General features: G+C 34.5%; 50 protein-coding genes, 1 riboswitch and 2 other annotated features (1 of these 53 cut by a window edge). Of the genes, 41 read left to right on the plus strand and 9 right to left on the minus strand.

The genetic code is table 11. From position 1 onward, the window contains the following. The 3 genes in view from ACLTBU_RS11265 to ACLTBU_RS11275 are tightly spaced (at most 28 nt apart) and all read left to right on the plus strand, a layout consistent with a single transcriptional unit that may run on beyond the window. Positions 1 to 1,821, plus strand: the 3' portion of a protein-coding gene (locus tag ACLTBU_RS11265) for a PD-(D/E)XK nuclease family protein (RefSeq protein WP_412218951.1). It extends 1,596 nt beyond the left edge of the window; the window shows 1,821 of its 3,417 coding nt (coding positions 1,597-3,417); the start codon falls outside the window, past its left edge; it ends in the stop codon at positions 1,819 to 1,821. Further along, the gene (gene addA, locus ACLTBU_RS11270) at positions 1,787 to 5,587 is read left to right on the plus strand and encodes a helicase-exonuclease AddAB subunit AddA (protein WP_412218953.1); all 3,801 of its coding nucleotides are present in this window, start codon (positions 1,787 to 1,789) and stop codon (positions 5,585 to 5,587) included. The genes ACLTBU_RS11265 and addA overlap by 35 nt, the downstream gene beginning before the upstream one ends. 28 nt (positions 5,588 to 5,615) lie before the next feature. Further along, positions 5,616 to 6,230, plus strand: coding sequence for a hypothetical protein (locus tag ACLTBU_RS11275; RefSeq protein WP_177670183.1), 615 nt, complete (start codon positions 5,616 to 5,618; stop codon positions 6,228 to 6,230). 58 nt (positions 6,231 to 6,288) lie between these two features. Here the strand turns inward: ACLTBU_RS11275 and ACLTBU_RS11280 are convergent, their stop codons facing one another. The 3 genes from ACLTBU_RS11280 to htpG form a co-directional block, all read right to left on the minus strand. Continuing rightward, a complete protein-coding gene (locus ACLTBU_RS11280; protein WP_177670182.1) occupies positions 6,289 to 7,812 on the minus strand; it encodes an FAD-dependent oxidoreductase in 1,524 nt (507 codons plus the stop codon). A 101-nt stretch (positions 7,813 to 7,913) separates the two neighbouring features. Next, positions 7,914 to 8,339, minus strand: a complete 426-nt coding sequence (locus tag ACLTBU_RS11285; protein ID WP_177670179.1) for a DUF3783 domain-containing protein — start codon at positions 8,337 to 8,339, stop codon at positions 7,914 to 7,916. A 24-nt stretch (positions 8,340 to 8,363) separates the two neighbouring features. Then, positions 8,364 to 10,226: a molecular chaperone HtpG gene (gene htpG, locus ACLTBU_RS11290; protein ID WP_249331629.1), complete on the minus strand. Its 1,863-nt coding sequence runs from the start codon at positions 10,224 to 10,226 to the stop codon at positions 8,364 to 8,366. A 269-nt stretch (positions 10,227 to 10,495) separates the two neighbouring features. On the opposite strand from htpG, the gene ACLTBU_RS11295 reads away from it, so the two are divergent. Further along, positions 10,496 to 10,690, plus strand: a complete 195-nt coding sequence (locus tag ACLTBU_RS11295) for an alpha/beta-type small acid-soluble spore protein (protein ID WP_177670176.1) — start codon at positions 10,496 to 10,498, stop codon at positions 10,688 to 10,690. A gap of 86 nt (positions 10,691 to 10,776) precedes the next feature. On the opposite strand, the gene ACLTBU_RS11300 is transcribed toward ACLTBU_RS11295, so the two are convergent. Both ACLTBU_RS11300 and truA read right to left on the minus strand, forming a co-directional pair. After that, a complete protein-coding gene (locus ACLTBU_RS11300) occupies positions 10,777 to 11,193 on the minus strand; it encodes a DUF5721 family protein (RefSeq protein WP_177670174.1) in 417 nt (138 codons plus the stop codon). Positions 11,194 to 11,250: 57 nt separating this feature from the next. After that, complete coding sequence (gene truA / locus ACLTBU_RS11305; protein WP_177670172.1) at positions 11,251 to 11,991, minus strand: tRNA pseudouridine(38-40) synthase TruA; 741 nt, start codon at positions 11,989 to 11,991, stop codon at positions 11,251 to 11,253. A gap of 175 nt (positions 11,992 to 12,166) precedes the next feature. Between truA and ACLTBU_RS11310 the strand changes: the two genes are divergently transcribed. The 16 genes from ACLTBU_RS11310 to ACLTBU_RS11385 all read left to right on the plus strand — a co-directional run bounded on the left by ACLTBU_RS11310 (position 12,167) and on the right by ACLTBU_RS11385 (position 32,015). After that, positions 12,167 to 14,050, plus strand: a complete 1,884-nt coding sequence (locus ACLTBU_RS11310) for a sensor histidine kinase (protein ID WP_412218956.1) — start codon at positions 12,167 to 12,169, stop codon at positions 14,048 to 14,050. 18 nt (positions 14,051 to 14,068) lie between these two features. Next, positions 14,069 to 14,824, plus strand: a complete 756-nt coding sequence (locus tag ACLTBU_RS11315) for a response regulator transcription factor (RefSeq protein ID WP_337530876.1) — start codon at positions 14,069 to 14,071, stop codon at positions 14,822 to 14,824. Between the two features lie 546 nt (positions 14,825 to 15,370). Then, positions 15,371 to 16,240 (plus strand): sugar ABC transporter permease, encoded by an 870-nt coding sequence (locus tag ACLTBU_RS11320; RefSeq protein WP_337530877.1) that lies wholly within the window; start codon positions 15,371 to 15,373, stop codon positions 16,238 to 16,240. A 27-nt stretch (positions 16,241 to 16,267) separates the two neighbouring features. Continuing rightward, complete coding sequence (locus ACLTBU_RS11325; RefSeq protein WP_412218958.1) at positions 16,268 to 17,158, plus strand: carbohydrate ABC transporter permease; 891 nt, start codon at positions 16,268 to 16,270, stop codon at positions 17,156 to 17,158. A gap of 58 nt (positions 17,159 to 17,216) precedes the next feature. Then, positions 17,217 to 18,629, plus strand: a complete 1,413-nt coding sequence (locus tag ACLTBU_RS11330; RefSeq protein ID WP_412218960.1) for a phosphoglucomutase/phosphomannomutase family protein — start codon at positions 17,217 to 17,219, stop codon at positions 18,627 to 18,629. A 133-nt stretch (positions 18,630 to 18,762) separates the two neighbouring features. After that, entirely contained in the window at positions 18,763 to 20,373 is a 1,611-nt protein-coding gene (locus ACLTBU_RS11335) for a glycoside hydrolase family 3 protein (RefSeq protein WP_412218962.1), read from the plus strand. 75 nt (positions 20,374 to 20,448) lie between these two features. Then, positions 20,449 to 23,061, plus strand: coding sequence for a GH36-type glycosyl hydrolase domain-containing protein (locus ACLTBU_RS11340; RefSeq protein ID WP_412218964.1), 2,613 nt, complete (start codon positions 20,449 to 20,451; stop codon positions 23,059 to 23,061). A gap of 55 nt (positions 23,062 to 23,116) precedes the next feature. Continuing rightward, positions 23,117 to 24,268 (plus strand): N-acetylglucosamine-6-phosphate deacetylase, encoded by a 1,152-nt coding sequence (gene nagA / locus ACLTBU_RS11345; RefSeq protein ID WP_412218966.1) that lies wholly within the window; start codon positions 23,117 to 23,119, stop codon positions 24,266 to 24,268. Positions 24,269 to 24,278: 10 nt separating this feature from the next. After that, positions 24,279 to 25,019 (plus strand): glucosamine-6-phosphate deaminase, encoded by a 741-nt coding sequence (gene nagB, locus ACLTBU_RS11350; protein ID WP_177670375.1) that lies wholly within the window; start codon positions 24,279 to 24,281, stop codon positions 25,017 to 25,019. Positions 25,020 to 25,264: 245 nt separating this feature from the next. After that, positions 25,265 to 25,522, plus strand: a complete 258-nt coding sequence (locus ACLTBU_RS11355; RefSeq protein WP_412218967.1) for an HPr family phosphocarrier protein — start codon at positions 25,265 to 25,267, stop codon at positions 25,520 to 25,522. 17 nt (positions 25,523 to 25,539) lie between these two features. Then, the gene (gene ptsP / locus ACLTBU_RS11360; protein ID WP_412218968.1) at positions 25,540 to 27,183 is read left to right on the plus strand and encodes a phosphoenolpyruvate--protein phosphotransferase; all 1,644 of its coding nucleotides are present in this window, start codon (positions 25,540 to 25,542) and stop codon (positions 27,181 to 27,183) included. A 12-nt stretch (positions 27,184 to 27,195) separates the two neighbouring features. Continuing rightward, entirely contained in the window at positions 27,196 to 28,017 is an 822-nt protein-coding gene (locus ACLTBU_RS11365; RefSeq protein ID WP_337530883.1) for a PRD domain-containing protein, read from the plus strand. A gap of 50 nt (positions 28,018 to 28,067) precedes the next feature. Next, complete coding sequence (gene nagE, locus ACLTBU_RS11370) at positions 28,068 to 29,522, plus strand: N-acetylglucosamine-specific PTS transporter subunit IIBC (RefSeq protein WP_249331645.1); 1,455 nt, start codon at positions 28,068 to 28,070, stop codon at positions 29,520 to 29,522. 66 nt (positions 29,523 to 29,588) lie between these two features. Then, complete coding sequence (locus ACLTBU_RS11375; protein ID WP_412218969.1) at positions 29,589 to 30,074, plus strand: PTS glucose transporter subunit IIA; 486 nt, start codon at positions 29,589 to 29,591, stop codon at positions 30,072 to 30,074. A 298-nt stretch (positions 30,075 to 30,372) separates the two neighbouring features. Beyond that, positions 30,373 to 31,170 carry an NlpC/P60 family protein gene (locus tag ACLTBU_RS11380; protein WP_412218970.1) on the plus strand — a complete coding sequence of 266 codons (798 nt, stop codon included), beginning with the start codon at positions 30,373 to 30,375 and terminating at the stop codon, positions 31,168 to 31,170. Between the two features lie 122 nt (positions 31,171 to 31,292). Then, the gene (locus tag ACLTBU_RS11385; protein ID WP_412218971.1) at positions 31,293 to 32,015 is read left to right on the plus strand and encodes a polysaccharide deacetylase family protein; all 723 of its coding nucleotides are present in this window, start codon (positions 31,293 to 31,295) and stop codon (positions 32,013 to 32,015) included. 58 nt (positions 32,016 to 32,073) lie between these two features. Here ACLTBU_RS11385 and ACLTBU_RS11390 read toward each other — a convergent pair whose 3' ends face one another. Then, a complete protein-coding gene (locus ACLTBU_RS11390; protein ID WP_412218973.1) occupies positions 32,074 to 32,295 on the minus strand; it encodes a Spo0E family sporulation regulatory protein-aspartic acid phosphatase in 222 nt (73 codons plus the stop codon). A 186-nt stretch (positions 32,296 to 32,481) separates the two neighbouring features. Between ACLTBU_RS11390 and ACLTBU_RS11395 the strand changes: the two genes are divergently transcribed. The 5 genes from ACLTBU_RS11395 to ACLTBU_RS11415 all read left to right on the plus strand — a co-directional run bounded on the left by ACLTBU_RS11395 (position 32,482) and on the right by ACLTBU_RS11415 (position 36,190). Next, positions 32,482 to 33,111, plus strand: a complete 630-nt coding sequence (locus ACLTBU_RS11395) for a hypothetical protein (RefSeq protein WP_412218974.1) — start codon at positions 32,482 to 32,484, stop codon at positions 33,109 to 33,111. 94 nt (positions 33,112 to 33,205) lie between these two features. Beyond that, positions 33,206 to 33,868 (plus strand): single-stranded DNA-binding protein, encoded by a 663-nt coding sequence (locus tag ACLTBU_RS11400; protein WP_177670139.1) that lies wholly within the window; start codon positions 33,206 to 33,208, stop codon positions 33,866 to 33,868. A gap of 102 nt (positions 33,869 to 33,970) precedes the next feature. Continuing rightward, positions 33,971 to 34,639 (plus strand): M48 family metallopeptidase, encoded by a 669-nt coding sequence (locus ACLTBU_RS11405; RefSeq protein WP_177670137.1) that lies wholly within the window; start codon positions 33,971 to 33,973, stop codon positions 34,637 to 34,639. A gap of 14 nt (positions 34,640 to 34,653) precedes the next feature. Further along, on the plus strand, positions 34,654 to 35,187 hold the full coding sequence (locus ACLTBU_RS11410; protein ID WP_283246144.1) for a cob(I)yrinic acid a,c-diamide adenosyltransferase: 534 nt from the start codon (positions 34,654 to 34,656) through the stop codon (positions 35,185 to 35,187). A 37-nt stretch (positions 35,188 to 35,224) separates the two neighbouring features. Then, positions 35,225 to 36,190 carry a hypothetical protein gene (locus ACLTBU_RS11415; protein ID WP_177670135.1) on the plus strand — a complete coding sequence of 322 codons (966 nt, stop codon included), beginning with the start codon at positions 35,225 to 35,227 and terminating at the stop codon, positions 36,188 to 36,190. Between the two features lie 49 nt (positions 36,191 to 36,239). Here ACLTBU_RS11415 and dapB read toward each other — a convergent pair whose 3' ends face one another. From dapB to ACLTBU_RS11430, 3 genes are read right to left on the minus strand one after another with little or no spacing between them, the layout of a single operon-like run. After that, complete coding sequence (gene dapB / locus ACLTBU_RS11420; RefSeq protein WP_177670133.1) at positions 36,240 to 36,998, minus strand: 4-hydroxy-tetrahydrodipicolinate reductase; 759 nt, start codon at positions 36,996 to 36,998, stop codon at positions 36,240 to 36,242. Positions 36,999 to 37,024: 26 nt separating this feature from the next. Beyond that, on the minus strand, positions 37,025 to 37,903 hold the full coding sequence (dapA, locus tag ACLTBU_RS11425; protein WP_249331651.1) for a 4-hydroxy-tetrahydrodipicolinate synthase: 879 nt from the start codon (positions 37,901 to 37,903) through the stop codon (positions 37,025 to 37,027). 21 nt (positions 37,904 to 37,924) lie between these two features. After that, positions 37,925 to 38,923: an aspartate-semialdehyde dehydrogenase gene (locus ACLTBU_RS11430; protein WP_177670129.1), complete on the minus strand. Its 999-nt coding sequence runs from the start codon at positions 38,921 to 38,923 to the stop codon at positions 37,925 to 37,927. Between the two features lie 104 nt (positions 38,924 to 39,027). Beyond that, positions 39,028 to 39,210, minus strand: a riboswitch (Lysine riboswitch). Between the two features lie 236 nt (positions 39,211 to 39,446). Between ACLTBU_RS11430 and ACLTBU_RS11435 the strand changes: the two genes are divergently transcribed. The 16 genes from ACLTBU_RS11435 (at position 39,447) to ACLTBU_RS11510 (ending at position 57,656) form a co-directional block, all read left to right on the plus strand. Beyond that, entirely contained in the window at positions 39,447 to 39,647 is a 201-nt protein-coding gene (locus ACLTBU_RS11435) for a small, acid-soluble spore protein, alpha/beta type (protein ID WP_408646565.1), read from the plus strand. Positions 39,648 to 39,923: 276 nt separating this feature from the next. Beyond that, entirely contained in the window at positions 39,924 to 43,406 is a 3,483-nt protein-coding gene (locus tag ACLTBU_RS11440; RefSeq protein ID WP_412218977.1) for a beta-L-arabinofuranosidase domain-containing protein, read from the plus strand. A 180-nt stretch (positions 43,407 to 43,586) separates the two neighbouring features. Further along, the gene (locus tag ACLTBU_RS11445; protein ID WP_412218978.1) at positions 43,587 to 44,858 is read left to right on the plus strand and encodes an ATP-binding protein; all 1,272 of its coding nucleotides are present in this window, start codon (positions 43,587 to 43,589) and stop codon (positions 44,856 to 44,858) included. A 28-nt stretch (positions 44,859 to 44,886) separates the two neighbouring features. After that, the gene (gene dinB / locus ACLTBU_RS11450; RefSeq protein ID WP_412218979.1) at positions 44,887 to 45,975 is read left to right on the plus strand and encodes a DNA polymerase IV; all 1,089 of its coding nucleotides are present in this window, start codon (positions 44,887 to 44,889) and stop codon (positions 45,973 to 45,975) included. Positions 45,976 to 46,289: 314 nt separating this feature from the next. Next, a complete protein-coding gene (gene abc-f / locus ACLTBU_RS11455; RefSeq protein ID WP_412218980.1) occupies positions 46,290 to 47,876 on the plus strand; it encodes a ribosomal protection-like ABC-F family protein in 1,587 nt (528 codons plus the stop codon). Between the two features lie 31 nt (positions 47,877 to 47,907). Next, entirely contained in the window at positions 47,908 to 48,681 is a 774-nt protein-coding gene (locus tag ACLTBU_RS11460) for a class I SAM-dependent DNA methyltransferase (RefSeq protein WP_249331662.1), read from the plus strand. An 11-nt stretch (positions 48,682 to 48,692) separates the two neighbouring features. Further along, positions 48,693 to 49,676, plus strand: a complete 984-nt coding sequence (hslO, locus tag ACLTBU_RS11465; RefSeq protein WP_412218982.1) for an Hsp33 family molecular chaperone HslO — start codon at positions 48,693 to 48,695, stop codon at positions 49,674 to 49,676. Positions 49,677 to 49,767: 91 nt separating this feature from the next. Then, positions 49,768 to 50,205, plus strand: coding sequence for a GNAT family N-acetyltransferase (locus ACLTBU_RS11470; protein ID WP_412218983.1), 438 nt, complete (start codon positions 49,768 to 49,770; stop codon positions 50,203 to 50,205). 96 nt (positions 50,206 to 50,301) lie between these two features. Further along, complete coding sequence (locus ACLTBU_RS11475) at positions 50,302 to 51,147, plus strand: putative sporulation protein YtxC (RefSeq protein WP_412218984.1); 846 nt, start codon at positions 50,302 to 50,304, stop codon at positions 51,145 to 51,147. A gap of 71 nt (positions 51,148 to 51,218) precedes the next feature. Then, positions 51,219 to 51,426: a binding site (T-box leader), on the plus strand. A 93-nt stretch (positions 51,427 to 51,519) separates the two neighbouring features. Beyond that, positions 51,520 to 53,445 (plus strand): threonine--tRNA ligase, encoded by a 1,926-nt coding sequence (gene thrS / locus ACLTBU_RS11480; protein ID WP_412218997.1) that lies wholly within the window; start codon positions 51,520 to 51,522, stop codon positions 53,443 to 53,445. Between the two features lie 21 nt (positions 53,446 to 53,466). Then, positions 53,467 to 55,440 carry a threonine--tRNA ligase gene (gene thrS / locus ACLTBU_RS11485; protein ID WP_412218985.1) on the plus strand — a complete coding sequence of 658 codons (1,974 nt, stop codon included), beginning with the start codon at positions 53,467 to 53,469 and terminating at the stop codon, positions 55,438 to 55,440. A gap of 45 nt (positions 55,441 to 55,485) precedes the next feature. Continuing rightward, positions 55,486 to 55,629: a sequence feature (ribosomal protein L20 leader region), on the plus strand. A gap of 77 nt (positions 55,630 to 55,706) precedes the next feature. Then, positions 55,707 to 56,198 carry a translation initiation factor IF-3 gene (infC, locus tag ACLTBU_RS11490; protein WP_412218986.1) on the plus strand — a complete coding sequence of 164 codons (492 nt, stop codon included), beginning with the start codon at positions 55,707 to 55,709 and terminating at the stop codon, positions 56,196 to 56,198. Between the two features lie 47 nt (positions 56,199 to 56,245). Beyond that, positions 56,246 to 56,443 carry a 50S ribosomal protein L35 gene (gene rpmI / locus ACLTBU_RS11495; RefSeq protein ID WP_177670110.1) on the plus strand — a complete coding sequence of 66 codons (198 nt, stop codon included), beginning with the start codon at positions 56,246 to 56,248 and terminating at the stop codon, positions 56,441 to 56,443. Positions 56,444 to 56,468: 25 nt separating this feature from the next. After that, the gene (gene rplT / locus ACLTBU_RS11500; RefSeq protein WP_177670108.1) at positions 56,469 to 56,825 is read left to right on the plus strand and encodes a 50S ribosomal protein L20; all 357 of its coding nucleotides are present in this window, start codon (positions 56,469 to 56,471) and stop codon (positions 56,823 to 56,825) included. Between the two features lie 541 nt (positions 56,826 to 57,366). Beyond that, positions 57,367 to 57,495, plus strand: a complete 129-nt coding sequence (locus ACLTBU_RS11505; RefSeq protein WP_412218988.1) for a hypothetical protein — start codon at positions 57,367 to 57,369, stop codon at positions 57,493 to 57,495. Next, on the plus strand, positions 57,492 to 57,656 hold the full coding sequence (locus ACLTBU_RS11510; protein ID WP_412218989.1) for a hypothetical protein: 165 nt from the start codon (positions 57,492 to 57,494) through the stop codon (positions 57,654 to 57,656). The genes ACLTBU_RS11505 and ACLTBU_RS11510 overlap by 4 nt, the downstream gene beginning before the upstream one ends. Positions 57,657 to 57,671: the final 15 nt, after the last annotated feature.

Below are 57,671 nucleotides of genomic sequence, written 5' to 3' on the forward strand. Positions count from 1 at the left end.
GAAGAATCCGTCTCTATTAAAGTCTTTAAAAATATTTTGAAGACAAGTTTTGGTTATATTGAGATAGGTATTATCCCACCTTCAAAAGACCAAGTGATTGTAGGAAATATTAATAGAAGCCGTATTCCTCAAGTCAAAGCACTCTTTATTCTAGGTGTGAATGAAGGGGTTATTCCAAAGATAGATGAGAGTATGCCACTCTTTTCAGATATGGACAAGCTGACTCTTATGCAGCTTTGTGAAAAGGCAGATGAGAAAAGGTCAAGGTTATATGATGTTGTAGTGCATAATCCTTTATATATGGGGCAGTTCCTCGTTTATTATGCCTTTACAAGAGCAAGAGAAAAACTTTATGTGAGCACTATTCAAGCTGATGAAAATGGTAAGGCCCTTAGACCTTCTATTGTATTTTATAAATTACGTAAGCTCTTTAGAGAAATACCTTTTGAATATGACCAGTTAGATGCGCTTCAGGCAGCTAAGCCGGCATTAGGCTATGTAGGGTGGCAACTTCGTAAATACTTAGATGGGCAAGGAGAAGAAGGTCCATGGCAGGATGCTATGAGTTGGTTTATGACCTCTAATGAGTGGAAGGAACGTATAAGACACCTTGCTTCTTATATGGCTTATACGAATCAACAGGAATATCTAAGCAAAGAAAATGCTAAGAGTCTATATCCAGAGGGGCTTGTAACAAATATTTCACAGTTGGAGCTTTACCGTAATTGTCCATGCTGCTACTTTATACGTTATGGACTGAAGGCATCTGAACGTAAAGTACTTCAGTGGAATGCAGCTGATATAGGAACACTTTTCCATAGCACACTTGAGCGTTATCCAAAAGAACTGGCTAAGTGTAAGGTAACATGGGTTACTGCTACATCAGAGCAGCAGGATCAATGTATAGAAGAAGCGCTGCGTTATAGTGCGGCTAAGCTTAGTCAGAATGCTAAACAGGATGGGCGTTTTGCTTATACTTTAAAGAAGGCACGCAAAATGACTAAACGTGCTATAGGGGCTTTAACCCATCAGCTTAAAGCAGGAGAATTTGAGCCAGAAGCATATGAAGTAAGTTTTGGCAGTGAGCAGATGCCACCTATTGAGATTATTCTAGATAATGAGCATACTATTTTCTTAAAAGGACAGATCGATAGGGTAGATGTCTATACAAAGGATGGAGAAGGAAAATATATTAAAGTATTAGATTATAAGTCAGGTAATAAAAACTTTAGCTTGCTAGAGCTTTATCATGGCCTTCAGTTACAGCTTTTACTTTACTTAGATGCATATCTTCGCCTTAATGAAAAGAATAAAGCGGCTGGGATGTTTTACTTCCATATTGATACACGTACTGTTAAGTATGAAACTGGTATGGAGCTTAGTGAGGCACTTACAAAGCAGCTTAAACAGTATAAGTTATCAGGACTTGCTGTAGATGATGTAGATATACTAGATAAGATGGAAAGTGGTGTGAAAGGTGAAATCCTACCAGCAAAAGCTAAGAAAGATGGTACATTAGGCAGTGGGGCTAGCGTAGCAAGTGAGGCGCAGTTTAGACAACTTATTGAGTATATGCATGATTTAATACGTGGTTTAGGTAAGGATATGCTAGCTGGCAAAATCAGTGCCAAACCGTGCAAACTAAAAGAAAAAGATGCTTGTGCATTTTGTAAGTATCACACCATATGCCAGTTTGATACAACCAATAAAGATAATACCTATGAGCAGCTTAGTCCATTAGGTAATAAAGAGATTTGGGAGGAACTTGCGAAAGGAGGAGAGGAACATGCCATGGACACCCATGCAACAGGCGGCAATTGATAAACGACATGCTAATATTTTAGTTTCGGCAGCAGCAGGTTCTGGGAAAACTGCTGTTTTAACAGAGCGTGTCTTTAATCGTATCGTAGGCAATGAAATGGAAGAGGGTATAGATATTGACCGCTTCTTAATTGTTACCTTTACAAGTGCTGCAGCACATGAAATGAAAGAACGTATTGCAGATAAAATTAGTAAAGCTATTGAAGCTTTGCAGGTTGAAGAAGCTACTGAAAAGACTATAGAGAAGACAGCTTATTTAGAAAGGCAACTTACACTTCTTGCTAAGGCCTCTATTTCTACCATTCACTCTTTTTGTTTGAAATGTATTAAGAACTATTTTACCTATTTAGAGATAGATCCTAACATTAAAGTAGGTAATGAATCTGAATTACAGGTTATGAAACTGGATATTTTAGAAGAGATGTTAGAAGAAGCTTTTGATGCAGAAGATAACAGTGACTTTATGGAACTTGCAGAAACTTATGGGAGTATTCGTGGGCTAGAGCCTCTTATGGAACTTATTCTAGACCTTCATACCTTTTCGAAGAGTACGATTTTCCCTAATGAATGGCTAGAGGAAAAGAGTAAGTTAGAAGGTGATGTGTGGAAGCAGGAACTTCTAGAGGATATTTTTGAAAATCTAAAGGATCTTACAAAAGTCTATGAAGAGGCGCTCAAAGTCACATGTCAGACAGCGGGGCCGGCTTTATATGAGCCTACACTTAGAGGGGATCTGGAGCAAATTCAGACTGTATTAGAACTGCCAAGAGAAAATATGAAAGATATTGTAGAGCATATTTATGGCATTAATTTTGGAAGATTACCAAGTAAGAAGCAAGAGTGTGAGGAAACGCTTAAAGAAAGGGTTAAAGCCTATAGAGAGCTTGCTAAGGATGTAGTAAAGGGTGCTCAGGGCGTGGCTAAACTTTTAAGTGATCCTTACTTAGAAGATAAAACTAAGCAGGCAAGTGGGCTTATGCAGACACTGGTAAAATGGGTCAAAGAGTTTGATATACGCTTTAGTGAAGCTAAGAAGGATAAAGGTCTTGTAGATTACAACGATTTAGAACATATGTGTCTTAAGCTTTTTGTTAGACAAGAAGTAGATGAAACAGGTCATAAAGTAATGGCTTATACAGAAGTAGCAAAGGAACTTGCAGATTTCTACGAGGAAATTTACATTGATGAGTATCAAGATAGTAATGCTGTTCAGGAAACCATATTAGGTTCTATAGCTCTTGCTAAGGAAGATGGACCTACACGCTTTATGGTAGGGGATATGAAACAAAGTATTTACAGATTCCGCCTTGCTAACCCACTTATTTTTGCGGAGAAGTATCATTCTTTTAATAAGTATGAGGTAGAGGGTGCCCATAAAGATGTATGTATTGACTTATCTCAAAATTTTAGAAGTCGTAATAATATTTTAGAAGCTACGAATGACTTGTTTAGTCAAATTATGAGTGAGCGTGTTGGAGAGCTGGAGTATGATGAGGATGCTAAGCTTAAGGTGGGTAATCTTTACGATAGTGGAGATGCACAGGATTATACCAGTGAGGTAGCAGGTGCGGTAGAACTATATTTAGTAGAAACAGGAAATGCTACAAAAGAAGTGGGTACAGAAAGTGAAGAGCTAGCAGGGGAAGCAAACATTCAAGAACTTAAAAATATTGAACTTGAAGCTCTAATGGTAGCTAAGAAAATAGGAACTCTTCTAAGGGGAGAAGGCAATCCTCAGGTAGTCTATGATAAGGAGTTGGATAAATACCGTAAAGTAGAGCCTAAAGATATTGTTATCCTACTACGCTCAGTGCAGGATAAAGCTAACTTATTTGAAGAGGCTCTTTTAAGAGAGGGAATAGATGCTTATGCAGATGTAAGTAGCAACTTTTTTGATGCGATGGAAGTTCAGATTATGCTAAGTCTTCTTCAGATTATTGATAATCCTAAGCAGGATATTCCCCTTTTGACAGTACTACGTTCGCCTATAGTAGGGTTAGATTTTGATGAGATTCTTGCCATTAGAAAGTTTGAAGAAGAGGTAGATTTTTATACAGCAATGTGTCATTATAGTGAGACGGGAGCAGGTTCTAAAACTCTTAATGACTTTATTCTGCTTCTGAAACACTATAGAGAAGTAGCTGTACTTATGCCACTTGAAGAACTTATGGCAAGGTTATTAATTGAAACAGGATACTACCAATATGTAGGAATGCTTCCAGCAGGTGCTAAGAAAAAAGCTAACTTAAAACTTCTTAAAAAGTATGCAGAAGACTTTGAAGCAAATAGTGGTGTTGGTCTGTTTGCTTTCTTACAGTATATAGATAGGTTGCGTACATCAGGTGCTAAAGTAGGAGAGGCTAAACTAGTAGGTGGAAGTGAGAACCTAGTAAGTATTATGACCATTCATAAGAGTAAAGGGCTGGAGTTCCCTATTGTATTTGTATGTAATGCCAACAAGCAGTTCAACAATCAAGATCTTATAAAGAATGTCCTTATGCATCATGAGCTAGGGCTAGGACCTAAGTATACAGATTTAGAAACAAACATTTTATATGAAACTTTACCATTTGAAGCTATTAAACGTAGAATTACCTCGGAAAATATTTCTGAAGAGATGCGTGTTTTATATGTAGCCTTGACAAGGGCAAAAGAAAAACTTTTTATTACAGGAACTGTGAAGGACTTAGATAAAGAAGTGCAAAAGTGGAGTCAGTTTGCCATTAGAGAAACAACAGGAATTTTACCTTTAGGTCTTAAAAAGTCTCCAAGCTATTTGAACTGGATTGGCATGAGCCTTTTTGCTCATAGTAAGTTTGATGATTTAAGAGATAGAATGGGCATGGGGCAGTTTTATCTTTTTAAAGGTGAAGGAGATTGGGCTTTAAATGTTATACCTGCTATACAGCTTATAGAAGAGCAGCAGACCTTGGAAGAAAAGGTGGAAGCGCGTGAATTCATTTTAGATCACTGGAATGTGGATGAGGCCTATAGTGAGCATAAAGCATTGATTTATAACCGATTAGGGTATACGTATCCTTACATGAAAGCTACTACAATGCCTGTTAAAGTAACTGTTTCTGATCTGAAAAAGCAAGCTATGTTAGAGGTTTACGAAGAAAGTAAACATACTTTAGGTGGGGAAGATGAGCAAACAGAAGAGATTATCACAGAAAGTGAATTAAGTTATAGCTTTGATGATAAAGTTATTCCACGCTTTATGAGACAAGAGGAAAACATGCAGGCCACAGTACGTGGTACACTTATTCATAGTGTATTGGAGCAGATAAACTTTATACAGTGCAAGAGCGCAGACCTTATTATGGCAGAACTTGACCGATTAGTAGAAACAGGTAAACTGCATGAAGAAGCAGCCCGCATAGTAGATGTATGTAAGCTGGAGCGTATGGCGACTTCTACTATGATAGAACGTATGGAAAAGAGTAAGCATGTCTGGAAAGAAAAAGCCTTTGTGTATCTACTTCCAGCCAATGAGGTGGATGAAACATATGACTTAGAGGAAGAAATTCTATTACAAGGAGTAGTAGATACATGCTTTATAGAAGAAGAAGGACTTGTCATTATTGATTATAAGACAGACTATGTAGATGGTAGAAAGCTTAAGGCAAGTATTGAGAAAATTAAAAGACGTTATCAAGTTCAGCTTGATTTATATGCAAGAGCATTAAGTGAGATTACAGGACTTCCAGTTAAGGAAAAATGCCTGTATCTATATCATATAGATGAATGGATCACACTTGATTAAAACTAGAACATAGAGGATGGGATAAAGCATGATTAAATTAGAACACGTAGATGTAATGAATCTTGAAAATGCTATTCGTGGGGCAAGAAATCCTATGAATAGTTGGCATAGGATGGACAGTGAGTATAATGAAGCTGGGGAATATATCTTAGGTAAGAATGACCTGGATTTAGGCCAAAGATTATGCAAAGCTGGAAGTGACCATAGAAAATTCTTACGTCAAATCTTTTTATCTGTAGATATTAGTGCACCAATGTACTGGTGGAAAGAGTATGATACTTATAAAGTAGGGACAACAGCTAATTCTACAAGTACAATGCACAAAATTCATAGTAAAGTCTTTGAAAGAGAAGACTTTAGCTGTGATCATATGGATGAGTCGACACTTAAAGTGTTAGATGTCATCATTGAACAATTAGAGGCTTTAAGAGGTAATTTTAATGAAACAAAAGATAAAGTTTATTGGTATAGTATGATTCAACTTTTACCATCTAGCTATAATCAAATGCGTACATGTACTATGACTTATGAGAACTTAAGAAATATGTACCATGCACGTAAAAATCATAAATTAGAAGAATGGCGTACATTCTGTAAGTGGGTAGAAACATTACCTTATGCAGCAGAATTTCTTATAGATTAATTGAAAAGAGAGGTGATTAAAACAAGTAAGTTTTAATCACCTCTTTTTTTAGGCTTATCTAGTTAATAATATGAGGGTCAATTTTATTAGGTTCTTCTAAATATTTATTAAGCCTATGAGTAGAAGGACCTTCTATAATATCACCATCGTAGCTAAAACGAGAGCCGTGAGCAGGACAGTCCCAAGTACGTTCTATGCTATTCCAATTAAGCTGAGTGCCTACATGAGGACACACAATATCTACAATGTGAAGTTCACCGTTATCATCTTTATAGGCTCCATATTTTTTACCATCTAATTCTACAACTGAGGCACTATCATTTTCTTTTGGAAGAGAGGTAGAGGTGGAAGTCATGTGACTTTTAATCAATTCATAGATGCTGTTGACATTATCACTGATATAAGCAGCAGTAAAGTAACCACGCTTTCTAGATGGATCATAAACACCAGCGTCATTTGATTTACGATTTAGAACGAGGTCGCAAAGCTGGTGTGCAGCTATTGTACTGTTTAGGTTGCCCCATTTATTAAATCCTGTAGCCACATAAAGTTCTTCATCATGTTCATTGAGATAACCAATATAAGGGATGGAATCAGGTGTTACATAGCCTTGGGCACTCCAAGCATATTGATAATTACTTAGACCAAATACTTCTAGTCCATAGCCTTTAAGGCGGTCAAAATGATTCGTATTGCTTTGACCTACTTTATGATTCTCACCAGCTATTAAAAGCCAAGTTTGGTCATTGGTACGGTAAGGACAAAGAGAACGTACAGGATCATCTTCATCAATAAAAGTAGCTTGTGGAAAAGATTTATCATATAAGCCGGCCACAATATAAGATTTTTCAGGTTTTAATCGAGTGAAGTAGAAACTATAGTGGTCGTAAAATGGATAGTGAGAACAGAAAAGAACTTGTCTTGCGGTAATCACTAAGTGTCCATCAATAATGGCACGCCATCCTGAATTAGATTTTTGAATATCTGTAACAGGTGTTGACTCATAAATTTTTATATTTCTTTTTAGAAGAATAGGGATTAGGCCATCTAGGTATTTTTTAGGATTAAAGATACCAGCATGAGTTTGAGAGAGAGCTACTTCAACATCAATAGGAAGATCAATATGATGTGTGAGTTCTCCTTCGATACCAATTTCTTCATAGACTTTATATTCTTCTTCAAATGCTGTTATACGGTCTGGACGCTTAGAAAAGATAAAAGAGGGAGCAGGTGCGAAATCGCACTCAATATGATACTTAGAAATATTTTCTTTTATCTTATTAAGAGCTTTTAAGTTTTCTTGATAAAAGTATTTGGCTTTTTCGAGCCCATAATAATTCTTGATTTTAGAGTAGACTAATCCTGCTTGAGGCGTCACTTTGCCTGTATTTCTTCCAGATGTACCATAGCCTATTTGATTGGAATCAATAAGCGTGATATTTAAATCAGTGTTAGAAAGTTCAAGAGCGGTACTGATACCTGTGAGGCCCCCTCCAATAATGAGAATATCTGTTTCTATAGATTCAGATAAAGGTTTAAATCGTTTGCCAGGTGAAAGATCCACCCATATAGATGTATGCATGATAGACTCCTTTGTATAAATAAGTTTAGTTAAATACAGATTTCCCCAATTTAGAGGAGAACATGCAAAAATAAAAAATCCCCAGTTCGCTGGGGATTTTCTTAATGTAAAGTTGTTTGGTTATTTTTGAGTGCTATACGCTCAGCTGCTAGATTGCTAATGAGCTCCTCAATAGTCCAATGGATAGAAGTCTCTGTAACAACAGCTATAAGTGGTCTTGGAATGCGGCATTTTTTCATACTTTCAATAAAAGCATTCATACGATTTGCAGGAACATTATTGAAGAGAATTGCCTTTTGAGTAGATATGTTCTCAGTTTTTACAGGAGTAAGAGAAGGATTTTCTAAAAGGTCTAATACTTTAGTAGCATTATAAGAACCATCTATGATAATCTGCTCGCCAATTCCTGTAAGACGTGCCACGTTTTTTAGTTGTTTAAGTTCTGCCGGACTGAAGGCACTTAGAACGACGCATATTCTAGGATGCGTACTATGTGCGTCTGTATTTTTTATAGATTCAAAAGACATATACCCACCGCCTGTAAATTTAAATTACTTGTTTAAAAGAGCCATTAATAGTTCGTTGTTTCTTTGTAAGAAAGCTTGCATTGCGTCTGCTGATAAGGATTGATTTGCAATAAGTGCTAAATCATATAAGTGTTTGCAAGCAAGTTCTTTTGTATGCTCATCTAGGTCTTTAGTGCTAAGTGCTGTAATAAGTGGATGGTTTTCATTAAGGACAAGAGTAGCCTCACTTGGTGGCATACCATTAGTATCCATACCATAAAGTTTCATCATCTCTTGCATACGGCGACTTTCTTCACTAATAAGAAGCATAGATGGTACTGTTTGACTCTTAAGTGTTTCAAGTTTCACTTTAAGTTTGTCATTATTTAAGATACTTGTAAAGAGTGTATTAAGTTTTTCCTCTTTAGCAGTGTCAATAGCAGTATTTTCTTCTTTAAGTGCTGAAGAAATATCAGCGTCGATGCGCATAAATTTAACATCTTTATTTTGCATTTCCATATGAGAAATGAAGGAACTATCAATTGGATGTGTAAGGTAAATAGCTGATAGATTATTTTCTTTAAACATAGTCACATATTGAGACTGTTTTTCTTTGTCAGATACATAGAATACTTTATTTTCATTTGTATCTTTAACTTTTTCTAAGTAGTCATTAAGTGTAATGTATTCATCATCAATTGTTTTATAAAGAATGTAATCTTTCATTTTAGTAGAGAATTTTTCTTCTCTTAAACATCCATATTTAATAAATGGAGAGATAGAATCCCAGCATGATTTGTAGTGGTCTAATTCTTTTTTATAAAGAGAAATAAGCTTGTCAGCTACTTTCTTAGTAATGTAATCAGAGATTTTCTTTACAAATCCATCGTTTTGTAAGAAACTACGTGATACATTAAGTGGAATATCAGGGCAATCTACGATACCTTTAAGAAGAAGTAAGAATTCAGGAATAACTTCTTTGATATTGTCAGCTACGAATACTTGATTATTATAAAGTTTAATTTTACCTTCTACCATTTCATACTCATTATGAAGTTTAGGGAAGTATAGAATACCTTTTAAGTTAAATGGATAGTCCATATCTAAATGAATCCAGAAAAGAGGTTCATTGTAGTCCATAAATGTTTTTGAATAGAATGTTTTGTATTCTTCATCTGTACATTCTGAAGGTTTCTTTGTATATAAAGGAATTGGATCATTAATTGGTTTAGGAGCTTCTACAGTATTTTCTTCACCTTCAGCTGAGGTTGTAGTCTCTTTGTTAGCATCTACTACATAGATTGGTACAGGCATAAAGTTACAGTATTTTTCAATAGTACTTGATAAAGTATAGAAATTAAGGAACTCTTTGCTTTCTTCTGTTACATGTAAAATAATATCAGTACCGCGAGTAGTACGTTTACCTTCACTTAACTCGTAAGTTGTACCACCATCACAAGACCAATGCACAGAAGGAGCACCAGTATAAGATAAAGTATCAATTTCTACAGTGTCAGCTACCATAAAGCTTGAGTAGAAGCCAAGTCCGAAATGTCCAATGATTTGTTCTTTGTCCATCTTATCTTGATATTTATTAAGGAAGTCTTCTGCGCCTGAAAAAGCAATTTGAGTAATATATTTCTCAACTTCCTCTTCAGTCATACCAATTCCGTTATCTGAAACAGTAATGGTACTTTCTTTTTCATTTACAGTTACAGTTACTTCAAATGGTGTTTGGGTTTCATCAGTAGTTTCGCCCATATCACAAAGCTTTCTAAACTTTAAAATAGCATCACATGCATTGGAGATTATCTCACGTACAAAAATATCATGGTCAGAATAAAGCCATTTCTTAATAATAGGGAAGATATTCTCGCTATGAATAGATAAGTTACCTTGTTTAGACATTATAAAACCTCCTAAAGAATAAAATTGATTGAGTAATTATATAATTTATTAAACATAACTATAATACTATTAACAAAAATTGATTGTCAACCACCTATAAGCTATTAATTGAAACTAAAGTAAAGGTTATTTTTAATGCTGGAAATAAACATAAGGAACTACCAAATTTTACTGTAATAATCGTTTCCCTATTGGGGTACATTATGACTATAACCAGAGACAACAAGGCTGGTTAATATCTAATCAATATTTTCAAGGAGGAAACTCAGATGAAAAACCAAGCATTAGACGCAATGAAACAAGAAGTAGCTTCAGAATTAGGTGTACCATTAAAACAAGGATATAATGGAGACCTTACAGCTAAACAAGCTGGTTCAGTAGGTGGCGAAATGGTTAAACGTATGATCGCTGCTCAAGAACAACAAATGGGTATGAAACCATTTAGCAACAACAGCAATAACTAATTTAGTGTGCTTATTATAGAATATAATAAGATACAAGGTATGAAAAGGAGTAAGGACCTAAAAGCCCTTACTCCTTTTGCCTTTAGTTATAGAAATTCATATTTGAAAAGGAAATTTTTAATTTTCTCATCCCAAATCTTTTCAGGTGATTTATCTAGTGTAAAGGTTTTATAAGCTACACCTGTACTAACTTGGATATCCCCATTTTTGAAAGTAATATTTACGAAGAAAGTATCTACTTCATTAGAAATGACTGTTGTCTTTGTTGTATTGGTAGATAGAATAATTTTAAAGTAAGAAGGAGATTTGGTACCTATAACAATATGGTAAATATAAGGACGTACTTCACCCCAATTTAAGTACTCGCTCAAATCTTCTTGTTCGTCTGTATTATAAAAATCTTTATTTCTATGGCCATCTAATACAGATTTAAAGGCTGTATGCATAACAGCTTCGCGGAATATAAAATTGTCGAAGAGCTCGGATTTTAAGAGCTTATTCATAAATTCCTTTTTATGAGTAATAGTATAGGATTCTATAGTAATCCCTCCTTAGTAATTTTAATAAATAGCTTCTTCTAAAAAAAGAGCGTGGCTAGGAGCAGTAGGGCCTGCTATAGCACGTGTTCTAGCTTCAAGAATTTTGGGGATAGCATTAGGTTCTAAATGACCTAAACCTACTTCAAGGAGTGTGCCTGTTAAAATTCGTACCATATGCTGAAGGAAGCCATTACCGTGATAATAGATAACAAATCCTGAAGATGTAGGTTCAAATTCAATGCTATGAATACATTTTATAGTACTTTTCTTTTTGTTTTTCATAGAAGTGAAACTTTTAAAGTCATGGGTTCCAATTAAGTAGGTGGAAGCTTCTTTCATCTTATCCATATTAAGAGGATCTGCTACATGATAAGCATAGCGTACTTTAAAGGGATCAGGCATAAATTGTGTATCAATATAGTATCCATAACGTTTTGTAAGGCAGTTGTATCTTGCATGAAAACGTTCAGAGGCTTCTTTGATTTCTGTTACAGCAATGTCGCAAGGCAAGTATTGTCTTAAGTAGCTTAAAATTTCATCACAAGATTTGTAAGAAGTAGTATGAAAGTTAGCTACTTGCTTTTTGGCATGTACACCAGCATCTGTACGCCCAGAGGCAATAACCTGAATATCCTCGTTAAATAATATAGAAAGAATATGCTGTAATTTGCCTTGAATTGTTTTAAGAGGCTGATTAGATTGAATTTGCCAGCCTAAATATTTAGTGCCATCATAGGCAATAGACATTTTATAATTATACATAATAAACTCCTTTTCGGGTTCTTATTTTAAGTGTTAACGGTAGTTTTATTTCTTATACAGTATAGCATATTGTTCTTCGAAAGGTTAGAAGGAATCAGGCCAATTATGTTATATTTATTAAATTGTATACAAGTGTTATAATTATCGAAAAAAGTAAAAAATGAGGAGAGAAGAAATGAGATCATCTCTGTCGAGTTTGTATAAGAGGACTTCTATTAAAACAAAATGGACATGGTTTGTACTTATTTTGGTGTTATATCCCATGATTTTAATAGGATATGTAGGGTATAAAAACTATGAAGAGGTTATTACTGAGCATTTTAATAAAAGTGTTCAAAAGGATGTATTAGTTGTTTCAGAGTGGTTTGAGGAACGACTTGGGGACTTAGAGAAATTTATAGCAGAGACACAATATCATAAAGATTTATATGAGTATGCTACATATTACTACGGTAGAATGAAAATGGCAGGAATAGATATTAAAGAGCAGACTCCTAAGATAGCTAAACAAATTGATCAGCTTCTTATGAATGATTACAATTTGAATAAGAAATTAGGAAACTATTTAATGTCACTTCTTTTAACAAGACAGGATGTTAGGCTTGCAGCGTTCCAATTTAAAGAACAAGAGGAATTTCACTACATAGAATTTAGGGATAAAGGCTCAGCATTTTACGAACATCTCGAATTTAAGAGTCAGGCTATATTTGAGAACATAGAAAAAGAGTTTGAGAAAATTCCTAAAGAGACAATGGCTTATTACATAGATGATTTAAATAATATATACCTAGCACAAAAGATATTTTATAGAGATACATTAGAAGAAGTTGGAACCATAGTGCTTAAGTTGGATATGCAATACTTACTGCAAAAGTATGAACAGATGCTAACAGGCGCTATAAAAGCCATATATGTGGAAGCGAATAAGAGTGATGAACTTCTAGCATTAGGAGAGTTAAGTCAAGAAGAAAAAAGTAAGCTAGTCGATTTTATGAATAGGAATCCAGAACAAGACATTGTATATAAAGAAGAAAGTAAAAAACAAGCTATTATGTATAATACTTTTTCAACACGTAATCTCGTGATAGGTAATGCTATTTATATTTCAACAGATATATTACTTCAAGATATTAGAAGCTTATCAAGGTTTATTTTTATGCTATGTATAAGCATTCTACCTATTTTCTTATTGTTAGCGAATAAGCTATATAAAGAGATTATTTACCCAGTCTATGTACTAAGTGACAAGATGCAGCAAATTGAAAAAGGAGAGATAGGAGTTCAAATTAAAGGGGATTATCATGCTGAAATAGGATATGTTTATGGTGTATTTAATCGAATGAGTAAGCAAATTCAATATCTAGTTAATTGTGTATATAGAGAGCAACTTATGCTAAAAAGTTCCGAGTTAAAAGTTTTACAAGACCAGATTAATCCTCACTTTTTATATAACACACTAGAGATGATTAACTGGAAGGCTAGGATGAGTGGTAATGAAGAGATTGCTCAGATGATAGAGGCACTAGCAGGTATTATGGAAGTAAATATTGATAGGAGAGATAGTCATTTCTTAACCATTAAAGAAGAGGTAGCGTATCTAAAAAATTATATCTTTCTCATTCAGAAGAGATTTGGTGAACGTATTCAGTTTGAAACCCAAGCAAGTGAATCCGTTTTAGACTATAAGATACCAAGATTAATCTTACAGCCTTTAGTTGAAAATGCAATTACACATGGTATAGAGCCTAGGGGTGAAGGAAAAATTATTGTGAGAGCAGAAGAGTGTAAAGGGCTACTTTATCTAACAGTGGAAGACACGGGAGAGGGCATAAATGAGGAAAGGTTACACTATTTGCAAAAGGAACTAAATCATCCACAAAAAAACTATATTAACAGTGAATCCCAAGATGAAGGTATAAGTAGACAACATATTGGTATCATCAATGTACAAAAACGTATCAAGCTACTATATGGGGAAGAATATGGCATGCATATACAAAGTATAGAAGGAGAAGGTACTCAGATTACTATTAAATTATCTAAAGAAATAAGAGAGTAAATGAAGGGGGATGTTGTAATGTATAAAGTGTTAATTATTGATGATGAGGTATTTATCAGAGAGGGAATGAAACAAATTATTCCTTGGAAGGAGTTAGGATGCGAATTTATAGGAGAAGCTCAAAATGGAGAAGAAGGTGTCGAAAAAATTGTAAAGCTTATGCCTGATATTATTATTTCTGATATTAGAATGCCTAAAAAAAGTGGACTAGAGATGATAGACGAAATTAAATCTATTAATAAAAATATGCAGATCATTATACTAACAGGGTTTAGAGAATTTGAATATGCACAGCAGGCTATAAGACTAGGGGTTTTACGATTTTTATTAAAACCTTCAAAGATAGAAGAAATTAAAGAGGCTATTACCTCAGCGGTAGGCAATTTAGATAAACTTCCTAAGCGAGAAGTTAAAAATCTTCTAAATGAGCACACTTATGAAGAAATAGACAAACCTCAGTATTTAGTGAAACAAGCTATAGAATATATCAATCAATATTATAATCAAAAGTTAGATTTGCAAACAGTTGCAGATCAACTTTATGTAAGTACTTGGCATTTGTGTAAGGTTATTAAAAAGCAAACAGGAACCAATTTTGTTGATTTGCTCAATAATGCACGTATAGAAAATGCAAAAAGGATGCTGCTTGAAAGTAATATGAAAATCTATGAGATTGCAGAAGCTGTAGGATATGCAGATACAGCCTATTTCTCAAAAATTTTTAAGAAAATAACTCAAGTAACACCTAATGAATACCGTAATAAGATGTACTAAAAATTATAGAAGTAATACCTTTACTGTTTCAGATTTAAAGAATTACAAAGTATCAAGCAGTTAAAGTGTTGTAATAATGATGAGCGGAAAAGTAAAAAATACAAAATTTAATTGTATGAGCAAATTTGAACAACAAACACCAAGATAGGCATATTCAATCTGTATATATGCGATGCTATAATGAAATTAAGCTAAGAATCTATTAGCATATCTTACATATTTAAAAATTTTAGGGGGTACATATAATGAAAAAATTTCAAAAGTGTTTGCTCTAGGCCTAGCAACAACAATGCTTGAGTGTGTATTTGTAGGTATTTTTCAGAGCAAAGCAGGTAGCCAATGCCTCAAAAAGACGCAAAGGTAGAGAGTATCAAAATAAGGAAGAAGAATCAACTTAAAAAACAGCAGAGCTATAACATTTGAAAACAACATCAAGAAATTCCAAGAGGCTAATTCACATGTAACAATTGAGAAGGAGTCTGATATCAGCCGTTGTTTTTTGTAAAGTACTCTATAAGGTAGTGAAAAAAGAAGGGGGCTTTTAGAGTGATTTATAAAGATAAGAAAATTGTATGGATATTCTTATTACCAGCATTAATATTTTTAATAGGATTTTTATATATACCATTTTTTATGAGTATATACAACAGCCTTTTCAATATTACGGATTTAGCTGGAGTTGATAAGACTTGGGTGGGCTTACAGAATTATATAGAATTATTTCGTGATACTAATATACACACATCACTTATTAATACAGCGATTATGATGGTATTAATGGTTGTATTTGAATTAGGTTTAGGGGCACTTTTTGCATTGTTTGTAGATGGTGTTAGAAGAGGCGCTAAATTCTACAGAACAGTATTTTTCTTCCCAGTAGTTATTTCAGCTACTGCTATCGGTCTTATGTTTTTTCTTTTCTATGACTATAATATGGGACTTTTCAATCAAATTCTTATGAAATTTGGAGTGGAAAAACATCTATGGATGAATGAAAGCTCTGCCCTATACATGATTGCTATTCCAACGATTTGGCAATATGTAGGTTTCTATTTTGTTATCGTGTTGACAGGTATTTCAACTATTCCGGAAGATATTTATGAATCTGCTTATCTTGATGGTATTACAGGATTTAAGAAGACTATTTACATCACATTACCACTTATTAAAGGTGTACTTAAGTCAAGCTTAATTCTTGTTATTACAGGAACACTTAAGATTTTCGACTTAGCATGGACAATTGCACCAAAAGGTATACCGAATGGCAAAACGTATCTTCTTGGTACGTACCAATATCATATCGTTTACGATGCCTATCGAGTAGGGTATGGATGTGCTATAGCGGTTCTTATTGTAGTCATAGGGCTTGGTATATCATTACTTGTTAATAAGTTCTTAAAAGAAGAAGAACTATAGAAAATCAAAAAGAAAGAGGGCGAAATCATGGCCAAAGATTTAGCAAATAGTACGCCAAAGAACTTAAAGCTGAAAAAAAGTTCTGGGCCAATAGAGCAGTTCTCAATAGGTAGAATATTTATTCATATTACACTTTTACTTTGGGCAAGTACAACCATTTTCCCATTAATTTGGGTACTTAATAACTCTTTTAAAGAGAGAAATACAATTTTACTGGATTCATTTAGTTTAGTAAAAGAACCTGTATGGACTAACTATATAACAGCTTTTACGCGTATGAATATTGGGAGAGCGTATATTAATAGTCTTATTATTTCTGGAACAGTAGTAGTCGGAGTTATGTTATTTGGTGGTCTTGCATCATATATTTTATCGAGGTACAATTTTAAAGGTAAACTAGCTGTACATTCCCTTGTTATGGCAGCATTACTTTTCCCAGCATTTGCAACTATTGTTCCAGTATTTACGATGTTAAATAAGGTAGGGCTTACAAACACTCATATAGGTGTTATTTTACCTCAGATTGCAGGCAACTTAGCATTTGCCATAACTATTATGGTTGGCTTTATGAGTACGATACCACTAGAGCTTGAAGAAGCGGCTGTTGTAGAAGGATGTGGACCATGGAAGATTTTCTCGAGAATCGTTGTGCCTATTTCAAAACCTTCCTTTGCAACTGTAGCAATTTTTACATTTTTATGGTCATATAATGACCTCTTCTTACAAAAGATTATTATCCGTAAAAAAGAAATACGTCCAATCTGTGCATTGCTGGATACAATCAGATCACAATATGGTACAGACTATGGTTTAATGTGTGCATCTGTAATTCTTGTAGTTGTGCCAGTTCTTATCGTATACTTATTCTTACAGAAATATATTATTAAAGGTCTTACAGCTGGTGCTGTTAAGGGTTGATGTTATGGGGGAAAGTTACAGCGAGTAAAATAGCTTAAACTTAAAAGGAGTAATGATCATGATTAAATTTGGAACAGGTGGCTGGAGAGCCATAATTGGAGAAGATTATATTAAAGATAATGTTGTATTAGTGGCACAAGCTGTAGCTAATATAATGATTGAAGAAAACGTAACTGAAGAGGGATTAGTAGTAGGATATGATAGACGTTTCTTATCAGATAGGTCTGCTATGTGGGTATGTGAAGTTATGGCAGGTAATGGTATACCAGTTCAAATTATTAATAAAATTTCTCCTACTCCCCTTATTATGTATTATGCTAAAACTCATGGTAATCATTATGGTATGGCTATTACAGCGAGCCATAACCCAGCAGAGTATAATGGTATTAAAATTTTTACATTAGGTGGTAGAGATGCTACAGAAGAAGTAACAGGAAAAGTAGAAGCTATTATTGAAAAACTTTCTAAAGAAGATGTAAAAGCAATGGAGTATGATGAAGCTCTAGCTTCAGGGCTTGTTAAAGAGATTAATCCATTTAATGATTATATTGATACAATATTAGGTATGCTCAATGTAAGTGCTATTAGAGAAAGAGGTTTAAAAGTTTTAGTTGACCCAATGTTTGGGGTATCTAAAAATTCTCTTCAGGCACTGCTTATAAGTTGTAGATGTGAAGTGGATGTTATCCATGATCGTCATGATACAACTTTTGGAGGAAGACTTCCTTCACCAAGTGCTGTAACACTGGCTAGACTGACCAATATGGTTGTAGAGAAGAAGTACGATATTGGTATTGGAACAGATGGAGATGCAGATAGACTTGGTATCATTGATGAAAAAGGTAATTTCATTCATCCAAACGATATTATGGCATTACTTTACTACTATTTACTCAAATACAAAGGCTGGAGTGGACCCGTTGTTAGAAATATAGCAACAACACATCTTCTTGATGCTATTGCTGAGAAGTTTGGACAAAAGTGTTATGAGGTTCCAGTAGGCTTTAAACATATTTCAGCAAAGATGGAAGAAACAGATGCTGTAATTGGTGGTGAAAGTAGTGGTGGTCTTACTATTCGCGGTCATATCAAAGGTAAAGATGGTATTTTTGCTGCGGGCTTACTTGTAGAAATGATGTGTGTAACAGGTAAGAGACTTGCTGAAATGTTAGATGAAATTCATGAACAATTTGGAGATTATGTAATGATTGAAGGGGATTATCGTTTTTCACATGCCAAAAAAGATGAATTAGTAGAACTTTTATTTACAGAGAGAAAACTTCCTACATTTAACATTCCAGTAGCTAAGGTAAGCTATGAAGATGGTTGTAAAGTGTACTTTGAAAACGGAGGTTGGATTATTGCACGTTTCTCAGGGACAGAACCACTTATTAGAGTATTTACTGAAATGAGTACTAAGGAAGAGGCAGAGGCTATAAGCCAAGTTATGCTAGAGTTTTTAGGATTGTAGAATATATGTTTTGGAGATTGGAACAATCACCCTAAGGGGAGGTTGTTCCAATATTATTAATGAAATTAGAGTATTAAAAAGGATAGAACATATGGTAAAATAGAACATATTTTTATCTATTTAGGAGGAAGACATGTTTAACGTACAAGAAGTTTTTAGTCAAATGACACTCCGTGAAAAAATCGGACAAACTTTTCTTCAATATTATCAAGGATATGAGGATCTTCCAGAATCTCTTATCGAAATGAATAAACGTACTGAATTAGGTGGTATCATCTTTTTCTCAGGGAATAATGTAAGAAATCTTGAGCAGTTTCGTGAAATGAACAAACGTATTCAAGCTCATGCTAAAGAAAATCGCTTTGGTCTTCCAATCCTGCTTACTATTGACCAAGAAGGTGGTCAACTTACAGCTATTCACCAAGGAACAACAATGTTCCCAGGGAATATGGCTATGGGCTTTGCTAATGATGAAGAGATGGCTTACAAACAAGGTGAGCATGTTGCTAAAGAATTAAACTATGCTGGTATTGATATCTGTTATGCACCAGTTTTAGATGTAAGCTATGACCGCAAAAATGGTGTACCTGTAGTAGATAACCGTATGTACTCAAGTAAGCCAAATGTTGTTGCAGATATGGGAGCAGGTTTTATTAGAGGTTTAGAAGATAATGGTATTGCAGCTTGTGGGAAACACTTCCCTGGTATGCGTTTAACTCAAGAAGATACACACTTCAAAATGGATGTGCATCCTGGGGATATGAATCGCCTTGAAGAAGTTGAGCTTGTACCTTATAAAAAAGCTATTGCAAATGGTCTTGGCTGCATCATGATGCACCACGGTGTATTCCCTCCACTTGATGGGGATAAACCAGCATCAATGTCTAGGAAAGTAGTAGACTATTTAAGAAATGAATTAGGCTTTAAAGGACTTATTGTAACAGATGACCTTATTATGAAGGCAGTACTTGATGCATATGGTGAGAGACAACCTCTTGTAGAAGCTATGAATGCAGGTTGTGATCTTCTTATGTCTACATGTGCGGGAGAATGGTATGTAGATTTTATGGAAGAATGTGTTCAAAACGGTACAGTGTCTGAAGAACGTATTAATGAAGCATGTCTTAAAGTATTAGAGTACAAAGCTAAGTACCATTGTGGCGAGTTTCCAGAAGGAAAAGCTTTTGATAAAGAGCAAGGTGATAAAATTGCTTATGAAATTGCTAAAAAATCACTTATTCTTTATAAAGGTGAAAAAGCTGACTTCCCAGTGAAATTAGAAGAAAAAGAAAAACTTGGTATTATCTTTGGGAATCCAGCTCGTCTTGTAATGAGTGATGCCATTAACTTATATGATAAATTATCTATTGAAGATACAGTAAAAAAACATGGCTATCACAATAACACTAAAGAAGTGATTATGCCATGGCGTCCAACACATATGGAAATGGTATCTGTAGGAGATATTGCTATTATTTCTGACTTTGTTATCTTTACAACAGTTAATGCATATTGCTTCGAAGAGCAGATCGAAACAATTAAATATATTAGAGATTTCTGCCCAACTAAGAAAATTATTGGTGTAGCTACAAGAAGTCCAGAGGATGCAAAAATTCTTGCAGACTACTGTGATTATGTAGTTGTAACAGGTGGTTTAACACAAGTTACACTGGATGCTTTAGTGGAAACTATCTTCGGGGATGGAGAATTTGAGTTCAACCCAGCAAAACAATTATTTGAATAAAAATAGACAGGTGCCACTTCGTAAACAAAGGTTTGCAAGTGGCTACTTGTACGAATAGACAAAGAGGTGAATAAAATGAGTTTTTTTAACCGTGTAAATGAGTATGCAAATGAATACCATACCTTAAAAAGCAATGAAACATTAGCAAAAGAAAAGGAAATGCCAGGTAAAGCATTCTTTATTAAGAACAATAATATTTTAGCTATTCCTAGAGAAGATGGAGATTGTAGATATCCATTTGGACAAAATGGATTTAACTACTGGGTATATGCATCTGGTTATATTCATAGCAATGAAGGCTTATTCTCGCCATATCTTAGAGCTTCAGAAGGACAAGAACCTAAAATAGCTTTCTTTGCAGGCTTTAAAGGGAAAGAGGGCTATAAAGTTATTCCGATTTTATCAGTACCAGTTATGGATGAACAGGTACAAACAGAAAGATATACAGTGTTTACAAAAGCAAGTGCTTATTATGTAACAGAAGCAGAAGGGATTACATTTGCTATTCGAACTTTTGTAGATGCAGATAAGAAGGTGTATTACACAGTTTCAGCAACAAATAATACCGAAGAGAAAAAAGAGTTATTCGTATCTTCTTACTTCAATCCTTTCCTTAAAAATGCAGTAATGGAAGGTGCTGAAAACCGTTGGTTCAGACAAGCTACTGTTATGCCTAAAAATGAAGGACAAAACCTTGATAACTTCCTTATTGAAGTTTATGAAGAAAGAGATAGAGGTGCGATGGCACCAAACTATGGGGTATTTACAAGACATCTTACACTTAGTGAGGGCGCTGAATTAGTAGCATCAGAAGAAACAACTTCACGTAATGATTATGTAGGGGGAGTAAGAAGTTCACTTCACACCCCAGCATCGCTCTATAAGGGTACGTTTGGTGATACGAAGAAGGTAGCTACTTTTACAGAAGTATCTGTAGCAGCAGATATGCTTCATTTAACTCTTGAAGAAGGCGCAAGTATGAGAGAAGACATTGTCATGACATATTGCTTTGAAGATGAAGATATGGAAGTGGCTATTAGAGGGGGTTCTACTCCAGAAGTCATTGATGAAGCAGAAGAAGCTATTATTAAGGCAGAAGCAATGCATGGAGAAAATATGAAGGCTGTCTTTGGTAAACGCCTTAGTGGGGAAATCAAAGAAGAAGTATTTAATGCATTCTTTGAACACCTTAAAAAGCAAGTTGAATTTTGCTCAGTTATTAAAGGATATATTCAGCTTTCAAGTTTCTCACTTATTGGGATTCGTGATGTATTCCAAGCGCTTGAAGGTTTAGTGTTCTATGAGCCAGAAGTAGCTCGTGAAAAAATGCTAGAGGCTCTTAACTTTGTTCAGCCAGATGGCCGTTGCCCAAGACAATATTCTCTTCCAAGATTTGAAGGGGATACACCTAATATGGACCTTAGACCTTTCATCGACCAAGGTGTATGGGTAATCTCTACTATTGCAACTTATCTTCGTTTTACACAAGACTTTAACTTCTTGAATGAAACATGTGGCTATTATGACTTTGTAAATGATAAAGCACACTTAGCTAAAAAATCAGATAAGACAAGTTCAGTACTAGACCATTTATTTGATATTATGAATTACCTTCTTACAAATCGTGACCATGACTATACAAAATGTGTATGTGCACTCTATGGTGACTGGAATGATGCTTTAGATGGACTTGGTGTAAGTAAGCGTAAAGATCGTGAATACGGTACTGGTGTATCTGTGATGGCTACGCTTCAAGTTTATCAAAACTGCCATGAGATGATTGAACTTCTTGAAATCTTAGATGCAGAGAAATATGCAGATAAAATAGCTGAGTATAAACAAGCAATGGTAGAAATTGAAGAAGGTCTTGTTAAGTACGCTATTATTGAAAATGAAGAAGGGGAAAAACGTCTGGTACATGGATGGGGAGATGAAAGAAGCTATTTTGTAGGAAGCTTTGATGATCCAGACCATGAATCACGTGATGGTATTACCTCTAATGCATTCTGGGTACTTGCTGGTATGTATGATAAAGATATGAGTATTAAAGATACAATCCTTGGAGCATATGATAGATTAGGATCTAAATATGGTCTTAAAACATTTGAACCTCATTTTGAAAAAGGGACACCGGGGGTAGGCCGTATTCCTAACTTACCAAAAGGTACAGCAGAAAATGGTGCAGCTTATATCCATGCAAGTACATTTGGTGTTATGTCTCTCTTCAGAATGGGTGAAACAGAGCGTGCTTGGGAAGAACTTTCAAAATGCTTGCCATTTACACATGAGAAAGTATCTGTATCTCCATATGTAATGCCTAACTCATATGGTTATAATGAAGAAAAGCAAATTGATGGGGAGTCTATGCAAGATTGGCAAACAGGAAGTTCTAACGTTGTACTTAAAACATTTATTCGTTTCGTATTTGGTGTAGAACCACAATATAAAGGCTTATGGATTCAACCATCTATGCATATTCCATTTGCTACAACTGAATTTGCTCTTAAAGTAAGAGGGACTAACCTTGTACTGAAATATAGCAACAATGAAACAGGTAAACGTACATTTAAAATAAATGGAGAAATTCAAGAAGGCATTTATGATGATGTTATGAAGCTTAAAAAATTATGGATTTCAAATGAGTTCATTGTAAATAATAAAGAAATTGTAGTAGAAATTCTTGACTAATTTAGCAGTTAGGGTAACAATAAAATAAGAAAGAATGGTTAAAAGGAGGGACACAATGCGAGCTATAGTAAATGGTAAAATTTTATTTGCTGAACAAGTAATAGAAAATAAGGCTTTATTATTTGAAGAACAAATAAAAGGAATTGTGGATGTAAATGAAGTTCTAGAAGGTTGTGAGGTTATTGATGCAAAAGGGAACTATGTAGCACCTGGATTTATTGACATACACATTCATGGATATGATACAAAAGATACAATGGATGGCACAACAGAAGCTATTCGCACAATTGCACAAGGTATTGCTAAAAATGGTGTAACAAGTTTCTTACCAACAACTATGACTATGTCAAAAGAAGAAATTGCTACTGCATTAGAAGCAGCAAGAACTGTAAAGGCAGAAGGTAGTGAAGGTGCACAGGTACTTGGTGTACATATGGAAGGACCTTATATCAATGAAGCTTTTAAAGGTGCACAAAATGGTAAATACATTCAAGCACCAAATAATGAAGCCATTGAATTCGTTAAAAATTATCAAGATATTGTTAAGCTCATTACTATTGCACCAGAGGTAGAAGGAGCGAAAGCTTTCATCGAAGAAATTTCTCATTCAACAGATATTGCTTTATCTATGGGACATACAAAAGCCACATATGAACAAGCAATGGAAGGAATTGAGGCTGGTATTACACATACAACACACTTATTTAATGCAATGACTCCACTTCATCACCGTAATCCGGGGGTAGTAGGGGCTGCTTTAGCTTCAGAAAAAGTAAGTTGCGAAATGATTTGTGATACTATTCATATTAATAAGGGGCTTTTCCCTCTTGTTATAAAAGCGAAAGCACCAGATAAGTTTGTACTTGTTACAGACTGTATGTGTGCAGGTGGATGTAAAGATGGACAATATGCATTAGGCGGACAGGCTGTATTCGTAAAAGATGGTAGTGCGCGTCTTGAAGATGGCACACTTGCAGGAAGTATCCTACGTCTTAATGAAGCACTTAGAAATATAGTGCAAAATACAGAATGCCCAATTGAAAAGGCAATTGAATTTGCTACAATCAATCCAGCAAAAACAATACGTGTAGATGGATTTAAGGGAACATTAGATACAGGCAAAGATGCAGATATCATTTTATTTGATGAAAGCATTAATGTGAAATATACAATCAATAAGGGGATTACGATTTATGAAAACAATTAAGCTTAATGACATGACAATCTATGTAGCAAAAAACTATGATGAAATGAGTCAAAAAGGCGCAGAGATTATTGCAGAGCTTTTAAAAGCAAAACCAGATGCAGCTTTAGGGCTTGCAACAGGTGGTACACCAGTAGGTATGTATAAAGAACTTATTGAAATGAACAAAAAAGGGGAAATCAGCTTCAAAGAAGTATCTTCTTATAACTTAGATGAATACTATCCAATCGAAAAAACAAACGATCAAAGTTATGATTACTTCATGAGAGATAACTTATTCAATCATGTAGATATCGACATTAAAAACACTCATATTCCAAATGGTATGGCTGCAGATTGTGCAGCTGAAGGTAAAGCTTATGATGAACTTGTGCGTGCTACAGGTGGTGTAGATATACAAGTATTAGGTATTGGTGGAAATGGGCATATCGGTTTTAATGAACCATGTGATGTATTTGATCCTATTACACACCAAGTAACTTTAGACGAAAGAACAATTAAAGATAATGCAAGATTCTTTAACTCAATTGAAGAAGTACCAACACAAGCTATTACAATGGGAATTGGTACAATCATGACAGCTAAAAGTATCTTACTTTTAGCAAGTGGTAAAGGTAAAGCGCCAATCGTTAAAGAAATGCTTTTAGGTAAAGTTACACCACAAGTTCCAGCATCTATTCTTCAATTCCACAAAGATGTTAAAATTGTATTAGATGAAGAAGCAGCAGCAGAACTTTTAAGTGAAATTGAATAAAAAAACTTTTTTAAAATAAGTTTTTATAGCAAGATTGACAGCTAAAAAAAACTTAGCTATAATAAAGATATATTATTAATATAGTCACAAGAAGTGTGTTACTGATTCGATCAGGCATAAACTTTATTTCTTTCTAAAAATAGAAAGAGGTAAATGTTTATGCCTTTTTTTATTTATCGTAATAATTCTTAAAACGTGCGTAGACAATATTAAGGTCAATTAATTTATTTTAAGGAGGAATGGATATGAAACAATTAGTTGTAAAAGTTCAAGGTGAGGCAGGTTTACACGCTAGACCAGCAGGAGTACTTGTAAAAAAAGCAGGAGAATTTAGCTCAAAAATTACACTTGAAAAAGATGAGAAGGCTATTGATGCTAAAAGATTATTAGCTGTTTTATCTCTAGGTGCTAAACAAGGTGATGAACTGACAATCACAGTAGAAGGTAGTGATGAAGACGCTGCGTTAGAAGCAGTTAAAGCTGTAATCGAAGAGAGTCATTAATTATAGGAGTGGAAAAGATGATATTAGATGGAATTGGGGCTTCTAGCGGTGTAGCAATTGGAAAAGTATTTATCAAGAAACAAAATGATTTTGTACTTCCAACGCATAAGGTAACAGATACAGAAGCAGAAATAAAACGTTTTAATGATGCAAAAGAAGAGGCAACTCGTGAGCTTAAAGCTCTATATGAAAAAGCTCTTGAAGAAGTTGGAGAAGAACATGCTCAAATTTTTGATGTACATCAGATGCTTGTAGCGGATTTAGATTTACACGATCAAGTAGTAAGTATTATTACTGATGAGAAGTATAATGCTGCCTATGCTGTATCCGAGGCAAGCGCTATTATTGCAGCTATGTTTGAAAGCATGGATGATCCATATTTACAGGAACGTGCAGCCGATATTCGTGATATTTCAAAAAGACTTATTGGCATTTTAACAGGAGAGAAAGAAGTCTCTTTAGCAGATATTAATGAGCCTGTTATTCTTGTTGCAAAAGATTTATTTCCATCAGATACCATTCAAATAAATAAACAATACGTTTTAGGTTTTATTACAGAAGATGGTGGGAAAATGTCTCATTCAGCTATCCTAGCTCGAACTATGCAGATTCCAGCAGTAGTAGGTGTAAAAAATATATTAACAAAATTGGATAAAAATGATACAATCATTATAGATGGAAAAAGTGGGAAAATTTACACAAATCCAACTAGTGAAGAATTAGTTTATTGGCAAGCTAAACAAGAAGCAGATAGAAATTATAAGCAGCAGCTTCAAAGCTTAAAAGGAACTGCTAATAAAACAGTAGATGGTGTAGAAATTGAAATTAATGCTAATATTGGTAGTCCAGAAGATATAGAAGGTGTACTAGCGAATGATGCAAAAGGCATTGGCTTATTTAGAAGTGAGTTCCTTTATATGGATGGGCATGCGTTACCTACAGAAGAGGCGCAGTATGAAGCCTATAAAAAAGTATTAGAAGCAATGGAAGACCGTGTCATTATTAGAACATTAGATGTAGGTGGAGATAAAGAATTACCTTATCTTAATATTCCTAAAGAAGAAAATCCATTCTTAGGATATCGTGCTATTAGAGTTTGTTTAGACCAGGTAGACATGTTCAAAGTTCAGCTTAGAGCTTTATTAAGAGCAAGTGTATATGGAAAGCTAGGCATTATGTTTCCAATGATTGCTACAGTAGAGGAGATTAAAGAGGCTAAAGCTCTTTTAGAAGAGACTAAGAGGGAGTTATTAGCCGAGGGGATTGCTGTAAGTGAAGATATTGAAGTAGGGATGATGATTGAAACACCAGCAGCAGCACTTATTTCGGATGTACTTGCGCAGGAAGTAGATTTCTTTAGTATTGGAACAAATGACTTAACGCAATATACGCTTGCAGTAGATCGTATGAATGCTAAAATTGCACATTTATATAATACGCATAACTTAGCTGTTTTAAGATTAATTAAAATGGTAGCAGATAATGCACATGCAGCAGGCATCTGGGTAGGAATATGTGGTGAAGCAGCAGCAGATACTACACTTACAGAAACTTTCCTAGGTATGGGCATTGATGAATTATCTGTAAGTGGACCATCAGTTTTAGAGCTAAGAAAGACTATTCAACAGATTGATACATCTAAAATCCAGTTAAAACTTTAGGAGGTGACAGTTGTGGAATACAAAATCATCAAAGTGTTTAATAATAATGTCGTATTAGCAAAAGAAAAAAAAGACGAAGTTATTTTAGTAAGCAAGGGGATTGGATTTGGAAAGAAAATTGGTGATTTTATTAAAGCAAACGCCAATATCGAAAAGGTATTCCACGAGCACGGTCCTAATGATAAAAAGCTAAAAGAAATAAATGAAATGAGTCTTAAGATTAAAAAATTGACCCATCAGATTATTGAGATCGCACAGGAGAATTTAGGTGTGCTTAATGAAAATAGCGAAAAGATGTTAGAAGAGCATATTGAGTTTGCTATTGAAAGATTAAGGATGGGACTTACTATAGAAAATCCCTTTATTGAAGAGATCATAACCCTATACAGAAAAGAGTATGAAATAGCGGGTATTGCTAGAGAACATATTCTAAATGAGATAGGGATAGATATTGGAGAAGAAGAACAGGGGTTTATTACCTTGCACCTATGTTCAGCTAGAAAAAACAAACCCCTAACAGAGATTATGAAAATCACAAGGATCTATAAGGAATGCTTAGAGATCATTGAACAGGAATTAAAAACCCCTATTAGGTTAGATAGTAGTTTTAATAAAGAATTTTTTAGATTACTAAAATTTTACGTAGATACGATGCATAATTATACTAGTCTTGAGTTTGAAATGAAAGAAGATGTAAGAAAGCGTCTAGGTACGAGTTTTAAAATAGCTACTAAAATAGCTCAGCATATTGAAGAGGAGATGCATATAAGTTTTACGCCAGATATTATCGCTTATATGACGGTAGATATGCATAAGCTTATGCAAATGAAATAAAATAAAGAGTACATACTCTTTATATAAAATTATTCTAAGGGGGAATAAGAATGAGTGGTTTTTTTAGCAAGCTTCAAAAGTTAGGGAAAGCTTTAATGCTTCCAATTGCTGTACTACCAGTGGCAGGTATCTTGCTCAGATTAGGTCAAGCGGATGTTATGACCAAGCTAGGTGCACTAACTGTAGATGGAGAGATAGGTAACCAATTCCTTCATACGCTATTACAAGTATGTGGTGAAGCAGGAAATGCTGTATTTGGTACTAACATGGCCTTTATCTTTGCTATTGGTATTGCAGTTGGCCTTGCAAAAGCTAATCATGGTGCAGCAGGTCTTGCTGGTGCAGTTGGTTTCTTAATGCTTGAAAATGTTACAAAAGTTATTTGGCAACTTCCACAGTTTGCAGGAGAAACACATAGTTTAGGTGTATTTGGTGGTATTATTATTGGTATTGTAGCGGGATGCTTATATAATAAGTTCTATGATATTAAACTACCAGATTTCTTGGGATTCTTTGGAGGTAAACGATTTGTACCCATTGTAACAGGGTTTTCAGCAACTTTACTCGGTGTTGTATTAGGCTATATATGGCCATATGTGGAAAGAGTATTTGCTGCGCTTAATAGTTTTATTGCAGCAGCAGGTGCAGTGGGAGACTTTTGTTTTGGATTCTTCAACCGTCTATTAATTCCTACAGGTCTTCACCATGTACTCAATAACTATGTATGGCAGTTATACGGCGACTACAATGGAACTACAGGAGATTTAAACCGTTTCTTTGCATTAGATCCTACAGCAGGTAAATTTATGACAGGATTTTTCCCTATTATGATGTTTGCTCTTCCAGCAGCAGCACTTGCTATGTATGTATGTGCTAGAAAAGAAAATAAAGCAGTAGTTGGTGGTGCGTTAGCATCAGTAGCTTTCACAGCATTTTTAACAGGTATTACAGAGCCACTTGAATTTATGTTTATGTTCCTTGCGCCCGTTCTTTATGGTATCCATGCAGTACTTACAGGTATTTCTATGGCAGTTGTTAACTTACTAGGTATTCGAAGTGGATTTTCTTTCTCAGCAGGTGCCATTGACTTAGCTATTAACTGGGGTATTTCAGAAAAACCATTTATGCTTATTTTAATTGGTTTAATTTTTGCAGTTATTTATTTCTTTATTTTTGTATTTGCTATTAAAAAGTTTAATATTCCTACACCAGGGCGTGAAAATGATGCAGAAACAGATGAAATGGCACATCTTGTAGAAGATAAAGGATTAAGTGAATTGGCTGCTATGTATATTGAAAAATTAGGTGGCAAGAATAATATTCAAGAGGTAGACTCATGTATTACACGTCTTCGTCTTACACTGAAAGATTCAAAAATAGTAGAAGAAAAAGATATGAAGGCTCTTGGTGCGGCTGGCATTATGAGGCCTAATAGTAAAAACTTACAAGTTATTGTAGGAACAAAAGCAGAGCTTATCGCAGAAGAAATGAAAAAGTTATTATAACATCTAAAGCAGTAAAGCTGATGCAGGAGTCTGTATCGGCTTTACTATTTTAAAAGGAGGCAGAAAATGTTTGGATTTTTAAATAAACTAAAAGGGATTGAATTATGCTCACCTTTAACAGGAGAGGCAGTAGAATTATCAGGAGTACCTGATCCAGTATTTGCAGAGAAAATGGTAGGAGATGGTATAGCTATTAAACCTACAAGTGGAACTGTAGTAGCACCTTGTGATGGTAAAGTAGTTCAGATCTTCCCAACTAATCATGCAGTAGGTATAGAAACATCTACAGGATTAGACCTTTTAATTCATATTGGGATTGATACAGTAGAATTAAAAGGAGATGGTTTTAAACGCCTTGTAGAAGAAGGAATGTCAGTTAAGAAAGGGCAACCTATCTTAGAAGTCGACTTAAAACGCATTGAAGAGTTAGGAAAATCTATTGTATCTCCATTTATTATTACAAATGCAGATGAAGTAGAGTTTAAAGAGTATAAAACAGGTGGAGTACAGGCAGGAGAGACTGTTGTACTTGTATTAAAAAAGAAGAAATAAATTAAAAAGCAGGTAATAGAAAAATCTATTACCTGTTTTTTATGTGAAATCCTAAACAATTAATAAATTATTACATATAAAAAGAAGAGTTGATTAAATAATATAGATGAAATGTGTTGAAAATTACTAAAAAAGGTTGGGTGAAAATTTAAAAGTAGTAGAAAATAACCTATTATTTGAGGTGAAATAAAAAAACTGATAGAGAAAATGATGTAAATTGATTGACAATATGTATGACAATGGATATAATAAGTGTGTAACAATTACTTAATAAATTATCTTTGAAGGAGGCAATACAATGACTATCACAAAGTTGATAAGTTCAACTTTACTAATAGCAATGGCTATGGTAGCAACTACAAACGCACAGACGATAGAAAATGTGACACCTCAACAACTTATTATAAATGCCGATACTGTATTTGCAGGAGCACCGATTACAGTAGAAAATGAATTATTAGATACCTTTGCAACAGATGAAGGTGCTGTTTCAAAGGTTATTGTAGAAGAAGCAAAAGTACGTAGAGAACCTAGTCCAGATTCGGATATTATTAATTATATAAAAGAAGGTATACCAGTATTTGTAATTGAAAGAATTGATAACTGGTACCATATAGAAATTGAAGGTATTGATGGATACATATATAAGGAACAAATTGACGAGTCTTCTTTAAGTCTTATTCCTTATACCAAAACAATGGTAGAAGAAGTAGAAATAGAAGAAGAAACATATCTTGGTGAAGAAGTTATTGGCTATGCAAAGCAGTTTTTAGGCAATCCATATGTATATGGAGGAAATAGCCTGACAAAGGGAGTAGACTGCTCAGGATTTGTACAACAAGTATTTAAAAACTTTGATATTCAGCTTACACGTAGTTCACGTTCACAGTATGCAAGTGATGGGTATAAAGTAAGCAAAAATGATTTATTACCAGGAGACCTTGTATTTTATGGCTATAATGGGTATATTGATCATGTAGCTATTTATGCAGGTGAAGGGAAAATCATTCATGCAAGTACACCTAAGACAGGCATTACGATGGGTGATCTATATTATGGAAAACCAATTATTGGTACAAAACGTGTTATTGATTAAGAATAGGACTTAGTATGGTATAAACCATACTAAGTTTTTTTATTTATCTCATTTACTGAATAAAATTTAGGGATTAGCAAAAAACTAATAAAAGTGAAAATATGTAAATGGGAGGCTATGACGTGCATAAATTAAATAGATATAAGAAGCTATTCGTTATTATATGTGTTGTTTTATTAAGTACCATAACAGTAAGTGCAAAACTATTACCTATCTATTCCGTATTTACAGATAAAAAACAGGTGGCTCTTACTTTTGACTGTGCATGGGGGGCTGATGATATAGATGAGATATTAGAGACACTAGATCAGCATGGTGTAAAGGCTACCTTCTTTATGGTTGGAGATTGGATGAGAAAGTATCCAGAAGCTACAAAGAAAATTGCTGAAAAAGGGCATGATGTAGCAAGTCACTCTGACAAACATCCTCATGTAACAGAGATGGGTAAAGAAGAAATTAAGAAAGACATTCGTTTTGCCCATAATACCATTAAAGAAATTACAGGTATAGATGCTAATCTTTATCGTGCACCTTATGGCGAATACAATGATACTGTAGTAGAAGCAGCTAAGGAAAGTGGATACTATATCATTCAATGGGATGTAGATTCACTAGATTGGAAGAACTACGGTAAGCAAGAAATGATAGATCGTGTTTTAAAACATAAAAGCTTGTCTCCAGGTTCTATTATCCTCCTTCATAATGCAACGAAGTATACTAAAGATGCGTTACCTACTATTATAGAAGGGCTAAAAGGAAAGGGGTATGAACTCGTTCCTGTATCACAGCTTATTATAAAAGAAAATTATACGATTGATCATACAGGAAGACAGTATAGCAATTAAAAGGGACCTGCTAGTGGAAGCAACTAGCAGGTCTTATTTTTATGCATTAATGCATAGCTTATGTCATAAAAGGATGAGAATGATTTAAATAATAATTGTAAAAATCTAATTGGGATTTAAATGCTGGAAGCATTAATTTGTCGAGGCGTTCACTAAGTTCTAAAACTTCAGGTGCTTGTAAATTATAGTTGTGTTTTTCAATAGCTATAGCGAGTTGTTTTTTTGTATTAAGAATTGTCTGTTGGTCTAGCATCTTATTATGCATGACACTTCGCCTCATTTCTCATATGGAGTGACATGATGTGTACTAAAGCTGCCTACACTATAAAATATGCAGAAAATTAAAGAATGTGACTATTTACGATTACCAATGTTTATAACACATAAAAAGATATAACAAGCAAACACTAATAGCACAAAATAATTTTTTGCATTAAGATAAAAGGCTTACATAAGGAGGGTGCACATGATAACTGTAGCGGTTAACAATAACCTATCAAGTAGTAAGTATGCTTTGCAATTAATCCAGAATACAAGTATTTATAATGGGCTTAAGCTTGCACACATTACCCCTAATGAAACAGTTGTGTATTATAATAATAAAAAAATTCCTCTCCGTGATTATATTGAACAAATTAAGCTTCATAAACATCCAGATTTGCTTATTGTCGAGCTATCCAAGGAAGCTATGGAAAAAGCTATTTATGAAAATATTAAGTTCAATATTGCCCTATTGTTTGAAGACACATCATATGATAGAAAATATCTCTTTAATAGAGGTGTCCTGCCGAGCAAGCTTTTAAACATGATTAAGGCTAATTACTATATAATTCCAGAAAGCTATCATAAAAAAAGTAAAAAATATATTACCTATGGGTGGAGTGATGATGCCAGTGTATCGGCTACTAGTGCTGAGATGCAGGTAGACGGTAGCCTAAATGTACAATGTTGTATTAAATCTTGTATGCCTACATTAGAAGGACAGGCAACCACTCTAAGAGAGTTCGGCATAGAAGTTCCTTTTAATGATGTAGAGGCTACTCTTGCAGCAGTTGCTACACTTATTATTTATGGTATTAGATTGAATGAAAATTAAATATAGTAATAAATTTGTACAAGTATTCATATAAATGATAGTGACAGATGAAGTTTTTTAAATAACAAAAAGAGGATAAGGGAGAGGTGTAAGGATGATCGAGCACATACTAGAAAATAATGAAGTACTCATAGTTGGAAAAGCTATAAGCGAGCTGACTTATAGTCATAAAGTATATGGAGAGGGATTCTATAGTTTTAACCTTGAAGTACCAAGGCTGAGTGATTCTTCTGATGTTTTACCAGTAACTGTTTCTGAGAGACTATTACCTACACTAGGTAATATAGAAGGTAAAGTATTAGATATTACAGGTCAATTTAGATCCTATAATCAATATGAAGAAGGCAAGAACCGCCTTATTCTTACCATATTTGCCTTAGAGATTAAAGAAGTACCAGAAGAAGAAATGAAGAAGAATAAAAATACTATTTATTTAAGTGGATTTGTATGCAAAGACCCTATTTATCGCACAACCCCATTTGGTAGAGAAATTACAGACTTGCTTTTAGCAGTAAATCGTTCTTATCACAAGTCAGACTACATACCATGTATTACTTGGGGAAGAAATGCAAGGTATGCCCAAAACTTAAAAACAGGTGCACATATTGAGATATGGGGCAGAATACAAAGTAGATCTTATCAGAAGAAGCTAGAGACAGGAGAGGCTATTAGCAAGGTAGCTTATGAAGTATCTATTTCTAAAATGGAAATTTTAGATGAGACCACGCGAGTTGAAGAACTTCATAAAGTAGAATAAAACGCAAAAAGCAAGGCATAGGATATGCCTTGCTTTTTGTATGATATATATAGAAAATGTTTGAATTTTAGAGTATAATCTTTTACATAGAAAGGAGAAAGTATGTATAAGATTATTAGGCAAAGAAGAAAATCTGTTACAATTCATATTGAAGATGACTTAAGTATTGTTGTAAAGGCTCCTTATGATATTTCTCATGAAGAGATTGATAAAATCGTTACAAAACATGAGGTCTGGATTAATAAGACTATTAGAGATAAAGAGAATTTAGCTAGGCGAAAAGATTGGCTTCATAATGGAGAAATCTTATACTTAGGCAAAAAGCTTCAGGTATGCATTGATGAAGAACCGACTGGGAAAGTTGCAGTAAGTGTAGCAGATGGCGTACTTACAATTGTAACACCTAATAAAAAAGACCACTTTCTTATAAAAACTCAATTAGAGATGTATACTAAAGAACAAGCTTTAAAATTATTTACGACACTAACAGATAAATATTGTAATTTATTAGGGTGTAAGTATAGCTCATTGACGTTAAGAAAGCAAAAGACGAGATGGGGAAGTTGTTCAAGTAAAGGTGGACTTTCTTATAATATAAGATTAATGAGTGCACCAATAGAAGTGATTGAATATGTGGTATTACACGAGGTCATGCATTTAATATATTTTGACCATAGCAAAGCTTTTTGGAATGCAATTGCTAAGGTAATGCCAGACTATAAAACAAGACAGAGTTATTTAAAAGAGCAAGGAAATATTTTAGATATATAAATGAAGAGGTGACTATGATGGAACAAGGGCTTATACAGGTATACTGTGGACCGGGAAAAGGAAAAACCACAGCAGCTATAGGATTAGGTATACGTGCATTAGGTAGTAATTTAAAGGTAATCATGATCCAGTTCTTAAAAAATGATAATACAGGCGAATGTAGACTTTTAAAAACACTAGAACCAGGGTTTAAAGTGTTCCACTTTGAAAAAGAACGTGGTTTTACTTGGACGCTTACAGATGAAGAAAAGAGTGAACTTGCACAAGAAATTCATATGGCACTTAAATTTGCAAAGAAAGTTATGGATACAGGGGAATGTGATATTCTTATTCTTGATGAAGTGCTTGGCGTAATTGAAAAGGGATTTGCGGATGTTAAAGATCTTCAAAGCTTGGTTGAAGAAAAACCAGAATTTATGGAACTTGTTGTTACAGGAAGAGTATTGCCAGATGTATTAAAAGATAAAGTAGATTATATAAGCTATATTGAAGCTGTTAAACATCCTATGGAAAAAGGTGTAATGGCAAGAGAGGGAATAGAGTATTAAGAAGTACACTTGATGATAAAAGTAAGAGGGGATACGTATGCGAAATAAAAACACGTGGGTTAATTTTGGCATCGGTGTAGGGGCTTATTTATTACTAATTTTACTTGTAAGACAAAATGTAGAGTTGTTTAGTTATACACCAGAGCTACTTGTTTTAGGAACTTTGGCTATGTATATGATAATAGGGTTTATGCAAAGGCATGGAGATAAACGGGCAGGGCGTATAGCTGTTATACTTCCCTATGGGGTAGGTGTCACCGTATATGCAGTAGCCCGGATACTAAAGAGTGCAGATCTTATGGCACTTTTTAAAAAGATAGTACCACAGATTTACCAACCTTTAAATAAAATTTCAATCCTTATGGATCAAGAAATATCTAGAGATATTATAGTGGCAGTTTTAATGATGGGATTTGTAGTAGTAAGTATGCTAGCATTAGAAATAGGGCGTAGTATGGCATCTAGTGAAAGTAGTGTTATGAAGTTTTGCTATAATATTGTGCTTGTATGGGGCGTACATTTTTACTTGTTTATGGGAGCCTATGCATTTGCAGCTATGAATCCAGCTTTTATGAGCGATATAAAGATGAAAAACTTATTTGCAGTAGGTATGACACTTGCCATCTTCCTTGTATATTTCTTAGTAGGAAGAGCTTGCCGTAATATAAGTTTACAGATTGTACAGTTCTTATCTTGCATATCTATATCAGTAAGTGCCATGATTATGTATGTTTTAGGGATGCTATTTATATGGGATATTGGTATTTATGAAAGGTATATCTTACCAGTGGCTACTTCCTTTATTGGTGTCATGTGTAAGGAGATAGGACAGGCAACAGGAGAAACAGCTAAAGTGATTAGTCAATATGGCATAACAGCAAGTTTAATTATGAGTATTGTACCTTCAGTGCTCATTTTTGTTGGTAAACTTGCTTCTATGCTAGAAGAAGATATTCAAGCTAATGAAGAAGTAAAGAATGAAATAAAAGTAGAAAATAAATAATATGAAGTATAATAAAAGTGGCTATTGCACCAAGCAATAGCCACTTTTATTAACTGTCTAAAAGATGTTCCATATTATAAAGTCCTGCTGCTTTGCCGTGAAGGAAGGCAGCTGCTTTAAGAGCACCTACAGCAAAAACTTCTTTTGAAGCTGCAGAGTGAGATAAGGTGATGACTTCATCGTTTCCAGCGAAGAGGATATCATGCTCTCCTACGATTGTACCACCACGTATAGCGTGTATACCAATCTCATTTTTAGGACGTTTTTCACGTACGCCTGAACGGTCGTAACGAAGTGCGTATTTTTCATCTAGTGTACCTGTAATAGCATCTGCAATAGCAAGAGCTGTACCGCTTGGTGCATCTACTTTCTGATTGTGATGTTTTTCAATAATTTCAATATCAAAACCACTATCAGCTAGTACTTCAGTAGCACGTTTAGCAAGTGTAATGAGTAAATTTACACCAAGTGACATATTAGCTGAGAAGAATACAGGAATATGCTTACTTGCTTCGTGAACAAATTCGATATCTTCATCAGAAAGTCCTGTTGTACATACAACGACAGGGATTTTCTTAGTTATAGCATGTTCAAGAAGTGGTCTAACCGCTGAAGCAGTAGAGAAGTCTACGATTACATCAACAGGCACATTACAAGCACTAATATGATCAAATACAGGGAATGTATTCGGTATAGAAAGGTTAGGGTCTACACCGGCTACTAGATTTAAGTTTGGATGGTCTTTAATGATACGAACGATTGCTTGACCGATTCGACCATTACAGCCATGCATTAAGATATTGGTCATGTGCATCACCCTTTCTGTAAGAAATATTAAATAAGTTCAGCTGCTTTAAGAACAGCTGTAACTTTTTCTTCATTTGCTGATTCAAGATTTGTAAGTGGTAATCTACAAGGGCCTACTTCAAAGCCCATCATATTCATAGCAGCTTTAACTGGAATAGGATTTACTTCACAGAATAGTGCATCAATTACTGGTAAATAGTCTAATTGCAGTTTAAGTGCTTCTTTTGTATCACCTTTAAGGTAAAGGTCTACCATATCATGTGTTTGTTTTGGTGCTACGTTTGAAAGTACAGAGATAACGCCTACACCACCAAGAGAAAGTGTAGGAATGATTTGGTCATCGTTACCTGAGTAAATAGCAAAGTCAGGACCACATAGACGTGCAATTTGAGCTACTTGTGAAAGGTTACCACTTGCCTCTTTAATCCCTACAACATAAGGTAGTTTTGAAAGCTCATATACTGTTTGAGGAGTTATATTAAGACCTGTACGAGATGGTACATTATAAAGAATCATAGGAAGGTCAGTAGCCTCACCAATTGCTTTAAAGTGTTCGATAAGTCCTCTTTGAGTTGTTTTGTTGTAGTATGGTGTAACTTGAAGTGTAGCATCCACACCAAGTTCCTTAGCGCGTTTTGTAAGGGTGATACCATGATGTGTATCGTTGCTACCAGTACCAGCAATAACAGGTACGCGACCAGCAGTTTGTTCTACAGCTACTCTAATACATTCAAGGTGTTCTTCATCTGTCATAGTAGAAGCTTCGCCAGTTGTACCACAGATAATGATAGAATCTGTACCATTTTCTATTTGAAAATCAATTATTTCTCTAAGTTTATTAAAGTTAATACTTCCGTTTTCATTAAATGGTGTAACGATTGCTACACCTGCACCTTTAAAAATCATTTATCATCAGTCCTTTCACTTTTACATCATGTTTGCAATAATCCATTCAGCGATTTGTACGGCATTACTTGCAGCACCTTTACGAATATTATCAGCTACAACCCAGAGATTAATACCATGTTCAAGGCTTTCATCACGACGAATACGTCCAACAAAGACTTCATCATGACCTGTTGCATTAATAGCTAAAGGATAAATATTGTTAGCTAAATCATCTTGAACAATAATGCCTTCTGATGCAGATAGTCTGTTTATAAGTTCATCTATTTCAAATGGTTTATTAAGTTCTACGTTAATACTTTCACTATGGCTGTTAAATACAGGAACACGAACAGTTGTTGCTGTAATACGAAGTGTATCATCATGAAGGATTTTACGAGTTTCTTCAACCATTTTCATTTCTTCTTTTGTATAACCGTTTTCTAAGAAAACATCAATATGAGGTAAGCAGTTGTTTGCAATAGGATGAGGGAATTTTTTAGGGGCCTGGCCTTTAAGTCCTTCTTCAAGATCACTCCATCCACCCATACCAGCGCCTGATACAGCTTGGAATGTAGTATAAACTATTCTCTTAATACCATAGTATTCATGGAGAGGTTTAAGTGCAACAACAGCTTGTATGGTAGAGCAGTTCGGATTTGCAATAATACCTTGATGATTTCTAATATCTTCAGGATTTACTTCAGGCACAACAAGAGGAACATTAGGATCCATACGCCATGCAGAACTATTGTCAATAACAATACATCCGCTTTCTGCTGCAATAGGAGCGTATTTTAAGCTTGTGCCACCACCTGCTGAGAAAAGAGCAATATCGATTTGATAATCTTTAAAGCTGTTTTCATTAAGTTCAAGAACAGTGTATTCTTTACCATTAAAAGTAAGAGTAGAGCCTGCTGAACGAGCTGAAGCAAAAACATAAAAATTCTCAATAGGTAAATTCTTTTCTTCTAAAACCTTTAAAAATGTACGTCCTACCATGCCAGTTGCGCCTACAACCGCTAAATTAATTTTTTTCATAATGATGAGATCCTCCCTAACATTTTAAAATAAATAACAAAAGCCAGCTAATAGGTAGCTGGCTGTGAATACGATGATGTAAACTTCATTTACAAGAATCACTTAAACACAGTAGCACACCACCTATTGTATAGCAAAAGGTGACAGTTGTATAGCTATTCACTATACACCCAGGAATAAAGTGTACAAGCACATTACCCTTCGGCGATGCTTCCTTTTGAAAGTAGTCAACTTCTCTTGTAAGAATCCTAAATTCTACTCATAAGTATCGCGCCTCTACATGAATGATTAATGTTATTCAATTGTGTCTAATCATAACATGACGCATAACGGGTGTCAATATTACAAACAATTAAATACTATTTTAAATTATGAAAAGATTGATGATGCACATATTATATGCTAGAAAACTAAAAAAATGCATAAAAGCTGAAAAAGTAGGGTGAGGGTGTATATTTTTAAGATAAATTATCCATACTGTAGAACATGAATACAAAAAAAGGAAGGTAATTCTATGAAAAACATGGATAGCACTAAAGAGAAATTATTTGATGCTTTATCACCAGACCAAAAGATGAAGCTTGAAATTGCAGAGGAATTAGGTCTTTTAGATAAAGTGCAAGAAGGTGGATGGAAGAGCCTTACACCTAAAGAAACAGGGCGTATTGGTGGTCTTATGACTAAAAAGAAAAGAGAATTAAAAAATAAAGAAAATAATGCATAGGATTTAAAGAAAGGGCTCTGTAAGTAAAGCTTCTTGTAAGTTATCATGCTAAAACATAACGTACAAGAAGCTTATTTTATTATGTATAGCATAATAATTATTAAGATATACAAGAGAAAATAAAAAAACACAATAAAATAATAAAATAACCCCTTTTTATCAGTATGCATCTAAAAATTTAAAAAAAAACTAAACATTTTCACAAGAAAATGAATGGAGAGAATCCATGCATATTGATATGATTTAGGTATTAAATAAAGATAGGGGGAGTGAGTGATGAAAAAAATGAAGGCTATTAACACTAAACACACATTGTTGGTGACAATAGTTACAGCAGGAATAGTCATTAGTTTAGCTCCAATGACTCAAGCATCTTCAGAGAAAGCAGTAGATAATAACTTAATTCTACATTATGATTTTAAGTCATTGCAATCTGGAACGATTGCGAATGATGTGAGTAACAATGGAAAGGCAGGAGTTGTACGTCCAACAGGATCCCAAGTAGAAACGGAACAAGTCACTATATATGGGCAAGATTATACTGCTTTTGTCATGCAAGGAGGAAGCCCTAGCGCTACAAATACTTATATAGAGATGCCAAGCGGTATACTAAATGGCTTAGAGGATGTAACAATTAGTTGTTGGACATATGCTGAGGAACTAACAAGTTATCAGAGAATATGGGATATTGGTAGCGGTACGACTTCTTATATGTATCTATTAGCAAACGGATATAATGAGGGGCATACAGGCTATACTAGTGCCCTTACAAATACTGGTTGGTCAGGTGAAAAAGGGCCCGAAAAAGGAGAGAACATTGATATTGGACGTTGGATCTATACAACGGTTACATTTGATGGATCTGAAAAGAGTATGTCTTTATATGAAGACGGAAAATTAATTGATACGATTGCTACAGATACTGATCTTTCTGCCCTACAAAACAGTACTCAAAATTATATCGGTTATGGTCAATTTGGTAATGACATTTTTGAAGGTAAAATTGCTGATTTTAAAATTTATAATTACTCCATGAGTCAAGAGGAAGTTTTAGAACAAGTAGAAATACCAGATAAAGAACAAGTTGAGAGAGATAAAGACTCATTAACACTTGGGGATATTTCAGCTGTAACAGAAGACTTAGTGCTGCCTACAACTGGAGAAATGGGTACTTCTATTACATGGGAAACAAGTGATGCAATTACTGTATCCTCATTAGGTAAAGTAACAAGGCCAAAGGCCGGAAAGGCAGATAAGACAGTTACTTTAACTGCAACTATACAATCTGGAGGAGAAATAGCCACTAAAACATTTGAGGTAAAAGTAAAGGCTCATCTAACAGATAGGCAAATTGTAGAGAAGGATGGAGATACAATTACTCTTGGTAATTTGAATGTTGTAACGAAAGATCTTCAATTACCTACAAAAGGCGTATTAGGTTCTAGTATTTCATGGGAAAGCTCTGAACCTCATATTATCTCTGATAATGGAAAAGTAACAAGGCCAATTGATAATTACAAATTAGTTACATTAACAGCGAAAATGAGTTATGGATTAGCAGCTCTTGAAAAGGAATTTATTGCAAATGTATATCCAGTTTATGAAAAATTAGATATTGTTGAAGTAGCAGATGTAAAAGTTAACACTTCTTTGGGAATCTTACCAACTTTACCTCATAGAATAAAGGTAAATTATGAAGATAATACTATAGGACTTGAAAAAGTAGTATGGCAGGCAGATTTAACTACTGAAGATTTCTTAAAGACTGGAGTTAAGCAAATTAAAGGAAACATTGTAGATTCTTCAGTGAGTGTAGTTGCAAACGTGGTTATTACAGATAAAACAGCCCAAACACCTATTAAAGTTGCATCTGGATTTGATCTTTCTAATATCTCTCTAGATGGCAATGATACCATCTTTTCTCAGAATATGGAGCGTGCTTTAGAATATCTAAATCTGATGGATGCAGATAGAATGCTCTATAATTTTAGAACTGCCTTTGGGCAAGATACAAAAGGTGTAGAACCATTAACGGGATGGGAAGAACCAACAGGATTATTACGTGGACATTCTACAGGACATTTTATGTCAGCACTGGCACATGCTTATGCATCAACAGGAGATGAAGTATATAAAGAAAAAATGGACTATATGATCACAGAAATGCGAAAATTACAATTATTATCTAAGGGTAGTCCAGAAGACTTTAAGACATCTTGTACACCAACTGATGCAAATCAAGAAAAATGGAGTAAAGATCCAGAAACATGGGGTGTTGGATTTATTAGTGCATATTCTCCAGATCAATTTGCTTTATTAGAACAATATACACCTTATGCAACAATTTGGGCACCTTATTATACAATGCATAAATTACTTGCAGGTTTCTTAGACTGCTACACCTATGGTGGTAATGAAGAAGCATTGGAAATTGCCAAAGATCTTGGGGGATGGATATATGAACGATTAAACGCATGTACGGCAGAGCAACGTTCAAAAATGTGGGATATGTATATTGCAGGGGAATATGGTGGAATGAATGAATCACTTACAAAACTTTACGAAATTACAAGAGATGAGCGATATTTAAAAGCCGCTCAAATGTTTGATAATACTAAGTTTTTTAATAATCTATCAAATAATGTAGATGATATCCAAAATAGGCATGCTAATCAACATATTCCCCAAATTGTAGGTGCCCTCCATGAATATGCAGCTACACAAGATCCAAAGTATTATCATATTGCTCGAAACTTTTGGGATATGGTTGTAGCACGTTATTCTTATTCTATTGGTGGTGTAGGGACAGGGGAGCGTTTTAAAGATCCTTATCAACAAGGGAGCAATATCCTTGGAAATTCAGGCAGAGGTGAAAACTGCGAAACTTGTGCTGCTTACAATATGTTAAAGTTGACAAAGGATTTATACAACTATGATCCAGATAATGCTGCTTATATGGACTATTATGAGAGAACATTAATTAATCAAATTATTGCTTCACAATCTAAAGAAACAACAGAGAACATGCATAATGGCGTAACCTATATGCTTCCAATTGACCCAGGTCAAAGAAAAGATTTTGATTCTGACTATGGCGGATTTACATGTTGTAATGGAACAGGTATGGAAAATCATGTTAAATATCAAGAAGCTGTATATGCATATTCAGAGGATACACTATATGTAAACCTATATATTCCTACTACAGTAGAATGGAAAGAAAAAGGTATAACTGTAAAACAAGAGACTACGTTCCCTTCTGAGAATTCAAAATTAACGATTGGTGGAGCTGGAGATTTTACAATGAAACTGCGTGTTCCGTATTGGGCAACAGATGGCTTTACGATAAAAGTTAATGGCGATGTTATCTGTCTAAAACCAGAAGTTAGCACATATGTAGAAATTAATCGTACATGGAGTGATGGTGATATTGTTGAAATCAATATGCCATATACGTTACATTTAGATAAAACACCTGATAAAGTTGATGGTAATACTGTAGCATCGTTAATGTATGGTCCAATTGTTATGGTAGCTAAAGATACTAGGGAAGAATATACACCAATGAATTGGTACAATATGGTATTAAGCGAAAATCTTTTAGAATCGGTTGAAATTGTAACAGGAACAGATAGTGACCAACCTCCACATCTTATAGCAAATGGCTTAGATTTCTACCCAATGTATAATGCTGATAACTATCGTTATCATACTTATGTAAAAGTAGAAGAGAAGATTTCTAATGTAGCTGGCAATTAATAATTTATTCTCATAGACTTATTTTTAAACTCTATAAAATATATTTAAATTTTTTAAAAGTAAGAGAGTAATCCTTAGAGGACTACCCTCTTACTTTTTTATAGAATACAGCTAAAGTAAGTACTCCAAAATAAGAAAAGAGTATGCTACTATAAGATAAAAAGAAAAGAAGTGATGGGGATGAAACAAAAACTTTTAGGGTTAAAATTACAAATGGCTAGGCTTTGTATCTTTAAAAGTATACAAGAGCTAGAAGTTATAAGAGATTTAGAAAAGTTAGTAGAAAATATATTAGATGAAAATAAGTCTATAGTAGAAAATATAAAACTGTATAATGGTTTTACCTATAACTTTTATAAAAAAACACAGGGAAAATCTTTAAAAGCATATATTTTAGATGAGATTTTATACGGGCAGAATTTAATCAATTTACATATAGAGAGGCAAAAGGAACTTAGTATTTCCATGGTGGAGGCATTAAGAGGAGAATTAGCTGCCTTGCAGATTATAGGAGAGGTTAAAGCTGTGGTTTTAAAGGAATATATGTGTCATAAAGCAAAGTGTGAGCTGGAAAAAGAGATTATTCATAATCTTTTAGAATGGGAAAATGAATCAGAAGAAGAACAGATAGTGTTAGGTCATGCAGGATGGGATGAGAAGTCTGACCAGCTTCTGGATTTCTATAGAAATAAAGGTTGTGGCATTTTTGCTAAATATAAAGCTTTCATATGGGCGTTTGGCAAAGGACGTAAGGAGATTAAAGGAATAGATGTGCCAGATTCTATTACCATGGATGATCTCATTGGTTATCATATACAGAAGCAAGATTTACTTCGTAATACAGAGGCGTTCTTAAAAGGCTATCCAGCTAATAACTTACTCCTTTATGGAGCTAGAGGGACAGGTAAATCTTCTATGGTTAAAGCAGTACTAAATTACTTTTCATCCCATACGAGGTTAAGACTTATTGAGATGAAAAAAGACCAGCTTATGCAGCTTAAAGAATTGATTAATGAAATTAAAGATAAACCTTATTACTTTATTATTTTTATAGATGATTTAGCCTTTGAGGATAAGGAAGAAACTTATACAGCACTTAAAACTATATTAGAAGGTGGAGTAGAGACTAAACCGAGCCATGTTGTTATTTATGCTACCTCTAATCGTAGACATCTTATAGAAGAAAAGATAAGTGACAATGAACTTCATGGTAAAGATACAGTTGAAGAAAAGATGTCTCTTTCAGATCGTTTTGGCATGCGTATAGGATTTAGCTCACCTAATCAACTAGAGTATTTAGCTATTGTAAATGGATTGGTTAAGCAACGAGGACTAGATATAGAAGAAGAAATTTTAAAAAAGGAAGCACTGAAGTGGGAAATGTGGCATAATGGTAAATCAGGCAGAACGGCTAAACAGTTCGTAGATTACCTAGAAGGCCAGCAAATATAGAATAGTTCTAGGTAGAAGGAGATGGAGTATGCGTAAAATTATACATATAGATATGGATGCTTTCTATGCCCAAGTAGAAGCAAGAGAGAACCCATCTCTTAGAGGCAAGCCTGTTATTGTAGGAGGTAATCCAGATGCAAGGGGAGTTGTAGCAACTTGTTCTTATGAAGCAAGGAAGTTTGGCATTCACTCAGCTATGCCGGCTAGGACAGCTAGGCAGTTATGTCCAAGGGCTATTTTTATAAAGCCGAGATTTGATGTTTATAAGACTGTTTCAACTCAAATTGGGGAGATTTTCAGAAGGTATACGGATCAGGTAGAATTTCTATCTTTAGATGAGGCCTTTTTAGATGTAACAGAAAATAAAAAGGGTATACCTTCAGCTACCCAGATTGCTAAAGAAATCAAAAAGGCTATCTATGAGGAGTTGAATTTAACGGGCTCAGCAGGTGTATCTTACAATAAGTTTCTTGCTAAAATTGCTTCAGACTATAAAAAACCCAATGGACTTACAGTCATTACACCAGAAAAAGCCCAAGACTTTTTAGATGCTCTCCCTATTAATAAATTTTTTCTAGTAGGTAAGGTAACAGAAGAAGAGCTAAGGCGAATAGGTGTGCATTATGGGAGAGATTTAAGAAAGCTAGAGCTAGACTATTTGGTAAGTGTCTTTAAGAAAAGGGGATATATGCTCTATGATTTTGCCCGCGGTATAGATAATAGGGGAGTAGAAAATTCCCGTATTCGTAAGTCTATAGGTGCAGAAAATACCTTTAATGAAGATGTGAATCTCATAGGTGTAGAGGCTGAAAACTATTTAAAAGAGCTAGCACAAGAAGTGAGTATGAGAGTTAAGAAAAGGGCGGTCTGGGGTAAAAATGTTACCATAAAAGTTAAATTTAGTGACTTTACTCAGATCACACGTAGTATGATGACGCCTTATCCTATTTCAGAGGTAGATGAGATTATGACATATGTGCATATGCTTGTGAGTAAAGTGGAAGAACCGGAGCAAAAAGTACGCCTCTTGGGGATTACTTTATCTCATCTTGTAGACAAGGAAGCGAGAAAGGGTGAAAATATTTCTCTGTTTGAGTATTTAGATACGCTTAAGTAGGGTTGACAGGCCAATAGAGTATATTATAATAAAATTATTAGATTAAAGGAGTTGATAAAGTGGAGAACTTTGCTTGCTAATTTTATTAAAATGCATGATAAGCTTTTATAGAGCTCAAGGAACATATCTAGGATATGTTTATTTGTCGTGCATTAGCAAGAGAGTTCATCTACTATCAGCTTACGGATAAAAGCAGGTATAGCATAACCTATTCTATGCCTAGGCTTTGCTATATTTTCATATGTAGCAAAATAAGCCCTGAGAAAGAGAACTTTCTTGGGGCTTATTTTTTATATTGAAGGGAGAGAAATAGAATGTCTGTTATTAATATAACCAACCTAACCTTTAGTTATGATACACATTATGAAAATATATTTGAAAATACATCCTTTACAATTGATACCGATTGGAAACTAGGCTTTATCGGACGTAATGGCAGAGGCAAAACAACGCTTTTAAATTTACTGCAAGGTAAATATGAGTATAAAGGAAATATTGTAAGCTCTGTGACTTTTGACTACTTCCCTTTTGAAGTAGAGCAAGATCAACTGACTTTAGAAGTGATACGTAATGTAATTGCACCCTTTAGTCAGTGGGAAGAGGAAATGGAACTTTGCCTTGAGAAAAATACAGGTGCAAGTTTAGAACAATATGGTATATTACTAGATACTTATATGCAGCATGATGGTTATACCATAAAAGAATTGATTATTAAGGAAATCAGTAAGCTAGAAGTAGATGAAGAGGTTCTTAATAGACCTTTCTATACTTTAAGTAATGGGGAAAGGACCAAACTGCTTTTAGTGGCACTCTTTCTAAAGAAAAATAACTTTTTACTTATTGATGAACCTACAAATCATTTAGATATTGAAGGAAGACAAATTGTAGCGGAGTATTTAAAGAGCAAAAAAGGTTTTATATTAGTTTCTCATGATAGGCTCTTTTTAGACCAGATTATTGACCATGTTTTATGTATCAATCGTCATAACATTGAAGTGCAGCAGGGGAATTACTCAAGTTGGAAACTAAATAAAGATCGAAATGATCAGTATGAGTTAGGTGAGAATGAAAAGCTTAAGAAAGAAATTGGTAGACTAAATGCGGCTAGTATGCGCAATGAAAATTGGAGCGACCAAATAGAAAAGTCTAAAATAGGTGCAGCAGATAAAGGATTTGTTGGACATAAGTCGGCTAAGATGATGAAGCGCGCAAAGGTTATTGAAAAAAGACAGGATAAAATGATAGAAGAGAAAAAGCAATTGTTTAAAAATATAGAACAAGTCCATACTCTAAAAGTGCATTGTATGGATTACGTAAAGCCTATTTTGGCAGAAGTACAAGATGTAGTTATTCAGTATGATGGAAAGGCAGTAAGTAAGCCGATTAGCTTCAATATTAAGCAGGGAGATAGAATTGCTTTAAAGGGATCTAATGGCTGTGGTAAGTCTAGCCTTATTAAGCTATTAGTAGGGGAAGAGCTTATATATAGTGGGAAACTTTTAAAAGGTTCTAAGCTTAAAATTTCTTATGTACCCCAAGATACTAGTTTTTTAAAAGGGAGTATGAGGGACTTTGTAAGAGAGAGTGGGATTGATGAAAGTTTGTTTAAGGCTATTTTGAGAAAATTAGATTTTACAAGACAGGCATTTGATAAAGACTTATCTGAGTTAAGCGGTGGACAAAAGAAAAAAGTACTCATTGCCAGAAGTTTGTGTGAACAGGCACATCTATATGTATGGGATGAACCACTTAACTTTATTGATATTTTATCACGTACTCAGATAGAAGAGCTCATTATGCAGTATAAACCAACCATGGTCTTTGTAGAGCATGATAGACTTTTTGTAGAGACAATAGCCACAAATTGCATTTGCATAGAAAAAACAGCTAGTGTACAATAAGGTTTAGTCATCAGATGAAGAGGTGGAAGAATTGGAAATTTACAATGATTTTGCAATGATATACGATATATTTATGGAAGATACACCTTACGCGCAGTGGGTATCTTTTATAGAAGACATCATAAAAGCACAAGGTATTACCCCTAAACTTATATGTGACTTAGGGTGTGGTACAGGGAAAATGTGTGAGATGTTTGCAGATAAAGGCTTTGATGTTATTGGCATCGATGCTTCAGAGGAAATGCTCATGATTGCACGTGAGAATGAAATGGAAGCTCAGCGTGGGATTTTATATCTTATGCAGGATATGAGTGAATTTGAACTTTATGGGACTGTAGATGTGATTTACAGTAGCTGTGATAGTATCAATTATTTAATGGAAGAAGAAAAAGTGCTTTCTATGTTTAAATGGGTAAATAATTATCTTGAAAAAGGTGGATTATTTATCTTTGATGTGAACACACCTCATAAATACAAAACGCTTTTAGGAGAGAAAGTTTTTGCAGATCAGACAGAAGATGCTGCTTATATTTGGGAAAACTTCTATGATGAGAAGCAGCAGGTGAATGAGTTCTATGTAAGCTTCTTCGTAGCAGATGAAGATGGTAGATATGATAGATTTGAAGAAGTACACTATCAAAAAGCTTATGATGTAGAACGTATTAAAGCACTACTTGATACAGCAGGTATGGAACTTGTTGCAGTTTATGATGATTATACAACTAAACCTTGCGATACAAGTACTTTTAGAGCAACTTTTGTTGCGCGAGAAAAGCAAGTAGAAGGAAAAGTTTATATAGATTAAGGAGACAGAATATGGAAAACTATATTGTAAGAGGAACTGACAAAAATAAAAGTTTTAGATTTTTTGGTGCTAATACAACGGGTGTTGTTGGTGAAGCAGTAAAAAATCATGGTACATCTCCAGTTGTATCAGCAGCACTTGGACGTACAATGACAGGTACACTTATGATGGGTAACATGCTTAAAAATGATAATGACCGTGTGTGCGTTATGATTAAAGGGGATGGACCTATCCAAGGTATTACAGTAGAAGCTGATGCCAAAGGAAACGTTAAAGGCTATCCACATGTGCCAGTAGTAGATATTCCTAAAAAAGAAAATGGGAAACTTGATGTAAGTGGTGCAATCGGTAATGCCCTTATGATTGTCAAAAAAGACATTGGTCTTAAAGAGCCTTATACAGGACAAATAGCTATGCTTTCTGGAGAGATTGCAGAAGATTTTAGTTATTACTTTGCAACTTCAGAACAAACAAATACAGTAGTAGCTTTAGGCGTACTTGTTGACCGTGACTATAGTATTAAACAATCTGGTGGGTTTATTATTCAAGTACTTCCAGATGCAACAGATGAAGATATTACAAAACTTGAAGAAAAACTTAAAACTTTCACTTCTTTAACAACTTATATGGAAGAGGGGAAATCAATTGAAGACGTTATCATGATGCTTTTAGGTGATGATGCTGAGATGATGGACCGTACAGAAGTAAGATTCCATTGTGATTGTTCAAGAGAAAATATGGAACGTGCACTTATCAGTTTAGGTAGAAAAGAACTTCAAGAAATTGTAAATGATGACCAAGAAGACTTAGAGCTTGTATGCCATTTCTGCAATCATAAATATGAGTTTGACAAACAGAGCATTGTAGAACTTTTAGAAGAAGTAGCAGATGAGCCAGAAGTCGTATTAGATGAAGGTCAAGAAATTGTTTTCGATTTAGATGGAGACTCAGAAATCGTATTTGAATTAGGCGGACCAGAAGAAACACAAGAGTAAAAATAGAGGACTGTTACAAAATGCATTAGACATTTATTTGTAGCAGTCCTTTTTATACATACAACTATTAAGATTAAATGGAGGGAAGAAGATGGAATTTAAAATTATGACCAGGGAAGACTTAGATAAGATAGCAGAGCTGTATGTAGGGGCTTTTAACGGCGCACCTTGGTATGATAAGTGGACAGTGGAGACTGCTAAAAAACGCTTAGGGCAGATGATAGGCTGCGAGGATAGTTTAGGTCTTATTGCCTATGACAATAATAAAGTAGTAGGAATGGCATTAGGTAATAAGGAATATTACTATGATGCTGTACATTTTCATTTTAAAGAACTTTGTGTAGATACAGCAATTAAAGGTAAGGGGATAGGCTCTAAGTTAGTAGATGAAATGGTAAGAAGAGTGAAGGCTGATGGCGTAACTAAGATTATTCTATGGACTTTAAGATGTAGTGAGATGTTAGGTTTTTATGAGAAGCAAAACTTTAAAGTTTCTGATGAACTGATAATTATGAGACGTTCACTCTAAAAAGAATAAGGAAATTTATGATAAAGACAAAGTTATAAGGGAAAGTTAACAAATGTCCAGTCATATATTGAATTAGAGGGGTTGAGGAGGAGTAGAATGATTCAATATAGAATATGGACTGAAAATTATGCAGAACTTTTCCAAATAAAGTTAGACAGATTATTAGAAAGCCCTGACAGCATCTGTGGAAGCTGGCAATGTGACAGTCTAGATACTATAAAATGCTTCAGATGCGCAGCAAATAAAAAAGAAAAAGATGAAGTCCTTAAAAATATTGCAAACTTAGTTGGAGATGTGATTCAAGAAGGTGTTCTGAAGAAGTTTGCTAGGAGCTATTTAAAAAGTTACAAAGGATTAAATAGAGAAGAAAAAAAGGAAGTCGAAAAGCTTTTTATCCATAATAACTATATTGCTAAGGAGGAAGGGGTATCTTATATTGCTTACTATGTTATTTATACGCCTCTTATAAAAGAGCTCGAGTGTTATAAAGAAGTAAATATAGATGGATGGATGGCTTTTAGAACACAAAAGTATAAAGTTATTCTAGAAGATGTTATTGAGCAGACTATTTATGACTATGAAATGCAAAAGGATTATATTCAGTTTATTAATTTCCTGTTAGATACTAAGTCTATGCAAGAAGCAAAAGAGGAAGTCATTCATCTTATTCCTAAAGAAGAAGGGGATATCCTTCTATTAGATGAATACATGCAAGATAGAACCAAGGCTTATATGCAGCAGTATTGCAATGAGCTAGAAGATGAGAAAATGAAGATAGAAGATAAAGTGCTGCATATTTTAATTTGTGTATCACCTAAAAAAGTTATCATTCATAAAGATATTAAAGATCTGAATCCTCATTTTTTAGACACTCTTAAGGCACTTTTTCAAGAACAGCTTAGTTACTGCGATGGATGTGAAAACTGTCAGTCTCCTTTGTAAAAAAATACTACTTAATGAAAGGATATTGACAGACAAAGTAAATTTGACTAGAATGAAATCAGAATTAATAAATGAACGCGATGAAGAGACGAGTAGCTTACGAAATCTTTTTTCAGAGAGAGGATGCATTGGTGTGAGCATCTTTAAAAGATAATAAGTGAAGACCAGCTCTGAGTGATTGTAAACCAATCCGTTGACTACGTTATAGTCCTAACAAAGAGGTTTCGTTTTCGAAAACAATAAGGGTGGAACCGCGGGAATTGTACTCTCGTCCCTTTTCTAGAGCTTGTGGCTAGGAAAGGACGGGAGTTTTTTGTTGCCTAGAGCTTTAGTATAGTACACAAACTATATAAAGGAGGAAGAATAGGTATGATTAACATTACTTTAAAAGATGGCAGTCAGAAACAATACGAAGCAGGCATTTCTGTTTTAGAGGTTGCTAAAGATTTGAGTGAAGGTTTAGCACGTAATGCATGTTGCGGTCTTATAAATGGGGAAAGGGTAGATCTTAGAACAACTCTTAATGAAGATTGTAATTTAGAGATTTTAACTTTTAATGACCAAGATGGTAAATGGGCATTCCGTCATACAGCAGCGCATATGTTAGCTCAAGCTGTAAAAAGACTTTATCCAGATGTAAAACTTGCTATTGGACCAGCTATTGAAGATGGTTTCTACTATGACTTCGACCGTGATAAAGCATTCACAGAAGAAGAATTTGCGGCTATTGAAGCGGAAATGAAAAAAATCGTAAAAGCAAAACTTCCTATTGAAAGATTTGAGCTTCCACGTGAAGAAGCGATTAAACTTATGGAAGAGGCTGGCGAACCATACAAAGTAGAACTTATTAATGATTTACCAGAAGGTGAAGTGATTTCTTTCTATAGACAAGGTGAATTTATAGATTTATGTGCAGGGCCTCATCTTATGAGTACAAAACCAGTAGAAGCAGTGAAACTTTTATCAGCAGCCGGTGCATACTGGAAAGGTAGCGAGAAAAATAAAATGCTTTCTCGTATTTATGCAACAGCTTTTACAAAAAAATCAGAACTTAATGAGCACTTAGAAAAACTTGAAGAGGCTAAAAAACGTGACCACCGTAAACTTGGTCGTGAACTTGAACTTTTCACTATTTTAGATGAAGGTCCAGGTTTCCCATTCTTCTTACCAAAAGGAATGGAACTTAGAAATACACTTATTAACTATTGGAGAGAAATTCATAAAAAAGCAGGTTATAAAGAAATTTCTACACCAATTATCTTAAATAAAGATCTATGGCTTACAAGTGGTCACTGGGATCACTACCGTGAAAATATGTACACAACAGTTATTGATGAAATGGACTATGCGATTAAGCCAATGAACTGTCCAGGTGGTATGCTTGTTTATAAAACAAAAATGCGTTCTTACCGTGACCTTCCACTCCGTATGGGTGAGCTTGGTTTAGTACATCGTCATGAGCTTTCAGGTGCACTTCATGGCCTTATGAGAGTACGTAACTTTACTCAAGATGATGCGCATATCTTTATGCTACCAGAGCAAATTAAAGATGAAATAAAAGGCGTTGTAAGACTAATTGATGAAGTATATAAAGCATTTGGCTTTAAATATAAAGTAGAAGTCTCTACAAGACCTGAAGATAGCATGGGTTCAGATGAAGCATGGGAAACAGCAACAGAAGCATTAATTGAAGCTTTAACAGATATGGGATATGACTACAAAATTAACGAAGGGGATGGGGCTTTCTATGGTCCTAAAATCGACTTCAAGCTTGAAGACTGCCTAGGTAGAACATGGCAATGTGGTACAATTCAGTTAGACTTCCAACTTCCAGAACGTTTTGAGCTTGAATATATTGGTGCAGATGGAGAAAAACATCGTCCTGTTATGATTCACCGTGTTGTACTTGGTAGTATTGAACGTTTCATTGGTGTTATTACAGAACATTTTGCAGGAGCATTCCCAACATGGCTTGCACCAGTACAAGTTAAAGTACTTCCTGTTTCAGAAAAATATCATGCTTATGCAGCTAAAGTACAAGATGCTTTAGAAGAAGCTGGTCTTAGAGTAGAAAGAGATGAGCGTGCAGAGAAGATTGGTTACAAAATCCGTGAAGCACGTATGGAAAGAGTACCGTACATCTTAGTAGTAGGGGCTCAGGAAGAAGAAGAGGGCAAGGTTGCTGTAAGAAGTAGAGAAAATGGTGAAGAAGGCCAAATGGATTTACAAGCCTTTATTCAGAGAATAACTGAAGAAGTTCAGACAAAATACAATTATTTAGTAGGCAAACAAGCTTAATATACATTACAGAGGTGAAATATGATTAACATTACTTTAAAAGATGGTACTAAGAAACAGTACGAAGCAGGCATTACTATTTTAGATATTGCTAAAGATCTTAGTGAAGGTTTAGCGAGAGCAGCATGTGCTGGTAAACTTAATGGAGAAATGGTAGACCTTAGAACACCTATTACAGAAGATGCAAATCTTGAGATTCTTACATTTAATGATAAAGAAGGTAAATGGGCATTCCGCCATACAGCAGCGCATATTCTTGCACAAGCTGTTAAAAATCTTTACCCAGATGTAAAACTTGCTATTGGGCCAGCTATTGAAGATGGTTTCTACTATGACTTCGACCGTGATAAAGCATTCACAGAAGAAGAATTTGCGGCTATTGAAGCGGAAATGAAAAAAATCGTAAAAGCAAAACTTCCTATTGAAAGATTTGAGCTTCCACGTGAAGAAGCGATTAAACTTATGGAAGAGGCTGGCGAACCATACAAAGTAGAACTTATTCGTGACTTACCAGAAGGTGAAGTGATTTCTTTCTATAAACAAGGTGAATTTGTAGACTTATGTGCAGGTCCTCACCTTATGAGCACAAAACCAGTTGATGCTTTCAAAATTCTTTATGCAGCAGGTGCATACTGGAAAGGGAATGAGAAAAACAAAATGCTTGCACGTATTTACGCGACAGCATTCCCTAAAAAAGCAGAGCTTAAAGAGCACTTAGAAAAGCTTGAAGAAGCTAAAAAACGTGATCACAATAAATTAGGTCGCGAACTTAAACTCTTCACAACTGATGAATCAGTAGGCCAAGGGCTTCCACTTATGATGCCAAAAGGGGCGCGTGTTATCCAAACACTTCAAAGATGGGTAGAAGATGAAGAAGAAAGACGTGGTTATGTTCTTACAAAAACACCTAGTATGGCTAAAAACGATCTTTACAAAATTTCAGGTCACTGGGATCACTATAAAGATGGTATGTTTGTAATGGGTGAAGAAGAGACAGATAATGAAATCATTGCCCTTAGACCGATGACATGTCCATTCCAATTTTGTATTTACAATGCAGAACAACACAGCTATCGTGATCTTCCTATTCGTTATGCTGAAACAGCTACACTTGCAAGAAATGAATCATCGGGGGAAATGCATGGTCTTATCCGCGTAAGACAATTCACACTTGCTGATGGTCATATTGTATGTACACCAGAACAACTTGAAGATGAGTTCAAAGGTTGCCTTGATCTTATTAAATACATTATGGGTACACTTGGTATCGATAAAGATATTACTTACAGATTCTCTAAATGGGATCCATCAAATACTGAAAAGTATATTGATAACCCTGTAGCTTGGGAAGAAACTCAAGTAATCATGAAAAACATTTTAGATCACCTTGAAATTGACTACACAGAAGCAGAAGGTGAAGCTGCATTCTATGGTCCAAAACTTGATATTCAGTTTAAAAACGTTCATGGTAAAGAAGATACAATTATCACTATCCAAATCGACTTTGCACTTGCAGAACGTTTTGGTATGACTTATGTTGATTCAAATGGTGAGAAAAAACGTCCATATATCATTCACCGTTCATCAATCGGATGCTACGAAAGAACACTTGCAATGCTTATTGAAAAATATGCAGGTGCATTCCCAGCATGGCTTGCGCCAACTGCTGTAAAAGTACTTCCAATTTCTGATAAATATGCAGATTATGCAGCAGAAGTTGTAAAAGCCCTTAAAGATAGTGGCGTAAAAGTAGAGGCTGATTACAGAACAGAAAAGATTGGTTATAAAATCCGTGAAGCACGTATGGAAAGAATACCTTATATCTTAGTAGTAGGTATGGATGAAGAAGCAAACAGAACTGTATCTGTAAGAAGCAGACAAAATGGTGATGAAGGTGCACAAGCATTAGAGGCATTTGTAACACGTATTTCAAATGAAATTAAAACTAGATATAATTACCACTTAGAAATGAAGGCAGAAACAGAGACTAACTAGTTGACAAAGCTATTTGCTTGTGCTATCATTTCATGTGTTGAATACAGGCGCAAGTAGAAGCTTTCTCTTCTCACCTTACAACGCTAAAGTTCGTAAGGTCATACTAATTGAATTTTTTAAATCGTCAGATTTAGTATGTATATAAGAGAAGTGGATAGACTAGGTGTCTATCCACTTTCATTTTGCGGAGCGTTCACACCTACGCAAAAAGGTGTTTTATCAATACAGGCAAACAAATTTAGGAGGTGCCCATTATTAGCGAATTAATGATTAACGAGCAAATTCGTGACAAAGAAGTCAGACTTGTTGGTGTAGATGGAGAGCAAATTGGTATTGTATCAATTAAAGAAGCTCAACAAATGGCTAGCGAGAAAAATCTTGATCTTGTAAAAATTGCTCCACAAGCAAAACCACCAGTATGTAAGATTATGGATTACGGTAAGTATAAGTTTGATGCAGCTAAGAAAGAAAAAGAAGCACGTAAAAAACAAAAAACTATTAGTGTTAAAGAGGTTAGATTATCAGCAAGTATCGATAAACATGACTTTGAGACTAAAATCCGTAATGCACAAAAATTCCTTAAAGCAGGGGACAAAGTGAAAATTTCAGTTATGTTCCGTGGTCGTGAAATGATGCATACACAAAGAGGTATTGAAATTTTAGATCAAGCAATGGGACTTCTAGAAGAGGTTGGCGTAGCTGAAAACAAGCCTAAATTAGAAGGCAGAAACATGGCTATCGTGGTAGCACCAAAATAGTTACCTTAAGATAAAATATATATTTATTAAAAAGGAGGATCCTTACCATGGCTAAATTAAAAACAAATAGAGCAGCAGCAAAACGTTTTAAAGTTACAGGATCAGGCAAACTTAAAAGATCAAAAGCATACACAAGTCACATCTTAACAAAAAAATCTCCAAAGAGAAAACGTAACTTAAGACATGCAGGACTTGTTGACTCAACAAACGAAAAACAAATGAAACGTTTATTACCATATCTATAAGAAAAAGCAGTAGGAGGTTAGGAACATGGCGAGAGTAAAAGGTGGCATGGCTACTAAAAAAAGACGTAATAGAGTATTAAAATTAGCTAAAGGCTATAGAGGCGCAAAATCTAAACAATTCAGAACAGCTAAACAAGCTGTAATGAAATCTTTAAACTATGCATACGCTGGTAGAAAACAAAGAAAACGTGAATTCAGAACATTATGGATTGCTCGTATCAATGCAGCAGCTCGTATGAATGGTTTAACATACAGCCGTTTCATGAACGGACTTAAAAATGCTAATATCACAATCAACAGAAAAATGTTATCTGATATGGCAATCAACGATGCAGCAGCTTTCACACAATTAGTTGAAACAGCTAAAGCTAACTTAAAATAATTAAGTAATTGATAGAGGAGACCTAGGTATTTTACCTAGGTCTTTTTTTATTCTTAGAAAGTCCTACTTTTTAGAATACCCTGTTCTATAATTCTTAGAGAATAATACGCAAGAGCAAACTTCAATTCATTTTGATATGTTTTATAAAAGAGACAACATAAAAGAACCTATAAAGATAAAAAAGATATTATTAGTAACTTTATTACAAGAAGGGGATGTAAACTATCATTTCAGAGAGCAGGTAACACAAAAAGGTATAGCGTTTAATTATAAGATATATAAAGTTGCTAGAGGTATTAGTGATGAAAAAAGTATTGTTGAGAAAGCTAATAGATTAGTCTCTTTAATATGAGTATAATAGAAGAAAGTGTATAGGAGGAAGAGATGATGAGATGTAGTTTAGTTGGTAGTTGCTCATGCAGGATCTATTTATAGATAAGGCGATTGCCTGTTTGAGCTGTATATTTTAAGGGTCGCCTGCTCTATTTCATAAATAGCCTGCAACCTTGGATAAAATAAAAATTCTAAGGAGCGATAGGCCGTGAAATACAGAAAAGCAGAGAGCGTGTTACCACAAGAATTATTAAAGCAAATTCAGCAGTATATACAAGGTGAATATGTTTATATTCCTAATAAAAATATGTTTATATTCCTAATAAAAAGAGGATGAAAAAGGTATGGGCAGAAAAAACAGGGACAAGACATTATATTGCAGAGCGAAATATAGAGATTAAAAAACAATATTATGAATGCAAGAAATGTGAAGAACTCGCTATGGAATACCACTTAAGTTTAGCTAGTATTAGGAAAATTGTTTATGGTAATAAATAATAAATAAGATAGAAA

Source organism: Zhenhengia sp., from assembly GCF_046966505.1.
Lineage (GTDB): Bacteria > Bacillota > Clostridia > Lachnospirales > Cellulosilyticaceae > Zhenhengia > Zhenhengia yiwuensis.

Bases quoted from the DNA above. Each gene is read 5' to 3' on its own strand.
- addA (WP_412218953.1), top strand. From the start codon at position 1,787: ATGCCATGGACACCCATGCAACAGGCGGCAATTGATAAACGACATGCT.
- ACLTBU_RS11275 (WP_177670183.1), top strand. From the start codon at position 5,616: ATGATTAAATTAGAACACGTAGATGTAATGAATCTTGAAAATGCTATT.
- ACLTBU_RS11280 (WP_177670182.1), bottom strand. From the start codon at position 7,812: ATGCATACATCTATATGGGTGGATCTTTCACCTGGCAAACGATTTAAA.
- ACLTBU_RS11285 (WP_177670179.1), bottom strand. From the start codon at position 8,339: ATGTCTTTTGAATCTATAAAAAATACAGACGCACATAGTACGCATCCT.
- htpG (WP_249331629.1), bottom strand. From the start codon at position 10,226: ATGTCTAAACAAGGTAACTTATCTATTCATAGCGAGAATATCTTCCCT.
- ACLTBU_RS11295 (WP_177670176.1), top strand. From the start codon at position 10,496: ATGAAAAACCAAGCATTAGACGCAATGAAACAAGAAGTAGCTTCAGAA.
- ACLTBU_RS11300 (WP_177670174.1), bottom strand. From the start codon at position 11,193: ATGAATAAGCTCTTAAAATCCGAGCTCTTCGACAATTTTATATTCCGC.
- truA (WP_177670172.1), bottom strand. From the start codon at position 11,991: ATGTATAATTATAAAATGTCTATTGCCTATGATGGCACTAAATATTTA.
- ACLTBU_RS11310 (WP_412218956.1), top strand. From the start codon at position 12,167: ATGAGATCATCTCTGTCGAGTTTGTATAAGAGGACTTCTATTAAAACA.
- ACLTBU_RS11315 (WP_337530876.1), top strand. From the start codon at position 14,069: ATGTATAAAGTGTTAATTATTGATGATGAGGTATTTATCAGAGAGGGA.
- ACLTBU_RS11325 (WP_412218958.1), top strand. From the start codon at position 16,268: ATGGCCAAAGATTTAGCAAATAGTACGCCAAAGAACTTAAAGCTGAAA.
- ACLTBU_RS11330 (WP_412218960.1), top strand. From the start codon at position 17,217: ATGATTAAATTTGGAACAGGTGGCTGGAGAGCCATAATTGGAGAAGAT.
- ACLTBU_RS11335 (WP_412218962.1), top strand. From the start codon at position 18,763: ATGTTTAACGTACAAGAAGTTTTTAGTCAAATGACACTCCGTGAAAAA.
- ACLTBU_RS11340 (WP_412218964.1), top strand. From the start codon at position 20,449: ATGAGTTTTTTTAACCGTGTAAATGAGTATGCAAATGAATACCATACC.
- nagA (WP_412218966.1), top strand. From the start codon at position 23,117: ATGCGAGCTATAGTAAATGGTAAAATTTTATTTGCTGAACAAGTAATA.
- nagB (WP_177670375.1), top strand. From the start codon at position 24,279: ATGACAATCTATGTAGCAAAAAACTATGATGAAATGAGTCAAAAAGGC.
- ACLTBU_RS11355 (WP_412218967.1), top strand. From the start codon at position 25,265: ATGAAACAATTAGTTGTAAAAGTTCAAGGTGAGGCAGGTTTACACGCT.
- ptsP (WP_412218968.1), top strand. From the start codon at position 25,540: ATGATATTAGATGGAATTGGGGCTTCTAGCGGTGTAGCAATTGGAAAA.
- nagE (WP_249331645.1), top strand. From the start codon at position 28,068: ATGAGTGGTTTTTTTAGCAAGCTTCAAAAGTTAGGGAAAGCTTTAATG.
- ACLTBU_RS11375 (WP_412218969.1), top strand. From the start codon at position 29,589: ATGTTTGGATTTTTAAATAAACTAAAAGGGATTGAATTATGCTCACCT.
- ACLTBU_RS11380 (WP_412218970.1), top strand. From the start codon at position 30,373: ATGACTATCACAAAGTTGATAAGTTCAACTTTACTAATAGCAATGGCT.
- ACLTBU_RS11390 (WP_412218973.1), bottom strand. From the start codon at position 32,295: ATGAGGCGAAGTGTCATGCATAATAAGATGCTAGACCAACAGACAATT.
- ACLTBU_RS11395 (WP_412218974.1), top strand. From the start codon at position 32,482: ATGATAACTGTAGCGGTTAACAATAACCTATCAAGTAGTAAGTATGCT.
- ACLTBU_RS11400 (WP_177670139.1), top strand. From the start codon at position 33,206: ATGATCGAGCACATACTAGAAAATAATGAAGTACTCATAGTTGGAAAA.
- ACLTBU_RS11405 (WP_177670137.1), top strand. From the start codon at position 33,971: ATGTATAAGATTATTAGGCAAAGAAGAAAATCTGTTACAATTCATATT.
- ACLTBU_RS11410 (WP_283246144.1), top strand. From the start codon at position 34,654: ATGATGGAACAAGGGCTTATACAGGTATACTGTGGACCGGGAAAAGGA.
- ACLTBU_RS11415 (WP_177670135.1), top strand. From the start codon at position 35,225: ATGCGAAATAAAAACACGTGGGTTAATTTTGGCATCGGTGTAGGGGCT.
- dapB (WP_177670133.1), bottom strand. From the start codon at position 36,998: ATGACCAATATCTTAATGCATGGCTGTAATGGTCGAATCGGTCAAGCA.
- dapA (WP_249331651.1), bottom strand. From the start codon at position 37,903: ATGATTTTTAAAGGTGCAGGTGTAGCAATCGTTACACCATTTAATGAA.
- ACLTBU_RS11430 (WP_177670129.1), bottom strand. From the start codon at position 38,923: ATGAAAAAAATTAATTTAGCGGTTGTAGGCGCAACTGGCATGGTAGGA.
- ACLTBU_RS11435 (WP_408646565.1), top strand. From the start codon at position 39,447: ATGGATAGCACTAAAGAGAAATTATTTGATGCTTTATCACCAGACCAA.
- ACLTBU_RS11440 (WP_412218977.1), top strand. From the start codon at position 39,924: ATGAAAAAAATGAAGGCTATTAACACTAAACACACATTGTTGGTGACA.
- ACLTBU_RS11445 (WP_412218978.1), top strand. From the start codon at position 43,587: ATGAAACAAAAACTTTTAGGGTTAAAATTACAAATGGCTAGGCTTTGT.
- dinB (WP_412218979.1), top strand. From the start codon at position 44,887: ATGCGTAAAATTATACATATAGATATGGATGCTTTCTATGCCCAAGTA.
- abc-f (WP_412218980.1), top strand. From the start codon at position 46,290: ATGTCTGTTATTAATATAACCAACCTAACCTTTAGTTATGATACACAT.
- hslO (WP_412218982.1), top strand. From the start codon at position 48,693: ATGGAAAACTATATTGTAAGAGGAACTGACAAAAATAAAAGTTTTAGA.
- ACLTBU_RS11470 (WP_412218983.1), top strand. From the start codon at position 49,768: ATGGAATTTAAAATTATGACCAGGGAAGACTTAGATAAGATAGCAGAG.
- ACLTBU_RS11475 (WP_412218984.1), top strand. From the start codon at position 50,302: ATGATTCAATATAGAATATGGACTGAAAATTATGCAGAACTTTTCCAA.
- thrS (WP_412218985.1), top strand. From the start codon at position 53,467: ATGATTAACATTACTTTAAAAGATGGTACTAAGAAACAGTACGAAGCA.
- infC (WP_412218986.1), top strand. From the start codon at position 55,707: ATGATTAACGAGCAAATTCGTGACAAAGAAGTCAGACTTGTTGGTGTA.
- rpmI (WP_177670110.1), top strand. From the start codon at position 56,246: ATGGCTAAATTAAAAACAAATAGAGCAGCAGCAAAACGTTTTAAAGTT.
- rplT (WP_177670108.1), top strand. From the start codon at position 56,469: ATGGCGAGAGTAAAAGGTGGCATGGCTACTAAAAAAAGACGTAATAGA.
- ACLTBU_RS11510 (WP_412218989.1), top strand. From the start codon at position 57,492: ATGAAAAAGGTATGGGCAGAAAAAACAGGGACAAGACATTATATTGCA.